Raw genomic sequence first — 57,671 nt, 5'->3', positions numbered from 1 at the left:
TGTGCACGACCTTGTTCTACGCCGTACCCGGTTTGGGAACGGATGAACTGAGCACGGAACTGCTCGCGTTCGCGGTTGCCTTCTTCTGAGTTGTCGGTCGCAGAGAAGAACCAGATACCGAGGAACGCGACGCTGATGGAGAACAGCGCCGGATATTCATACGGGAAAATGGCTTTTTCGTGACCGAGAATCTGGACCCAAATGGTTGGGCCGAGAATCATCAGCACCACCGCCGTCAGCAGACCTAACCAGCCGCCCAGCATTGCGCCACGGGTGGTCAGACGCGACCAGTACATGGAAAGCAGGATGATCGGGAAGTTGCAGCTGGCCGCGATGGCGAACGCCAGACCCACCATGAAGGCGATGTTCTGATTCTCAAACAGCACGCCCAGCAGAATGGCAATCACGCCCAGCACCAGTACGGTGATTTTTGACACTTTCAGTTCTTCACGTTCGGTTGCGCCTTTGCGGAACACGTTGGCGTACAGGTCGTGAGAAACTGCTGAAGCGCCCGCCAGCGTCAGCCCGGCAACCACCGCCAGGATGGTGGCAAACGCCACTGCAGAGATGAAGCCGAGGAACAGGTTACCGCCCACCGCATTCGCCAGGTGAACCGCCGCCATATTGTTACCACCGATCAGTGCGCCTGCAGCATCTTTGTACTCTGGGTTAGCACCTACCAGCATGATCGCGCCAAAGCCGATGATAAAGGTCAGGATGTAGAAATAACCCATAAAGCCGGTGGCATAGAATACGCTCTTACGCGCTTCGCGGGCATCGCTGACCGTGAAGAAACGCATCAGAATATGCGGCAAACCTGCTGTACCGAACATCAATCCAAGACCTAACGACAGGGCGGATATTGGATCTTTTACCAGACCGCCCGGGCTCATAATCGCGGAGCCTTTCGGGTGTACCGCCATCGCTTCGGTGAACAAGTTGTTGAAGCTGAAGCCGACGTGCTTCATTACCATGAAGGCCATAAAGCTGGCGCCGAACAGCAGCAGAACGGCTTTGATGATCTGTACCCATGTGGTTGCCAGCATGCCGCCGAACAGCACGTACATCATCATCAGTACGCCAACCAGCACGACGGCGATGTGATAGTTCAGACCAAACAGCAGCTCAATCAGCTTACCTGCGCCGACCATCTGGGCGATCAGATACAGCGCGACCACCACCAGGGAACCGCAGGCCGACAGAATACGGATTGGCCCTTGCTTCAGACGATAAGACGCAACGTCTGCAAAGGTGTAACGACCGAGGTTACGCAAACGCTCAGCAATCAGGAACAGGATAATTGGCCAGCCGACCAGGAAGCCGAGCGAGTAAATCAGCCCGTCATAACCGGAGGTAAATACCAGCGCGGAAATTCCAAGGAACGATGCCGCCGACATATAGTCGCCCGCAATCGCCAGCCCGTTCTGGAAACCGGTGATGTTACCGCCGGCGGTGTAGTAGTCATTACGCGAACGTACGCGCTTAGACGCCCAGTAAGTAATACCGAGCGTAAAGATGACGAAAATCAAGAACATAATAATCGCCTGCCAGTTGGTTGGCTGGCGTTGAACTGCACCGCTAATAGCATCCGCCGCATTTGCGGCGAAGGGCAGCGTGGCGGCAAGCGCCGTCAGGACTCTCTTCATGATGCTTTAACCTCGTGCAGAACTGCATTGTTCAGGCGATCGAATTCACCGTTTGCCCGCCAGATATAGATCCCGGTCAGGATGAAGGAGATGAGGATCACGCCGACCCCAATCGGAATACCCCGGGTGACGCTGGTTCCCGCGTGTAGCGGCGTGCCCAGCCAGCCAGGCGCAAAGGCAATCAGTAAAATAAAGCTGATATAAACTGCCAGCATGATGATGGACAGAATGGTGGCAAACCGTTGCCGTTTTTCAACTAATTCCCTGAAACGCGCACTGTCTTCTATCCGCTGATAAATATTGTCATTCATCACAGAGTCTCCAGAGGTTCCCCCTTCGTCTTTCACGCAGCAGGCATGACCTGACTGCTGCCGCAGCCCTGCAACGCGAAATCCTTTGGGGGAGGGTTTTTATATTTCCCTCCCGGTCAGGGGAGGGGTAGGGATAGGATTTGTAGGCCCGATAAGCTGCGCGCCATCGGGCATTTCACAGTTATGGTTATGATGGCATTGCGATGGCCTGCTTCTCTTCGAGCAGTTTCTCTACCACGCCAGGATCGGCGAGGGTCGAGGTATCGCCCAGATTGCTGGTATCGCCCGCCGCGATTTTACGCAGAATACGGCGCATGATTTTGCCGGAGCGGGTTTTCGGCAGTGAGTCGGTCCAGTGCAGCACGTCTGGCGTTGCCAGCGGGCCAATTTCTTTACGCACCCAGTTGCGAACCTCGGCGTACAACTCAGGTGACGGCTCTTCACCGTGATTCAGCGTGACGTAGGCGTAGATCGCCTGGCCTTTAATATTATGTGGGATACCGACCACTGCGGCTTCGGCAATCTTCGGATGCGACACCAGCGCCGATTCGATTTCAGCCGTTCCCAGACGGTGACCGGAGACGTTCAGCACATCGTCCACACGACCGGTGATCCAGTAATAGCCATCTTCGTCACGGCGCGCGCCGTCGCCGCTGAAGTACATATTCTTGAAGGTAGAGAAGTAGGTTTGCTCAAAGCGTTCGTGATCGCCAAACAGCGTTCTCGCCTGGCCCGGCCATGAGTCGGTAATCACTAGGTTGCCTTCGGTCGCGCCTTCCAGCGGATTACCCTCGTTATCGACAATCGCAGGCTGTACGCCAAAGAACGGACGGGTGGCGGAACCGGCTTTCAGCTCGGTGGCGCCCGGCAGCGGGGTGATCATGAATCCACCGGTTTCAGTCTGCCACCAGGTATCAACGACCGGACATTTTTCGTTGCCAATTTTCTTCCAGTACCACTCCCATGCTTCCGGGTTAATCGGCTCGCCAACGGAACCCAAAATGCGTAGCGATGAACGGTTAGTGCCTTCAATCGCCTTATCACCTTCTGCCATCAGGGCGCGGATAGCCGTTGGCGCAGTATAGAGGATTGTGACCTGGTGCTTGTCCACGACCTGTGACATACGCGCCGGGGTCGGCCAGTTAGGTACGCCTTCAAACATCAGCGTGGTGGCACCGCAGGCCAGCGGACCGTACAGCAAATAGCTGTGGCCGGTAACCCAACCCACATCAGCAGTACACCAGTAGATATCGTCCTGATGGTAATCAAACACATACTTAAAGGTCGTTGCCGCGTAAACCAGATATCCCCCCGTGGTGTGCAGCACGCCTTTTGGCTTACCGGTTGAACCAGAGGTATACAGGATAAACAGCGGATCTTCCGCGTTCATTTCTTCCGGCTGATGTTCAGGGCTGGCTTTTTCTATAAGATCGGACCACCACAGGTCACGGCCTTCCTGCCATTCCGTTTTTCCACCGGTTCGTTTGAGGACGACCACATGCTCCACGGTCTTCACGTTCGGGTTTTTCAGCGCATCATCGACGTTCTTTTTCAGCGGGATGCTGCGTCCGGCGCGCACGCCTTCATCAGCGGTGATCACCAGGCGTGAATTGGAGTCGATAATACGTCCGGCGACGGCCTCCGGTGAGAACCCACCGAAGATGACCGAATGCACCGCGCCAATGCGGGCGCAGGCCAGCATGGCCACCGCAGCTTCCGGCACCATCGGCATATAGATCGCTACCACATCGCCTTTTTTAATGCCTAAATCCAGCAATGTATTGGCGAAACGACAAACATCGCGATGCAGTTCGCGATAGGTAATGTTTTTACTTTGGCTGGCGTCATCGCCTTCCCAGATGATGGCGGTACGATCGCCGTTTTCCTGCAGATGGCGGTCAAGGCAGTTTGCCGCCAGGTTCAGCGTGCCGTCTTCGTACCATTTAATCGACACGTTGCCGGGTGCAAAAGAGGTGTTCTTTACCTGGCTGTATGGCGTGATCCAATCAAGAATTTTTCCCTGCTCGCCCCAAAATGTGTCGGGATCGGTAATGGACTGTTGGTATTTCGCTTCGTACTGCTCCGGGTTTATCAGGCAACGGTCCGCAATGTTTGCGGGAATAGCGTGTTTGTGTATTTGGCTCATGGCTTTTGTTCTCCTTGTAGGATGTTAATAATATGTCGCACAAACGTTAAATGTAGGGGCTTTGCGAGTTTTGTTTAGTATTTGGGCGACAGATCACGCAATAACCGAATTGTGCAAATTAGCGGCAAACTGAATTTTGAAGAGAACTAGCAAAAATTGATTAAATCTCGCGATAACATGCGGTTATATAGAGAGTTTTGAAAAGGTGATCTGTGTCGGGTATAGACAAAAGAGTGAGGGATTAGAAGGGGTAAATAACTCTAAAGTGTTATTTTACATACACTTACAATTGATTAAAAACAACATTTCTTGTGGGGTTTCTTGTTACAAATAGGGTGGAGCAATGTCATGACAGTATTCGTGTGGTTGCTGTTATGGAAAACAATAAAAGAACCGCCATTGCAGATAATGGCGTCATCTGGATGAGACCCCTATGGCAAGGATAAAATCACGCGTACGCCGTTTCTTCAGCCTGTTAGTACCTTTATTATTTATCTCTGCAGTTCACGCTGAACAAACCCCCGTACCCGCAAAAACCGTCACCGTTGAAGCGAAGAATGAAGTCTTCGCCCCTCAGCATCCCGATCAATATCTCTCCTGGAAAGCCACGTCTGAGCAATCAGCCCGTGAAGATGCGCTGGCAGAAGATCCGCGTCTGGTGATCCTGTGGGCGGGATATCCCTTCTCGCGCGATTACAACAAACCGCGCGGGCACGCGTATGCCGTGACCGATGTCCGTGAAACCTTACGTACCGGTGCACCCAAAACGGCAGAAGATGGTCCGTTGCCGATGGCCTGCTGGAGCTGTAAAAGCCCGGATGTGGCGCGTCTGATCCAGAAAGACGGTGAAGATGGCTACTTCCACGGTAAATGGGCGCGCGGCGGTCCTGAAATTGTTAACAATCTTGGCTGCGGAGATTGCCATAACACCGCGTCACCAGACTTTGCCAAAGGCAAGCCAGAACTGACGCTGTCGCGCCCTTATGCTGAACGCGCGATGGAAACCATCGGCAAACCGTTTGAGAAAGCCGGTCGCTTCGATCAGCAATCCATGGTCTGCGGCCAGTGCCACGTGGAGTACTACTTCGACGGTAAAAACAAAGCCGTTAAGTTCCCGTGGGACGACGGCATGAAAGTCGAGAACATGGAGAAATACTACGACACCATCGCCTTCTCTGACTGGACCAACTCCCTGTCTAAAACCCCAATGCTGAAAGCGCAGCACCCGGAGTATGAAACCTGGAGCGCAGGCATTCACGGCAAGAACAACGTGACCTGTATCGACTGCCACATGCCGAAAGTGCAGAACGCGGAAGGCAAGATCTACACCGACCATAAGATTGGGAATCCGTTCGATAACTTCGCTCAGACCTGTGCGAACTGCCACACCCAGGACAAAGCGTCCCTGCAAAAAGTGGTCGCCGAGCGTAAACAGGCCATTCATGACCTGAAAATCAAGGTTGAAGATCAACTGGTACATGCCCATTTCGAAGCGAAAGCAGCATGGGATGCGGGCGCAACGGAAGCGGAAATGAAGCCGATTCTGGAAGACATTCGCCACGCGCAATGGCGTTGGGACCTGTCTATCGCCTCACACGGTATTCACATGCACGCGCCGGAAGAAGGCCTGCGGATGCTGGGTAGCGCCATGGATAAAGCTGCCGATGCGCGTACCAAACTGGTCCGTCTGCTGGCGACCAAAGGCATCACGCATGAAATCCCGTTACCGGATATCTCTACCAAAGAGAAAGCCCAGGCGGCGATTGGTCTGAACATGCAGCAAATCAATGCTGAGAAGCAGGACTTCATCAAAACGGTGATTCCGCAGTGGGAAGATCAGGCGCGTAAAAACGGTCTGTTAAGCCAATAACCCCATTTCGCCCCGCAAGGGGCGGATAACTCAACGGAGTGAATATGAGCGTATTACGTTCGTTATTAACTGCTGGGGTGCTGGCGTCAGGCTTGTTATGGAGCCTGAGTGGAATCACTGCCACGCCAACGCCGCAGGAGTCGGATCAACGCTGGACGGTTACCCAACAGCGTAATCCGGATGCCGCCTGTCTGGACTGTCATAAGCCCCATACCGAAGGCATGCATGGTAAGCATGCGGAAGCCATCAACCCGAATAACAAACTGCCTGTCACCTGCACCAATTGTCACGGCCAGCCGTCACGGAACCACCGCGAAGGGGTGAAAGATGTGATGCGCTTTAATGAGCCGATGTACAACGTGGAGCAGCAGAACAGCGTCTGTATGTCCTGTCACCTGCCTGAGCAGTTGCAAAAAGCGTTCTGGCCGCACGATGTCCATGTAACCAAAGTGGCGTGTGCCAGCTGTCACTCACTGCATCCGAAGCAAGACACGATGCAGACGCTGAGCGATAAAGGACGGATCAAGATTTGCGTCGATTGCCACAGCGATCAACGTAACAATCCGAACTTTAACCCGGCGTCGGTTCCGTTGCTTAAGGAGCATCCATGAGTTGCTCTCGTCGCCAGTTTATCACCGGCGTCGGCGCGCTGGTGGCAGTGAGCGGGACGGCGGGACGCGTTGTGGCGAAGACGCTGAACATCAACGGCGTGCGTTACGGTATGGTTCATGATGAGTCTTTATGCATCGGCTGTACGGCCTGCATGGATGCTTGTCGGGAAGTTAACAACGTGCCGGAAGGCGTATCGCGTCTGACGATTATTCGCAGCGAGCCGCAAGGGACATTTCCTGATGTGAAGTATCGCTTCTTCCGTCACTCGTGCCAGCATTGTGACCATGCTCCCTGCGTTGACGTCTGCCCGACGGGAGCATCGTATCGCGATGCCGCCAACGGCATTGTGGATGTGAACCCCGACCTTTGCGTTGGCTGCCAGTACTGTATCGCCGCGTGTCCTTATCGTGTGCGCTTTATCCATCCGGTGAGCAAAACGGCGGATAAATGCGATTTCTGCCGGAAAACCAACCTGAAAGCGGGCAAACAGCCTGCCTGCGTTGAGTCATGTCCGACGAAGGCGCTGACGTTTGGTAATCTGGACGATCCCAACAGCGATATCTCCCGCTTGTTGCAGCAGAAAACCACCTACCGTTACAAGCTGGCGCTGGGCACGAAACCGAAGGTCTACCGCGTTCCCTTTAAATTTGGGGAGGTGAGCCAATGACATCCGCTTCTGCATTTCATTTTGAATCACTGGTGTGGGACTGGCCCATTGCCATCTATCTGTTCCTGATCGGCATTTCCGCCGGACTGGTTACGCTGGCAATTTTGCTACGTCGTTTCCATCCGCAGGCGGGTGGTTCTGACAGCACGCTGCTGCGCACCACGCTGGTGTTAGGGCCGGGGGCGATTATCTTCGGTTTGCTGATTCTGGTGTTCCACCTGACGCGTCCATGGACCTTCTGGAAACTGATGTTCCACTACAGCTTCACTTCGGTGATGTCGATGGGGGTTATGCTGTTCCAGTTGTACATGGTGGTGTTAGTGCTGTGGCTGGCAAAAATCTTTGAAAAAGAGGTGATTGCCCTGCAACAGCGGTTCGTGCCGCGACTGACGATGGTGTCAAAACTCCTGACGCTAATCACGCCGTTCCATCGCGCGCTTGAGACGCTAATGCTGGTGCTGGCGGTTCTGCTCGGGGCGTATACCGGATTCCTGCTGTCGGCGCTGAAATCCTACCCGTTCCTGAATAACCCGATCCTGCCGGTGCTGTTCCTGTTCTCCGGGATCTCCTCCGGTGCGGCAGTGGCACTGATCGCCATGGCGTTACGCCATCGTAGCAACCCACATAGTACGGAAGCGCACTTTGTGCATCGCATGGAAGTCCCGGTCGTATGGCTGGAGGTCTTCCTGCTGGCGGCGTTCTTCGTCGGCCTGGCGCTGGGCGATGACGGCAAAATGCGTGCGCTGGCGGCGGCACTGGGCGGCGGATTCTGGACCTGGTGGTTCTGGCTGGGCGTGGCCGGGCTTGGGCTGATACTGCCGATGCTGCTAAAACCCTGGGCCAATCGCAGTTCGACGTTTCATGGCGTGCTGGCAGTGTGCGGCGCCAGCCTGACCGGCGTACTGCTGCTGCGCTTTTTTATTCTCTATGCGGGTCAGCTAACCGTTGCGTAAGGTGATATCTGGACGTTCTCCTTCCTGAAGCCGGTTTTCTGGCGCTGTTATTAAGCCTCGGGGTCAACGTGTTGACCCCGCTTGCCGTGTTGGTGGGTGTCCGCCAGCGCTGGCAAGGGGTGATGCGCCTGGCATGCGTGGGCGTGTGGACGCAATTTGCCCTGCTGCTACTGGCCTTTGCCATTCTGGTATTCTGCTTTCTGACCAGTGACTTTTCGGTGGTCTACGTTGCCCAGCACAGCTACAGCCTGCTGCCGTGGGGATTAAAACTGGCGGCGGTGTGGGGCGGTCATGAAGGATCGTTGCTGCTGTGGGTGCTGTTTCTTTCCGCCTGGAGCGCGCTGTTTGCTCTTCGCTATCGGCGTGATACCAACGCGCTGTTTCCGCTGACGCTCAGCGTCCTTTCAATGATAACGGCCCTGCTGTTGCTGTTTGTGGTGGTATGGTCCGATCCGTTCGTGCGTATCTTTCCGCCAGCCATTGAAGGGCGCGACCTTAATCCGATGCTGCAACACCTTGGATTAATTCTCCACCCGCCGCTGCTGTACCTGGGTTACGGGGGGTTAATGGTGGCGGCAGGCGTGGCGCTGGCCTCGCTGCTACGTAGTGACTTTAATGCGCAGAGCGCCTGGGTGTGCTGGCGCTGGGCGCTGCCCGGCTGGTGCGCGCTGACGCTGGGGATTATCCTCGGCTCCTGGTGGGCGTACTGCGAGCTGGGTTGGGGCGGCTGGTGGTTCTGGGACCCGGTAGAAAACGCTTCCTTATTACCCTGGCTTTCCGCCAGCGCGTTGCTGCATAGCCTGTATATCACGCGCCAGCGCGGGATCTTCCGCCACTGGTCGCTGCTGCTGGCTATCGTCACGCTGATTTTATCGCTGCTGGGGACGCTGATTGTGCGTTCCGGCATTCTCGTTTCGGTGCATGCTTTCGCGCTGGATAACGTCCGTGCCACGCCGTTGTTTGCGCTGTTTACCGTGTTGAGTCTGGCGTCGCTCGGGCTGTACGCCTGGCGGGGCCAGCAAGTCCGGCAGAATGCGCGTTTTGGCGGTTGGTCACGCGAGATGCTGATTCTGGTTGCGTTGCTGCTCTTTAGTGCGGTGCTGCTGATTGTGCTGATTGGCACGCTCTACCCGATGATTTACGGGCTGTTCGGCTGGGGGCGGCTTTCTGTGGGCGCACCGTACTTTAATCGCGCTACGCTGCCCTTTGGGCTGCTGATGCTGCTGGTTATTGTGCTGGCAACGGTCAGAAGCCGCAACGTGTCTGTACGTTGTCAGCTTCCGGCGCTGCTGGCGCATGCCGGGGTGCTGGTGTTTGCGGCAGGGATCGTCTTTTCCAGCGGGAGCCGTCAGGAGATAAGCCTGAACCTGAGCCCCGGGCAGCAGGTGGAACTGGCGGGCTACGTTTTCCGTTTTGAGCGTCTCGACCTGGAAGCCAAAGGTAACTACACCAGTGAAAAAGCGCAGATCACGCTGTGGCACAATGAGAAACGCATTGGCAGCCTGCAACCTGAAAGGCGCTTCTATGCCGCGCGTCGTCAACAGATGATGGAGCCGGGGATCCGCTGGAATCTGTTACATGACTGGTACGCGGTGATGGGTGAAAAAACCGGACCAGACCGTTATGCCATGCGCTTGTACGTGCAGACCGGCGTGCGTTGGATTTGGGGCGGCGGACTGTTAATGGTCTTTGGCGCGCTGCTGAGCGGATGGCGAGGAAGGAAGCGTGATGCGTAATATCTGCGGTTTTATCGTCCTGTTTTTTATCACTTTCGCCACGCATGCCCAGGTTGTGGACACATGGACGTTTGCCAACCCGCAACAGCAGGAGAAAGCGCTGTCTATTGCCAGCCAGCTGCGCTGCCCGCAGTGCCAAAACCAAAACTTGCTGGAATCCAATGCGCCGGTAGCTGTCAGTATGCGCCACCAGGTTTACAGCATGGTGGCGGAAGGGAAAAGTGAAGCCGAGATAACCACGTGGATGACCGATCGTTACGGTGATTTCGTACGCTATAACCCGCCGTTGAATGAGCAGACGCTGCTGCTGTGGGCGTTGCCGTGCCTGTTGTTGTTACTGGTCGGCGTGGTGGTCTGGCGGGTGAGAAAGCGTCAGCGCGCAGAGGAGGAGGTGCAATGAGTCAGTCCGAACATCCCACAGCGCCGTTACGACCAATGCCCGTGAAGTGGCTGACTGCTGCGGTGGTGCTGATGGTTGTGGCCTGCATCGGCGGTTATCTGTTGACGCCAAAATGGCAGGCGGTGCGGCAGGAACAGGCGCGGTTGGCGGACCCATTACATGCGTTCTCCGATGATAACATTCAGGAAAAACAGCTACTTTCTTTGCAGTCGCAGATTCGTGCTGCTCCACAGGACGGTGTGTTATGGGCGCAACTGGGGGAATATTATCTTTGGCAAAATGCGTATCACAATGCACTGCTGGCCTATGAGCAGGCGCTGCGTTTTCGGGGTGAAAACGCCGAAATCTATTCGGCGCTGGCGACGGTGTTGTACTATCAGGCCGGGCAACATATGACACCGCAAACGCGCGAAATGATAGATAAATCCCTGGCGCTGGACGGTAACGAAGTTACCGCGCTGATGTTGTTAGCCTCAGATGCGTTTATGCAGGCAGACTACGCCCAGGCTATTTCAGTGTGGCAAAAAGTAATGGATTTAAACTCGCCGAGGGTGAATCGTGCGCAGTTGATCGACTCGATTAATATGGCGAAATTATTGCAGAATCGGCAAAAATAAATTTGTTTTTTTGTGATTTGCATCATTTTGCCTGTTTAAAAAACAGGCAATTGAACAAGTGGGCAAAAAAAACTCATGGAAGAACTTCTTCATTTTTTATCAAATAAAAATTCTTTTATAACAAAAAGTTATTCATGATTACCGATATAAACTCGCGTTTTTATGCATAATTTCAGCTAAACCCCCTGTTCTGAAAGGCTTGCGCGAGATAGCGTGCAAATGATAATGATAATAAGCGTTAAAAAACTCTATAAACGAATGCAACACAAATCATACCCTTTCAGTATGTACTGTTCTCGCATTTTTATATGCGGAATAGCGCTCCATCGAGGAAGTCCGTTGTTATGAAAAATTTGAAAGTCAGCCTGGCATGGCAGATCCTCATCGCCATGGTGCTGGGCATTTTGCTGGGGAGTTACCTGCATTACCATAGTGACAGCCGCGAATGGCTGGTGTTAAACCTGTTGCAACCGGCGGGTGATATCTTTATCCACCTGATTAAAATGATTGTCGTGCCGATTGTTATCTCCACGCTGGTTGTGGGTATTGCCGGGGTAGGCGATGCCAAACAGCTGGGCCGTATTGGCGCCAAAACCATTCTCTATTTCGAAGTGATCACCACCATCGCCATTATTCTCGGCATTACGCTGGCGAACGTGTTTCAACCGGGTTCCGGGATTGATATGTCGCAGCTGGCGACTGTGGATATTTCGAAATATCAAAATACAACCGCAGAAGTGCAAAGCCACGCGCATGGCCTGATGGGCACGATTTTGTCACTGGTGCCGACCAACATCGTCGCATCGATGGCGAAAGGCGACATGCTGCCGATTATCTTCTTTTCGGTGTTATTCGGTTTAGGCTTGTCTTCGCTGCCAGCTACTCACCGCGAGCCGCTGGTGACCGTGTTCCGCTCTATTTCCGAAACCATGTTTAAAGTGACGCACATGGTGATGCGCTACGCGCCGGTTGGCGTTTTCGCGCTGATTGCTGTGACCGTCGCGAACTTCGGTTTTGCCTCACTGTGGCCGCTGGCGAAGCTGGTACTGTTGGTGCATTTTGCCATCCTGTTCTTTGCGCTGGTGGTGCTGGGTATCGTGGCGCGTGTCTGTGGTCTGAGTATCTGGATCTTAATCCGTATCCTGAAAGATGAGCTGATTCTGGCGTATTCAACCGCCAGTTCTGAGAGCGTACTGCCGCGTATTATTGAGAAAATGGAAGCCTATGGCGCGCCAGCCTCAATTACCAGCTTTGTGGTGCCGACCGGTTACTCATTTAACCTTGATGGCTCAACGTTGTACCAGAGTATTGCCGCTATTTTCATTGCGCAGCTGTACGGTATCGACCTGTCACTATGGCAGGAAATCGTATTGGTGCTGACGTTGATGGTCACCTCGAAAGGGATTGCAGGCGTGCCGGGCGTCTCCTTCGTCGTACTGCTGGCTACGCTTGGCAGCGTCGGGATCCCGCTGGAAGGCCTGGCGTTTATCGCCGGCGTTGACCGTATCCTCGACATGGCGCGTACCGCGCTGAACGTGGTGGGGAATGCACTGGCGGTGCTGGTAATCGCCAAGTGGGAACACAAGTTTGACCGCAAGAAAGCGCTGGCTTACGAGCGCGAGATGCTGGGTAAATTTGATAAGACCGCGCAGTAATTAGTGATGGGTGCCTGATGGCGACGCTCACGCGTCTTATCAGGCCTACAAAGGATGTGTAGGCCGGATAAGCGTAGCGCCATCCGGCAACCAGCATCAACCATTGGTCAGCTTTTCAAACTCTTCACAGCCGGTATCAAATCCTTCCATACAGCTCAGATTCAGCCAGTGCAGCGCCTTCTGTTTATTCTTCACGATAAACCCCTGCTCGCCGTTTAAGAACATCATTCCGGCCCAGTACTCGGAATAACCGGTGCGGGAGATGGCCGAGCTGCGCTTGAAATACCATGTGGCCTTTTCATCGTCAGCAGGAATACCCACGCCATTGGCGTAGATCAGTCCGAGCAGCATTTGTGCATCGACAGTGGAGTCATTTTCCAGATCTTCAGAGGCGTTTTGCAGCAATGTAATGGCTTTGGGGTAATCTGTGCGTCCAGCCTGCGTGTTCACCAGAATTCTCGCCAGCGTAATTTCCCCCGCCTTACTGCCTGCCTCGGTCGCTTTTTCGGCCAGCGTTTTGGCTTGTGGATAATCCAGACTGACCGGGTTGGTTATCTTAATTTGCGCCAGTAAGGCCCAGGCATCCGCATCGCCATTGTCGGCTGCTTTTTGCGCCCAGTATTCGGCTTTGCTCAAATCGCCTGAACTAAACCAGGTATCGGCGAGAAAGTATTGTGCGCGTCGATCTCCTGCCTCAGCGGCCTGTAAGTACTGGCTTCCTGGCTCAGTATCACTGGCATGGGCAAAGAATGTCATAAAGAACATCAATGCAATGAGTTGTTTCATTTTGAGTTTTATTTAGGGTACGGAATGAACAGTATAAAGAGATCGTATGGATAAAAAAACAGCCTCCGGGCGGAGGCTGTTGCAGAACAGGTACGAAAACGGACTAACCCATCGCGCTTTCGCGCAGGCTGGCTTTCAGCTTGGTGTACTCATCAATCACATACTGTTCGGCGGCGCGCTGATCGGCAATGCGTTCAACGTTAACGGCACAGTACTTGTATTCCGGCGTTTTGGTAATCGGGCTCAAGTTCTCGGTTACCAGCTCATTACAGGCCCCAATCCACCATTGGTAGGTCATGTAAATCGCGCCTTTGTTTGGACGATCGCTGACTGCCGCACGGGTAATGACCCGACCTTTACGCGAGTTCACCCACACCAGCTCTTCATCCTGGATGCCCAGGCGTTCTGCGTCGGCGGTGTTGATCTGGGCATAGCCCGGTTCATCCGCCAGCGCGGCCAACGCCGCACAGTTACCGGTCATCGAACGGCAAGAGTAGTGGCCGACTTCACGCACCGTTGATAGTACCATTGGGTACTCTGGGGTGAGTTTGTCGATTGGCGCTACCCAGTCACAAGTGAAGAACTGCGCCAGGCCGTTCGGGGTGTCGAACTTCTCTTTGAAGAGGTAAGACGTCCCCTGGTCGGCATCGGAGGTGTCGCGGCAAGGCCACTGGATATAACCCAGTTCGCCCATCTTCTCGTAAGTGGCACCGTAGAAATCCGGGCACAGATGACGCAACTCGTCCCAGATTTCCTGGGTGTTGTTGTAGTGCATCGGATAGCCCATACGGGTGGCGATTTCACTGATAATCTGCCAGTCCGTTTTCAGATCCCACTTCGGCTCAACGGCTTTAAAGAAGCGCTGGAAGCCACGGTCAGCCGCGGAGAATACGCCTTCATGCTCACCCCATGACGTAGACGGTAAAATAACGTCTGCGGCAGCGGCGGTTTTGGTCATGAAGATATCCTGTACGATGACCAGTTCCAGATCCTCAAAGCCTTTACGTACCGCGGAAAGCTCAGCGTCGGTCTGTAATGGATCTTCACCCATAATGTAGGCCGCACGAACTTCGCCATGGGCCGCACGGTGCGGCAGCTCGCTGATGCGATAGCCGGTATGTGCAGGCAGGCTTTCCACGCCCCAGGCTTTGGCGAATTTCTCGCGGTTCGCCGGATCTTTCACGTACTGATAGCCCGGATAGGTATCCGGCAGCGCGCCCATATCGCATGCGCCCTGAACGTTGTTCTGGCCACGAACCGGGTTAACACCGACGCTTGGCTTACCGAGGTTACCAGTCAGCATTGCGAGGCTGGTCAGTGAACGCACGGTTTCCACGCCCTGATAGAACTGGGTAACACCCATGCCCCACAGGATGGCCGCACTTTTCGCCGTGGCATACATACGTGCAGCCTGACGGATATCGTGCGCGCTCACGCCCGTGATATCTTCGACGGACTCCGGCGTGTAGCCTTCGACAATCTTGCTGTACTCTTCGAATCCTTCCGTACGCGAGGCGACGAACGCCTGGTCGTACAGTTTTTCTTCGATGATGACATGACCCATAGCGTTAAGCAGCGCGATATTCGAGCCGTTTCTCAACGCGATGTGCATGTCAGCAATACGCGCAGTTTCAATTTTGCGCGGATCGCAGACGATAATTTTCGCCCCGTTACGTTTAGCGTTAATCACGTGATTCGCCACGATAGGGTGGGAATCCGCCGGGTTGTACCCGAAGATGAACACTAAATCTGTGTTATCAATTTCATTGATAGCATTACTCATTGCGCCGTTACCGACCGATTGGTGCAGACCTGCAACCGATGGGCCGTGTCAGACGCGAGCGCAGCAGTCAACGTTATTGGTACCAATAACGGCGCGCGCGAATTTTTGCATTACATAGTTGGTTTCGTTACCCGTACCGCGAGATGAACCGGTCGTCTGAATAGCGTCCGGGCCATACTTCGCTTTGATGGCGCTCAGACGAGTGGCGACGTAATCAAGCGCTTCATCCCAGGAAACAGATTCCAGTTTGCCGCCACGCTGGCGACGGATCATTGGGGTTTTCAGACGAGGGGTCAGGATCTGGGTATCGTTGATAAAATCCCAGCCATAGTAGCCCTTCAGACACAGGGTACCCTGGTTGGTTTTCCCCTGCGCCGCTTCAGCCCGGACGATTTTGCCGTTATCGACCACCAGGTTGATTTTGCAACCTGATGCGCAATATGGGCAAACCGTGACGACTTTTTTCATCGGTCTCGCTCCAGTTAATCAAATCGCGCATACGCGCTTGTCGCTGTGGTTATGCATCTTTTATGCCATGTTTTTATCAGGGGCATTCATCGATATTACGGGCGAATTTTGCGCAAAACCCTGACGAAAAACAGGCTGTCGTCATATTTGACGTGACGAATCTCCAATACGTGACGCCCCGGCAGTGTGACCGAGGTTATGTTTCCCACACATCCTTGTGCCTTATCGCTGTCACTCTGGGCAGAATCAATCACACTCATTTAAGTTGGCCAGAAATGGGGAAAAACAATGAAGCCAGCCATACTGGTTGTGGATGATGACGTGGCGGTCTGCTCGCTTTTACAGGATGTGCTGAGCGAACACGTCTTTGCAGTGACCGCTTGTCACACCGGGCAGGAGGCGCTGCGTTGCATTGATACTCAGCCGGAGATCGCGCTGGTGTTATTGGACATGATGTTGCCCGATATCAACGGTCTGATGGTGTTGCAGCAGGTGCAAAAGATGAGGCCCGGACTGCCGGTGGTGATGCTGACCGGGCTTGGCAGCGAGTCGGATGTGGTGGTCGGGCTGGAAATGGGCGCTGACGATTACATCGGTAAACCGTTCAATGCGCGGGTGCTGGTGGCGCGGGTGAAGGCGGTGCTCAGACGCGTCGGTGTGTTAACACCCGAAAGCAGCGGCCCACAAACTACGGGGTTATCCTTTAATGGCTGGCATCTGGACACTGCAGGTTGTCAGTTACGTAATCCTCAGCAATTGAAGGTGGACCTGACACAGGGTGAATACAGTTTGCTGCTAGCGTTGGCACAGAACGCCCGCCGGGTGCTCAGTCGGGAACAATTGCTGGAACTGACGCGCAGCGATAGCGTTGAGGTGTTTGACCGCACTATTGACGTGTTAATCATGCGATTGCGGCGAAAAATAGAGATTAACCCGCATCAACCGATGTTGATCAAAACCCTGCGCGGGCTGGGCTATGTATTCGCCGCCGACGTGCAGCATCACGACAAGGCGGCGTAAACGCCTTATCCGGCATCAGTCATTGTGGCTTTTAACTCTTCCAGCGTTTTCGCGCCGTCTATCGCATTGGCGCACAACAAACTGGCTCGCGCGCAGGCGTGTGCCAGTCGGATGCTCTCTTCCAGCGACCAGCGTTCATGACAGCCATACAAAAAACCGGCGCAAAACGCATCTCCCGCCCCGACGCTGCCGACGATCTCCTCCTGCGCCAGGTATTGTGACGGAACCCAAATGCCCGCCCGATCCGGCGCTTCCCCCCAGGCACCTTCCGGACAGTGGATCACCACCCGCTGGCGCACACCCGCATTCAGCAGTTCGCGCGCGGCGGTGGCGATATGCGGGATATGCAGCTCGCCGTTGGGCTGGCGGATCTCCAGCCCGCTGAACTCTCCGGCTTCCAGTTCGTTAATCACCAGATAATCGAGATGGCGCAGGGCGGGCATCACCAGCGGCTGGTAGCGCGGGTCGCCCTTGCGTGAGACCAGATCCAGCGATGTTTCAAAGCCGTTGTCGCGCATTTGCGCCAGCAGCCGAGCGCTACGCGTGCCGTACTCTTCATCCGGCATGTCCAGGCTGTCGAGCAGCAGCAGATAGCCAAGATGGAAGATTTTCATCGAGGTATCCAGTTGCTCAAAAGCGGGCAGATCCAGCAGGCGATTTGCGCCGGGCGAATGAAAAAATGTGCGCTGACCGCTCGGGTCGGTCATCACCTGCGACATTGACGTAGGGGCTGATGTTGTGCGCTGAACATGCTGGCGATTAACGTGATACTGTTCCAGCATCGCCATGATGTAATCGCCATCGCTGTCCTTGCCAATTAAGCCCACCGCCTGCAGCGGCAATCCGGTGTGCATTTTTGCCAGTGTAAGCAGCACGTTCAGCGGCGCACCGCCCGTGGCGCGTTCGCTACGGGTGATTTCTGCCAACCAGCCGCGCTCCGGCCACTGCACAATCTGATGTACATGATCGACCAGCATGTTGCCTGCGGCGATAATGCCTTTACGTTCCATCAGATTTGCCCCGCGCTGCCAAAAATACGCATCTGTTCTGAAACGGTATCAGTAATGGCCTCTTCAATGCCGAGCAGCAGTTCGGCGAATTCGTCGTACAAGGGCTGACGATTCGCCATCCGCGTCTCCACTGCCGACAGCGCCGCCTGCGACATGCCCGTATAAAAGTTTATTTTGTGAATGCCAAGCTCGATTGCCCGACGGAAATCGTCGTCGTTGATGCCGGAACCGCCGTGCAGTACCAGCGGGATCGCCGCTTGCTGGCGAATGGCGTCCAGACGCGGGAAGTCGAGCACCGGTTCGCCTTTATATTTGCCGTGGGCATTGCCAATGGCGACCGCCAGCGCGTCAATACCGGTTCTGTCGACGAAATCACGCGCCATCATCGGGTCGGTGAATAGCGACTCGTCGGCATGACCGTACAGCGCGCCGCCCTCATCACCGCCCACTGCGCCCAGTTCAGCTTCCACAGACACGCCGACAGCGTGGCACATCTTCACCACTTCGCGGGTTTGACGGATATTTTCTTCATATTCCAGCGTGGATCCATCGAACATCACTGAGCTGAAACCTAAGCGTAACGCTCGCACCACCGACTCAAAGTGCAGGCCGTGGTCAAGATTCAGCACTACCGGAATGTCATGTCTGGCGGCTTCGAACTTGACCGCTTCGACCAGAGAATCCAGCGAGATATATTTAAAATGCACTTCGGCGATATTGATGATAAACGGCGAACGTTCCTGCTTTGCCGCGGCAAACAGCGCACGCAGGAAGTGTGAGTCCAGAACGTTAAATGCCCCTAAGGCATAGCGGTGCTCGCGGGCATGGGCAAGCCCATCGGCGAGAGATATCAACGGCATAATGCGCTCCTTGGTTAGCGGAACAGGCGATATTCGTTACACAGCACCAGCAGCGCCGGTTCGTCTTCTTCAATGTCGTTGTAGCGGGAAATCGGTTGCAGAAAATGGTTGTCGTGGTCGTCGTCATTAACAGAAGAGACCTCGCCAACCAGCACGTCGCCAAAACCTTTTTCCGCCCAGAAGCTGTGATACAGGCCCGGCGGCAGGCAGATGCTCTCACCCGGCGTCAGGCGTAGTTGGCTGCCCGCGGCATGGGTTTGTCGGCAGCCATCAATGACCACATTGACGTCGCTGTCCTCCGTTTGTTCTCTGATACCGGCGTTCCACAGTTCGACAATCAGATTGCCGCCGCCGCGATTGATAATGTCTTCGCGTTTGCGCCAGTGAAAATGCATCGGCGTGACCTGCGCATCGCGAACATGCATGATTTTCTCGGCGTAGCATTTCTCGTAAGGCATGCCTTTCGGCGAACCATTACGCAGGGTGAACAGCGTTAATCCTTGCGCGGAAAAATTGTTGCCGCCGAACGCGGTGACATCCCAACCGAGCTTGAGGTCGAACACTTCGCTCCAGGCAGCGGCATCAAGCTTGCGCCATTGGGTCGGCGGGAAACTGGCAAAAGGGGGGAGATGCACGTCGTGCAGAGAGAAAAACTGGCGCGTGTGGCCAAGGATCTCGTTTATTGCGGAGCGTTTCATCGGCTGAATCCTCCTTAATATAATGCCGGATGGCGCCGCGCTTATCCGGCCTACAAATTCATAGCGATCTTGTAGACCGGATAAGGCATCTTTGCCGCCAACCGGCGTTGTTGTGGCGGGCTATTTAACCGTCCAACCCTTATAACTGCCGACGTTGTTTTTATCGATCATCGTCACTGGGATCAGCACGGGTTCTTTCGGGGCGGGTTTCCCCTGCAATATGTCATAACCGATTTCGACCGCTTTGGCAGCCATCACCTGCGGATCTTGTGCCGGAGTCGCCACAAATAGTGAGTTTTCGCGCTTCAGTGCTTCTTCACCATCTGGGCTGCCATCTACGCCGACAATAAAGAATTCGCTACGCTGCGCCTGTTTTGCCGCCAGATCGGCGCCGATCGCCGTGGGATCGTTAATCGCAAACACGCCATCGATCTTCGGATTCGCCGCCAGCAACGCGGTCATGATCTCCAGCCCGCCTTCGCGACTGCCTTTGGCGTTTTGGTTATGCGACAGTACCTTGATGTCCGGGTGGCGTTTAAATTCAGTCTGGCAGCCTTCCACGCGGTTCTGGACGGCGGAAACCGGCGGCCCGTTGATGATGACGACGTTGCCTTTGCCTTTCAGACGGTCGGTAATGTATTTACAGGCCATTTCACCTGCCTGAGTGTTATCGGAAGTAATGGTCGCGTCTGCGCCTTCCGCCGCTACGTCAACGGCAACCACCACGATCCCGGCGTCTTTCGCGCGTTTTACCGCCGGGCCGATGCCTTTGGAGTCGGCGGCGTTAAGGATGATCATGTCGACTTTGGCGGCAATAAAGTTGTCGATTTGCGACACCTGTTGCCCCAGATCGTAGCCGCTGGAAACCAGCGTCACTTTAACGCTATCACCTGCCAGTTTGCGTGCTTCCAGCTCCGCGCCTTTGGTAATTTGCACGAAGAACGGGTTGGCCAGATCGCCCACCGTAACGCCGATCGATTTCAGTTCTTTTGCCTGCACAAACGGAGCTGCAGCAAGCAGGGCGCCAGCACAGAGCGCGGTCACTAAGGGCTTCAATCTCATGCTGTATTCCTCGAAGTAAGATGTTGTTGTTATGCACTTTGATGGTGTCGGGTACGGTATTTGTCGATCAGCACCGCTATGATGATCACCGCCCCTTTGATCACCAATTGCCAGAAATAGGAGACGCCCATCAGCGTCATGCCATTATTGAGCGTGGCGATAATCAGCGCCCCCACCAGCGTGCCAGTAATGGTGCCGATCCCGCCAACAAAGCTGGTGCCGCCGAGGATCACCGCTGCGATGGCGTCCAGTTCGTAACCCATGCCTAAGTTGCCGTTGGCGCTGTATAACCGCGAGGCGCTCATCACCCCGCCAAGACCCGAGAGCAAACCACTCATGCCGTAGACGAACAGCAGCACCAGCCACACTTTGATCCCGGTTAGGCGCGCGGCCTGCATATTGCCGCCAACCGCATAGATATGAACGCCGAGTGTGGTGCGCCTAAGAATGAACCAGCACACCACCACCACCGCCAGCGCAATCACTACCAGCCACGGAACCGGACCGAGATAGTTGTTGCCGATCCACTCAAAGCTGATGTTGGAATTAATCACCGTCGTGCCATCGGCCAACAGATAGGCCGCGCCGCGCAGCGCGGTATAGGTTCCAAGCGTGACGATAAACGGCGGCAGCCCGGCAAAAGCGACCAGCGCCCCGTTAAACAACCCCAGTACCATGCCGAGCATTAGCGCCGCCGGAATAGATAGCATGGCAAACTCAGGAATAAGAGAAACGACCATGGCCGCAACGGCAGTGGTGCCGAGAATGGAGCCAACCGAAAGATCGATACCGCCGGTTAAAATAATGAAGGTCATGCCAGCGGCCAGCACGATGTTGATCGACGCCTGGCGGGTAATATTCAGCAGGTTGCTCTCAGTAAAAAAGTTTGGCGCGATAAAGCCAAACACCGCCACTATCAGGATGAGAATCGGTAAGATACCGACCGTTTGCATCAGATCGCTCATCAGCATTTTTTTTGCGGAGGCGGATTTCGCCACCTGCTGGGGAGTGGTTGGATTATTCATGGGGCACCGCCTGATGATGGGAGTCGTTCACGCCGGTTGCCAGCGTCATAATATTTTCCTGGGTAATACTTTGTCCGTCCAGCTCGCCGGCAATGCTGCCTTCGCGCATGACGTACACGCGATCGCTCATCCCGACCACTTCCGGCAGTTCGCTGGAGATCATCAGGATCGCCACGCCTTTGCGCGCCATCTCGTTCATGATCCGGTAGATCTCGCTTTTGGCGCCGACGTCCACGCCGCGCGTCGGTTCATCGAGGATCAAGATGCGTGGGCCGATCGCCACCCAGCGTGAAATCAACAGCTTTTGTTGATTGCCGCCGGACAAGCCGCCTGCGCGGACCTGTGCATGCGGCACGCGGATGTTGAGCAATTTGATGGCGTCATCGGAAATCGCCTGCGCCTTTTTGCGATCGAGCATGCCCCAGTTGGCGTCACGTTCCAGCGTCGCCATGGTGATGTTCTCTGCCGCTGCCAGCTCCAGAAAGAGTCCCTGTTCTTTGCGGTTCTCGGTCAGAAAGCCAATACCGTGGTCAATAGCCTCGCGCGGGGAGTGGATCACCACCGGTTCACCGTCCACTTCAATCATGCCGCCGATGGCTTTACGCACGCCAAAAATCAGCTGCGCCAGTTCAGAACGCCCGGCACCGACTAAGCCCGCAAGGCCGACAATCTCACCGGAGCGCACCAGTAAGCTGCACGGCTGGACTTTATTGCCGTCGGTCAGGTGGTGGACGTTAAGGCGCGCTTTACCCAAAGGAATATCGCGCTCTTTGTTGAACAGATCGCTTAACGGACGGCCCACCATCATGCGCACCAGCTCCGGGGCGTTGAGTTTGTCGCGAGTCAGGCTGCCGACGTATTGCCCGTCGCGCAGGACGCTGACGCGATCGGAGAGTTCGTACACTTCCGCCATGCGGTGGCTGATGTAGATAATCGCCATCCCCTCATCGCGCAGGCGCATGATCAGTTCAAACAGGCGGTGGGTTTCACGTGAGGAGAGGGCGGCGGTGGGTTCATCCATCACCAGAATGCGGCTGTTACGGTGCAGGGCGCGGGCGATTTCTACCTGCTGCTGTTCGGCGATGGTCAGCGTCATTACCCGGTCGCTGGCCTTAAACTGGGCGCCGAGTCGGTCGATAACCTTCTGTGACTGCATGATCATCTCTTTACGCTGGACCAGACCGCCGCGCGACAGCTCGCTGCCAAGAAAGATATTTTCCGCCACCGTCAGGTTTGGCGCGAGCTGCATCTCCTGGTAAATCAGCGTGATGCCTGCGCTCAGCGCATCCTTTGGCCCACGAATGTGAAACGGCTGACCGTCAATCAGGATCTCCCCGCTGGTGGCGGTATAGGCGCCCGCGAGGATCTTCATCAGGGTGCTTTTCCCCGCACCGTTCTCGCCCATCAGGGCATGAATCTCGCCCGGCCAGACCGTTAAATCGACCCCTTTCAGCGCGTAAAATTTGCCAAACGCTTTGGCAATGTTGCGCATCTCCAGAACCGGTGTCCTGCTCATGGCGGATCTCCTGTGGGGTGGCCGATATCAGCAGTCCATCACAGGAATGTAAATGCAAAATGTCAGAAGCCGTTCATATTTGTCATATTGCGATTTTTCTTCACGGAGCGTGATATGCCGCAACCGGGACGTCACTTTTTCGCCAGTGCGCGTGGACGATTACTGTTCTTTAATCTGCTGGTGGTGGCGGTCACGCTGATGGTGAGCGGTGTGGCGGTGCTGGGATTTCAGCATGCCAGCCAGATCCAGGAGCAGGTGCAGCAGCAAACCGTTGACGACATGACCGGCAGCATGAATCTGGCGCGTGATACGGCGAACGTAGCGACGGCGGCGGTGCGGTTGTCGCAGGTAGTCGGGGCGCTGGAATACAAAGGGGAAGCGGAGCGGCTGCAGGAGACGCAGCGGGCGCTGAAGCAGTCGCTGGAACAACTGGCTACCGCACCGCTGGCGCAGCAGGAGCCGGTGCTGGTCGAGCGAATTATCCAGCGCAGCCAGGAGCTACAAAGCAGCGTAGAAGGGATGTTGCAGCGCGGTCAGCGGCGGCACCTGGAACGTAACGCGTTGCTCAGTTCGCTGTATCAGAATCAAAGCTATTTACGTCATCTGCAAAAGCTGACCGGCGCGCAGGACGATGTGCTGCTGGGACAAATAGACCGCTTAATTGTAGCTGCCATTGAAACCCCCACGCCGCGTTCGGTGATCAAACAACTGGACGAGGTGGTGCCCGCGCTGCCTCTGCAAACCAGCAACCTCCTGATTAGCAACATCCTCAACGATTTCAACCAGGAGTTGCATAAGCTGGAGCCGCTTTCGTCGGCACTGGAACAAAGCGATCTGGCGATCAGCTGGTATATGTTCCACATCAAAGCGTTGGTGGCGATCCTCAACAGTGATATCAACCAGTATGTCTCGCAGGTGGCGATTATCTCCGAACAGCGGGTGGCGCAAAGTCATCGGGAACTGCAATCCGGCGCGTTGTTTATTTTGGCGTTTGCGCTGCTGGCGGTGGTGATCACCGGTTTTGCCGGGTGGTATATCTACCGCAATCTTGGTTCCAACCTGACAGCCATTTCGCGGGCGATGACCCGGCTGGCGCATGGGGAATCAGACGTCAGCGTTCCGGCCCTGCAACGGCGCGATGAGCTGGGCGAGCTGGCGCGTGCCTTTAGCGTCTTTGCCCGCAATACGGCGTCGCTCGAACACACCACCCGGCTGCTGAAAGAAAAAACCACGCAGATGGAAATCGACCGCACCGAGCGTCAGGGGCTGGAGGAAGCGCTGCTGCACAGTCAGAAACTGAAGGCGGTAGGACAGCTGACGGGCGGATTAGCGCATGATTTTAATAACCTGCTGGCGGTGATTATCGGCAGTCTGGATCTGGTGGATCCGGATTCTCCCGACGCGCCACGGGTCAATCGGGCGCTTAAAGCGGCTGGACGTGGTGCGCTGTTGACCCAGCGGCTGCTGGCTTTTTCGCGCAAACAGTCTTTGCATCCGCACGCGGTAGAGCTGAAAACTCTGCTGGAGAATCTGGGAGAGTTGATGCGTCATTCGCTACCCGCCACGCTGACGCTGGAAATTGAAGCCCAGTCTCCGGCCTGGCCCGCGTGGATTGACGTCAGCCAACTGGAAAACGCCATTATCAATCTGGTGATGAACGCCCGTGACGCCATGGACGGGCAGACGGGCACGATTAAAATCCGTACCTGGAATCAGCGGGTTACGCGCAGCGATGGGCGTAAGCAGGACATGGTGATGCTGGAGGTAGCCGACCAGGGAAGTGGGATGTCGCAGGAAGTGAAAGCGCAGGTCTTCGAGCCATTTTTCACCACCAAACAGACCGGCAGCGGCAGCGGTCTGGGATTATCGATGGTGTACGGCTTTGTGCGTCAATCCGGTGGTCGGGTGGAGATTGAAAGCGCCCCCGGGCAGGGAACCACGGTCCGGTTACAGCTTCCCCGTGCCGTTGTGCCGGTACAGATTCAGGCAGAACCGATAGCGGAACATGCGGCGAACAGCGGTGAAAAGCTGGTACTGGTGCTCGAAGATGAGGCCGACGTGCGCCAGACGTTGTGTGAGCAGTTGCATCTGCTGGGCTATCTGACGCTGGAGGCCGCCAACGGCGAACAGGCGCTGCATATGCTGGCGGCTTCCTCCGAGATTGATATTTTTATCAGCGACTTAATGCTGCCTGGAGGGTTAAGTGGGGTGGATGTCGTCAACCATGCGCTGAAGCACTACCCCCAGCTCACCATTCTGCTGATTAGCGGTCAGGATTTACGTCCGGCGCATAACCCGGCGCTGCCGGATGTGGCGCTATTGCGTAAACCGTTTACCCGAGGAGAACTGGCGCAGGCGCTGCGACTCGCACGTAATTGAGATTCCTCCGCTACCCGCGCAAATACGCTTTGATTACCGTGGGGTGTGTTTCTTGATGAGGCGGGTTTGATGCAACGCTCCCTGACATTCTTTCTTTTCAGTCTGCTAATGGTGACCACCGTTTCGGCGCAGGCGGATATTATCGATGAAGCCATCGGCAATATTCAGCAGGCGATTAACGACGCATACAAACCCGATAACGGGCGGGATTACGACGACGCCCGCGACAATGGCTGGGAACGCCAGATGAGTGACGATCGGCGCAGGCAGTATGATGACAGGCGACGCCAGTTTGAAGATCGACGTCGCCAACTGGATGACCGTCAGCGCCAACTTGATCAAGAACGGCGTCAGCTAGAAGACGAAGAACGCAGAATGGAAGAAGATTACGATCGTTAACTGTAACTATCTAAATGTAAGAATATTTTATCCCCTGTAAGGGATTTAGCTGTCAGCTCAACATCTCGCCATTTTATGTCAATGCATGCACTTGAGCACAGTGCGTGTATGCATTATAATCTCTCTATGCTTATGGAAAAGGAGCCGGCAATGGAATGTCTAAATCATTAAATATCAGGAGCTTTCGGGATACATGGCTTGAAGATTTTTTTGAGCGGGCGACATCGCACAGAAAAATACCAGCGGATATTCATACTGCATTAGCCAGAAAGCTGGATATCATTAATGCGGCTGTTTCGCATCGGGATTTGCGCTCGCCACCCGGTAACAGATATGAAGAGTTAACCGGAAAATTACAGGAATATTCTTCAATCAGAGTAAACAAGCAGTACCGATTAATATTTAAATGGGTTAACGGTAAGGCCGAAGATGTGTACTTAGATCCACACATCTACTAGAACTAGAGAAAATCTAAGGTAACGATATGAAACAGGCAACCAGAAAACCAACGACTGTGGGTGATATCCTGCAATATGAATACCTGGAGCCGCTCGAACTGAAAATTAACGATCTGGCTGAAATACTGCATGTTCATCGCAATACGGTGAGCGCACTGGTCAACAATAATCGCAAATTAACAACGGATATGGCGTTTCGTTTGGCCAAAGCGTTCGATACCTCCGTTGATTTCTGGCGTAACTTACAGGCGGCGGTTGACCTGTGGGAAGTTGAAAATGACATGCGGGCGCAAGAAGAACTGAACCGCATTGTTTCGGTTAAAGATTTTATCGCTCAGCGAAATAGCGAGTCTAAAAAAGTCGCCTGACTATCGTCTTGTCGGCCGGATAAGATGTTTTCATCGCATCCGGCAAATTTCCTTACTCCAGCATAATCTCCATTCCGTCATATCCTGCCTCAAACCCTGCGGGCAGCGGGTTATCCATCATCCACAGGTCGAACTGATGGCTGATATGCGTCAGGATCACCCGTGGACAGCGGATAACGTCGTTCAACGCGATAACGGTATTTAAATCACTGTGATTGCGCGGTGGCTCGCTACGCGGGGCATGGCTGCAGTCGATGATAATCACCTGCGGTTGGTTATTGTGCAGAAACTTCAGCGTCTTGTCGGGCAGTCCGGCGGTATCAGAGAGCCACGCCACGCGGCTGTGCGCGGTCTCCAGCAGATAGCCAAACGTCAGCTTAGAGTGGTTGAGCGGTAAAGGGGTCACCTGCAATCCCTGTAAATCGAACACCACAAACGGCGCGACGGTCTGGCTAAAATCAAGAATGCCGGGATGCTTAAACAGATCGTCGCAGCCCTGTTCATCCGGTGGGCCGTACACCGGGATCGTTTTTCCCACCCCCCAGCGCAGCGGAAACAGTCCCTGTACATGATCCATATGGTAATGAGTGAGCAGGAACTGCTGGAAACTGCCTGCCGGCCAGTCGTCCATCAGATGGGGGATCCCCGCGTCCAGCAGCGTCACCGCGTCGTTGAATTTGACCACCCCGCTACAAGGGCGTCGACGATATTGCGCCTGTAAGCGCGCCCGTTGGCAGGCCGCGCAGTCACAGCCAAATGCCGGCACCAGCTGTGCGCCGCCCGTTCCCGTCAGCGTAATGGTCAGACTCATGGCTCCCCCTACAACGGTTTGGTGAAGCGAAAATGGCTCATGGTATAGCCTTCGCGCTGGTAAAAACGGTGCGCGTCAAGACGCTGCGTGCTGGTGGAAAGCTCGGTCATTTCCGCCCCCGCTTCGCGCGCAGTGGCTTCGGCCCAGGCCAGCAGCTGGCTGCCAACGCTTAGCCCTCGTGCCTGTGGCATCACTACCAGTTCCTGAATCTCACCAATCCAGTTAGCGTGGTGCAGATGAAACTGCAAATGCAGGCCGATCAATCCGATGACCTGTCCCTCGAGCAGCGCCAGCTGGTAGTGCATATTCGGATCCTGCAGATTTGCGGCGTAGCCAGCGCTAAAAGCCTGCAGGTCGAATTGACCCTGCTTCAACTCGCAGATGAGCGCGTAAACCGCATCGGTATCGTAGAGCGTGGCGCGGCGTAATTCACAGACAGACATGTTTCTTCTCCTTGCGTCCCATCAGTGCGAGCAGTGTATCGACAGACTGTAGCAAACTACCATCGTTATTCAGGACGTGGCAGTCATACGGGGCGTAGCGGGCTGCGCGTTCAAGACGGGCGGCGATTTCCGTTTCGCTCTCCCGCCCACGCGCCTGCAGGCGCTGGCGGAGAATTGCCGGAGAAACCTGTAAGCAAATGGGAAGCAAAGAAGCGCCATAACGGGCCTGTGCCTGGGGCAGATGCGCACGCGAGCCGTTGACCACCACATCAAAACCAGCGTGCAGCCAGAGGTCTATCTCCACGCCGACGCCGTAGTAGAAGCCGTTGGCATGCCAGCTCAGCGCCAGCAGGTTCTGCCCGGCGCGGGTAAAAAACTCTGGTTCACTTAGCGCAATATGATTTTCATTCCCGGCGTTGGCGGCGCGGGTGATGTAACGATGTGCCACCAGTAGTTGCGCCGGTTCCTGCTGGCGAAGTTCTGCCAGCAGACTGTCCTTACCGGAGCCGGATGGTCCCATCAGCCAGATCAGTTTACCCATAGTCAGAATACCCTTTTGCCCTGACGCCAGACGTGGTCGATATGGATGTTGCCGCCTTTGCGGTGTGCCAGCACCAGATCCGCGCGTTTCCCTTCGGCAATAACGCCGCGATCGTCAAGATTTAATGCCCGCGCTGGATTGCGGGTCACCAGACGAATAGCCTGCGGCAGCGTAAAGCGGTTAGCGTCGTCCTCCGCTACGCGAAATGCCGCATCGAGCAGGCTGGCGGGGTAGTAGTCGGAGGAGAGAATATCCAGCAGCCCCAGCTCAGCCAGCCTATGTGCCGCCACGTTGCCGGAGTGAGAACCGCCTCGCACGATATTCGGCGCGCCCATCAGCACGTTCATGCCATGCTGGCGTGAGGCTTCGGCGGCTTCGAAAGTTGTGGGAAATTCGGCGATCACGCTGCCAAGTTGATGTGATTCAAGGACATGATCGTGGGTGGCGTCATCGTGGCTCGCCAGTGCAATCTGCCGTTCACGGCACATCTGGGCAATGGCCGAGCGGTTGGGCTGTGACCAGCGTGCAGCCAGCGCTAACTGTTCTTCTTCATAACGGGCCATCTGCTCGTCGGTGAGCGAATACTTGCCCTGATAATACTCGCGGTACTTCTCTCGATTGGCAAACTGACGCTGGCCGGGGGAATGGTCCATCAGCGACACCAGCGTCACCGGCTCACGACCGACCAGTTTTTCAAACAGCGGCAGGGTGGTGTGATGCGGCAGCTCGCAGCGCAGATGCAGACGGTGCTCGGCGCGATTGACCCCACGCTTTTGCGTCTCTTCTACCGCATTTATCATTTTCTCCAGGTTTTCCAGGCGGTCGCCGCCGTCGCGCACATCGCCAATCGCCACCGCGTCCAGCACGGTGGTAATGCCGCTGGCGACCATCAGCGCGTCGTGGCTACTCATCGCCGAGTGGGCAGGCCAGTCTACCTTCGGGCGCGGGGTGAAAAACTTGTCGAGATTGTCGGTATGCAGCTCGATAAGCCCTGGCAGCAGCCAGCCGCCTTCGCCGTCCAGCGCCTCTGGTAAACGGCTCTGACTCTCAGTAAAGGCGCGGATAATCCCGCCCTCGATTTCCAGCGATCCTTGCACCACGTCATCTTCCAGTACCAGCTTTACATTATTGATAATCATGCTGTTGTTCCCATCAGATGCAGACGATCCGCTACGCGTTCGCGCACGGTTTGATCGTGAAAAATGCCGACAATTGCCGCGCCGCGCGCTTTCGCTTCTTCAATCAATGCGACGACGGCGGCGCTGTTTTTGGCGTCCAGCGAGGCGGTGGGTTCATCGAGCAGCAAAATTGGGTAATCGACGATAAACCCGCGGGCGATGTTGACGCGCTGTTGTTCGCCACCGGAAAAGGTCGACGGTGCCAGGTGCCACAGTCGTTCTGGTACGTTCAGGCGGGTAAGAAGATTGGCCGCTTTGGCGGCGCACGCCTCACGGGGGACGCCCAGATCCAGCAGCGGTTGCATCACCACATCCAGCGCGGAAACCCTTGGGATCACGCGCAGAAACTGGCTTACCCAGCCGATGGTTGAACGGCGAACTTCCAGCACTTTGCGCGCCGGAGCCTGCACCAGATCCACCCATTCATCGCTGTGACGAATGTGGATGTGTCCTTCATCCGGCAGATAGTTGGCGTACAGCGATCGCAGCAGCGTGGACTTGCCGCTACCCGAGTGACCGTGCAGCACCACGCATTCGCCATTTTTCACTTCCAGCGTGGCGTTTTGCAGCACCGGCAGACGCACGCCGTTTTGCTGATGCAGCACAAAAGTTTTACTGACGTTTTCAACGCGGATCATTTGAGCCTCTTAGTTCTGCAAAACGGACGACACCAGCAACTGGGTGTACGGATGGTGCGGGTCGTCGAGCACGCGGTCGGTTAACCCACTTTCCACCACCTGACCCTGTTTCATCACCAGCAAACGGTCTGCCAGCAGACGCGCCACACCCAGATCGTGGGTGACAATCACCACCGCCAGATCCAGTTCCACCACCAGGCCGCGCAGCAGGTCCAGCAGTTTGGCCTGTACCGAAACGTCCAGCCCGCCGGTGGGTTCGTCCATAAACACCAGTTTGGGATGGGTGACGAGGTTGCGGGCGATCTGCAGGCGCTGCTGCATACCGCCGGAAAAGGTGGTTGGCAGGTCGTCGATACGCGAGGCAGGGATCTCCACCTCCTCCAGCCAGCGCTGCGCGGTGGCGCGGATGTCGCCGTAGTGACGCGCGCCGGTGGCCATCAGGCGTTCGCCGATATTGCCGCCGGCGGAGACCTGACGGCGCAGGCCATCCAGCGGATGCTGATGCACTACGCCCCATTCGGTGCGCAGCAGACGGCGACGGTCGGCCTCGTTCATGCCGTACAGCGAACGGTTCTGATATAAGATCTCACCGCTCTGCGGCGTCAGCCGTGAAGAGATCGATTTCAGCAGCGTGGTTTTGCCAGAACCGGACTCGCCGACGATACCCAGCACTTCGCCAGGCCACAGGTCAAAAGAGACATCGCTGAAGCCTTTGCCCGGCGCGTAGAGATGGGTCAGGTTATTGACTGAAAGCAGCGGTTGCGTCATTGGCTGAGGGCCTCGCTCTGTTGGCGGCAGTAGTCGGTGTCGGAGCAGACAAACATGCGTTTGCCGGTGTCATCGAGCACCACTTCATCAAGATAGCTGTGGGTTGAGCCGCAGATGGCACAAGGCTCATCCCAGCTCTGCACGGTAAACGGGTGATCGTCGAAATCGAGGCTTTCCACGCGGGTGTAAGGTGGCACGGCATAGATGCGCTTTTCGCGGCCTGCGCCAAACAGTTGCAGGGCCGGCATCATGTCCATCTTCGGGTTGTCGAATTTCGGGATTGGCGACGGGTCCATGACGTAGCGGTCGTTGACCTTTACCGGGTAGGCGTAAGTGGTGGCGATATGACCGAAGCGGGCGATATCTTCATACAGTTTCACCTGCATGATGCCGTACTCTTCCAGCGCGTGCATGGTGCGGGTTTCCGTTTCGCGCGGTTCGATAAAGCGCAGCGGCTCGGGGATCGGTACCTGGAAGATGATTATCTGATCTTCTGTTAGCGGCGTTTCCGGGATGCGGTGGCGGGTCTGGATCAGCGTGGCGTCTTCCGTACGTTCGGTGGTGTTAACGCCGGTTACGCGCTTGAAGAAATTACGAATCGATACGGCGTTAGTGGTGTCGTCCGCGCCCTGGTCAATCACCTTCAGCACGTCCGGCTCGCCAATCACGCTGGCGGTAAGTTGAATGCCGCCGGTTCCCCATCCGTAGGGCATCGGCATTTCTCGTCCGCCAAACGGTACCTGGTAACCGGGGATCGCTACCGCTTTCAGAATTGCGCGGCGGATCATGCGTTTGGTCTGCTCATCAAGGTACGCAAAGTTGTAGCCGGAGAGGTTAGTGGTCACGAGTGGCCTCCTGTTGCAGGCGTTTGAGCAGTTCCAGTTCGGCCTGGAAATCGACGTAATGGGGAAGTTTGAGGTGCGAAACAAAACCCGCCGCCTCGACGTTATCCGCATGCGCCAGCACGAACTCTTCGTCCTGCGCCGGTCCTGTGACCGTTTCATCGTATTCGGCTGCCTGTAGGGCGCGGTCCACCAGCGCCATCGCCATCGCTTTACGTTCGCTCATACCGAACACCAGCCCGTAGCCGCGGGTAAAATGAGGGGATTCGTTTTCCGGCGCGACAAAACCGTTGACCATTTCACATTCAGTCATCAGCAGTTCGCCGACGTTCACCGCAAATCCCAGCTCTTCCGGGACGGTTTCCAGTGGCACATAGCCGCTGCGGATTTCGGCGGCAAACGGGTGGTTGCGCCCGTAGCCGCGCTGGGTGGAGTAGGCCAGCGCCAGCAAATATCCCTCGTCACCACGCATCAGCTGTTGCAGACGTGAAGCGCGTGAGCAGGGGTAAACCGGCGGCGTGCGGGTGATGTCATCGGGCTGAGCGCCGTTATCCTCTTCACGCTTTGCCAGGCCCTGATTCGCCAGCAGGGAGAAGACGTGCGGGGAGGCATCTTGTTCGCTCTCAGCGGTGCGCAGGGGCGGCGCTTCACCGTTCGCCAGCAGGGTAAAATCCAGCAGACGATGGGTGTAGTCGTAGGTTGGACCCAACAACTGCCCGCCGGGAATATCCTTGTAGACCGCGGAGATTCTGCGCTCAAGGCGCATTTCTGCGCTGTTAACCGGTTCGCTGACAGCGACCTTTGCCAGCGTAGTGCGGTAAGCGCGGAGCAAAAAGATGGCCTCGACGTTATCGCCGCTGGCCTGTTTGAGCGCCAGCGCAGCCAGTTCGCGATCGGCGATGCCGCCTTCGGTCATCACCCGGTCGACGGCCAGGTTCATCTGCTGTTCGATTTGCGCCACGCTCAGTTCAGCAATGGTCTCATCGCCCCGGCGTCGGTTTTCCTGCAGGGCGTGGGCGTTGGCTATCGCCTTTTCGCCCCCTTTGACGGCGACGTACATCAGCACACCTCCACATGGGTGGTTCGCGGAATAGCCAGCAGCCGTTCGCCGCAGGTGAGGATCAGATCGACTCCCAGCGGGAACGGGTGCGGGCGTTCGGTGAGCTCGTGGATCAGGCATTCCGGCAGCTGTGGCGCGATCATGCGTTCTTCGGCGATGCCCGCGCCGGTCAGACGCAGCATGCGTCCACCGCTTAAGCCAGAAACTTGCACAATCAGCGTGGCGCTGGTTTCAGGTGCGACAGCGGAACCGGCTGAGAGGGCATTTAGCTGTTCGCTGCTAATGCGTTCGTCGGTGACGGCAAAGGCCGCCAGTTGCGGCTGATCCACCAGCGGCGCGTTGGTGTGAAAACGCAGGTTCTGCCGGGCGATATCGTTATCCATCGACGGCGCCAGCCAGACCGGCGTGTCGCCATCGACCAGGGTCAGCAGCACGCTGGTGGTCGCCAGACCCAGCGGCTGCCAGCCGTGTTTCAGTTGATGCAGGGCGACGATTACGCCCGGTTCGCTCATGGCTTTCAGCAGGCGACGAAAGCTCTGCTGAGCATCCTGAACCGGTAAATTAAATGCGGTCTGTAAGGTCATGCGTTATCTCCGCGTACCAGCGTGAAGAAGTCGACCCGGCTGGCGTTGACTTCGGCACGGCGGGCGCTAATCAGCGCCTCGCGTTCCGCTTCCAGCGGGACAATTAAGGTTTCCATGAGGTTCTGGAAATGCGTTTGTTCCTGCAGCAATGCGTCAATGACCGCACACTGCTCGGCGTGTTGTTTATTGCGACCCAGCAGGTAGCTGTAGCCCAGCGTCCCGCTTTTCAGGCGAATAACCGCGCGGGTGAGCGTGGTGTCGCCAGCAAAGAAGCGATTACCGGTGCCGCCCATACGGGCCTGGATCTGCATCAGTCCGCTTTCCGGGGCGCGGATAAGCTCATAGTCCGGCGTTAGTTTGAGCGCCTTGATACGCGCATTCAGGGCATCGGCATTGCTGTAAGCCAGCGCGCGCATCCAACGCTGGCGAGTGGCGGTATCGAAATGCATTCAGTGCTCCATGGTGAATTCGATCATGTCGGCGCGGGTCAGGCTGACGGAATATTCCGCCGCCTGTTCTTCGCCTTCACGGTGGTTCAGAGTGCGCACGCACAGCAGCGGCGCCATATTGGGGATTTCCAGCACCTTGCTCTCTTTGGCCTGCGCACGGCGGGCGCTGATGCGCGTTTGCGTGCGCAGCAGCGTCAGACCGGATTGTTCGCGCAGGTAATCGTGCAGTGAGCCGCTGTTAAAGCCTTGCAGCAGCGGCCACAGCGTGAGGTCGGAAAAATAGTGGTCGATCTGACACAGTGCGATGCCGTTTACCCGGCGCAGGGTGCGCAGGTGAATCACGTTATCGCCCTCGTTAATGCTGAGCGCATCGGCAATGTGGCCGGAGGCCGGACGCAGCACCGCCAGCAGTTTTTCACTGGTGGGGTGGCTGCCCTGGTCCAGCAGGTTCTGACTAAAGCGCGCCTGGGCATTCAGCGGGTAGTCGAACGGGCGCATCAGCACCAGAACCCCCACGCCCTGACGACGCTGAACCCAACCGCGTTCAACCAACTGGTCAATGGCGCGGCGCAGGGTGTGGCGGTTTACCTCGAAGCGCGCGGCAAGCTGATGCTCGGCGGGCAGATAGTCACCGCAGCGATAATGTTGACGAAGCTCCTGCTCAAGTCTCGCGGCAATTTCCTGATAACGCGTTGGATAACTGGTCGGATGTGTAGACAAGTGCATAGCAATCAATGCCTCGCTAATCAGATAAAGTGCTTACGCAAACGCTGGGAAAGGAAATCCAGCAGGCTGACGGTGACGATGATTAACACCATCAGGGCGCAGGTTTGCTGGAACTGAAAGCCGCGAATCGCCTCCCATAAGGTCACGCCAATACCACCGGCTCCCACCATCCCGACTACCGTGGCCGAACGAACGTTGGACTCAAAGCGATACAGCGAATAGGAGATAAGCAGCGGCATGACCTGTGGCAGAACGCCGTACAGAATCTCTTCAATTTTGTTGGCTCCGGTGGCGCGAATGCCTTCTACCGGACCGGGCTCAATGGCTTCTACCGCTTCGGAAAGCAGCTTGGAGAGCACCCCGGTGGTATGGATAAACAGCGCCATTACCCCGGCGAACGGACCCAAACCAACGGCGACCACGAACAGCATGGCGAAGACCATTTCGTTGATGGCGCGACAGGCATCCATCAGGCGGCGCATCGGCTGGTAAATCCACCACGGCACGAGGTTATCGGCGCACATCAGACCGAAGGGAATCGACAACACCACGGCGAGGGCAGTACCCCAGACGGCGATTTGCAGCGTGACGGCCATTTCACCGAGATAGTCCTGCCACTGACTGAAGTCAGGTGGAAAGAAGTCGGCAGCGAAGGTTGCCATATTGCCGGAATCCTGGATCAGCGTGAGCGGGGCCATTTCGGCGCCTTTCCACGAGACCACCAGCACGGCGAGAAGAATGGCCCAGCTCAGCAGCGAGAACCAGCTACGCTTGGGCGGGGCAACGGTGATGGTTTGCATGTTTGGCTCCGTGCATCGGTTATTGCCGGATGGCGGCGCAGGCGCCTTATCCGGCCTACAAAACATCGTAGGCCCGGTAAGCGAAGCGCCACCGGGCATCAGGGTTATTGCACCGCTTTGGTGACGCTGGTCATGGCGCCCAGGGCGGCGGTCAGGCGGTCGAGATCATCAAGCTGTGCTTTCAGCGCCGAGGTTTTGCTGGTTTTCTCTTCCTCGTTCAGCCCTTTGTTGTCCTTCACGCCCTGCATCTCTTTAAACAGCGCCAGTTGGCGAATCGGCACCAGTTGCAGATCGCTGGAGGCACGGAACGGCGCCCAACCCAGGCGTTCCAGGACGGTTTTCTGCTCCGGCGTTTTGCCGTAGTTCATGAAGAAGTCGTACACCTTGTCCTTGGTGGCTTCAGAGAGGTTCTTACGCCAGACGATCGGATCGCCTGGGATCAGCGGTGACTTCCAGATAACCTTCAACTCTTTCAGCTTGTCCGGTGCGGACGTTTTCAGCTTGTCGAGGTTTTCGGTGTTGTTGGTAGCCACATCCACCTGTTTGTTGGCGACGGCCAGGGCGTTAGTTTCGTGCCCGGCGTTAACGGTGCGTTTGAAGTCGCTGGCGGAGATGTTGTTTTTGGCGAAGACGTAATAACCGGGGACGAGGAAACCTGACGTAGAGTTGGGATCGCCGTTGCCGAAGGTCAGATCCTTACGTTTGGCGATCAGATCGTTCAGGTTGTTGATCGGGCTGTCTTTGTTAACGATCAACACGCTCCAGTAACCCGGAGATCCGTCGGCGGCTACGGTCTGGGCAAACACTTGTCCGTTAGCGCGATCCACCGCTTCCATTGCTGAGAGGTTGCCGTACCAGGCGATATCCACTTTGTTAAAGCGCATGCCCTGGATGATCCCGGCGTAGTCCGGAGCGAAGAAGGCGTTTACTTTCACGCCCAGCGATTTTTCCATGTCCTTCAGGAACGGTTCCCACTGTGGCTTCAGGTTTTGCTGTGATTCGGTCGAAATAATGCCAAAGTTCAGCGCTTTTTCTTGCTCCTCGGCATGGGCCGGGCTTAACAAGGTACTGACGCTAAACATGCTGGTGAAAGCCAGCGCGGCAACTGTCTTATAGCTCATGTCGTTTCCTTAATTAGTCATTGTTCCAGGCTATTTCACTTGCCAGCCTGAATCCGGGCAGTGCTCAAAATCCTCACGTACTGCGTGTACGCTCCGGTTTTTCCGCGCTGGCCGTCTCCAGCCTGGCTGCGCCAATAACGCCTGGTTTTTTAGAACTATGCAGCCTGCGCGTTCTGTTCGACGCGGTTCATGCTGCGGTAGAGATGGTCAAAACGGTCGTTGTCAAAATGCTGGCTGCTGCCATCAAAGAAGACGTTGCCCTGGCGCAGCGCGACAATGCGTTCGCAGTAGCGCAGGGCGTAATCCACCTGATGCAGCGTGACGACCACGGTGATGCCGTCGGTCTGGTTGATGTCGCGCAGGGTGTCCATCACGATGCGCGCGGATTCCGGATCCAGCGAGGCAATCGGCTCGTCGGCAAGGATGACTTTGGCCTGCTGCATCAGCGCGCGGGCAATCGCGACGCGCTGCTGTTGTCCGCCCGAAAGCGTGGAAACACGTTGATATGCAAAGTGCGCCATGCCGACGCGGGTCAGCGCCTGTAACGCGCGTTGTTTCTGCTCAGCGGTAAACCAGCTAAAACAGGTGCGCCAGAACGGCGTGCTGCCGAGCGCGCCAATCAGGACGTTCTCCAGCACCGTCAGGCGGTTCACCAGATTGAACTGCTGGAAGATGTAGCCGGTGTGGGCGCGGCTTTTGCGGATATCGCGCGCCAGGCGGCCTTCATGTTGAACGGTGCGACCCAGCAGTTCGATGTGGCTACCAGGTGATTTATCACCGACGATCAAACCGCTTAAATGACGTAAAAGGGTGGATTTGCCGGAGCCGGACGGCCCAAGCAGAGCCACCATCTCACCGGCACAGATATTCAGATCAACCGCATTAAGCGCCTGATGTTGATTGAAGGATTTGGAGAGTTTCTCGACGCGAATAACCGTTTGCATGATGCGGCCTCCCTAAAAAAGTGGCCCCATCGTGGCGGATCAATGTGACGTTTTCGTTAAAGGAAGGTTACTTGGCGATGAAGAGTTGAGCGATATTTGATGACAGTACGGGAGGGCTGGCCTCCCGTTGGATTACTCTGTAGGGGGGTGCTGTTGTTTGACGACGTTGATCATCCACGGCACGCCATACTGGTCGCTGACTTTACCGAAACCGTGGGCCCAGAAGGTTTCCTGCCAGTCCATTTCGATTTTTCCGTTTGCTGCCAGGTTATCAAACCAGCGTTTGCCTTCATCGACGTTTTGTGTGTCGAGCACCAGCGTAAAGCCAGAGTAGTGCGCGTTTCCGTCGGGGGCGCTATCGCTCATCATGATATCGCTGCCCGCAACGCGCAGGTTGGCGTGGGCAATAGCGGTATCGGGGAATTTCATGCCAGAAGGGCAACCTTCTTCACTGTCCTGCGCCGATTTGGGCATTTCACCGAAGTTGATTTTGTAGAGCAGCTCAGCGCCTAACGTTTTTTGGTAGAAGGCGATAGCGTCAGCGCAGTTGCCTGCAAAGGAGATATAGGGACTTAACGGCATAATCTTTACCTCAGAGTAAGAGAAGCCAGTTAAGTGTAGTTATCGTCTGTATAAATAAACCAGGCGGGAAGTATGGGCTTCCCGCCTGGCAGATGAGCTGGTGTAGACCTGATGAGCGTAGCGCCGTCAGGCAATTTGCATCAGTTCTTTTTCACAAACTCAGATTTCAGCTTCATTGGGCCAAAGCCATCGATTTTGCAATCGATGTTGTGGTCGCCTTCAACCAGGCGGATATTCTTCACTTTGGTACCGATCTTCAGCATGGAAGAGCTACCTTTTACCTTCAGATCTTTTACTACGGTAACGCTGTCGCCATCGGCGAGCAGGTTGCCATTAGCATCTTTAACGATCAGTTCGTCGCTGTCCTGAGCGGGTTCAGCGTCGTTCCATTCGTGAGCGCATTCCGGGCAGATGAACATGCCGTTATCTTCGTAAGTGTATTCGGAGTTGCATTGTGGGCAGTGTGGTAATGACATGTGGATTTCCTCAAAAGTCAGCAGGGGCAAAAGCGCCCAAAATTGGCAGATTGCCGAAAAAGGCCGCAATTATACATAAAATCCCTGCTTTTGTCGGGGCTACAGGCCAATTATGCCCAACTATCTGTTGTGGCGTCAGGTTGCTTTCACGTCTATGAAAACCAGAAGGAATATTTTTTAAGGGAAATTGCTACGTTTAGCTATTTAAGATAAGGTGAGGCGAAACACCCGATATTCATAGGTAGCATGGCTTACAGACTAGCTAAGTCATTGTGAGTGAATACTTTGTGACCCCCTTAAATTTGGTAGGGGAATTAAGCTGGCATTTTTTAAAACTGAACTACTCTGTTTATCTTTCTTACTTAATATAGTAAGTGAGAGGCATCAGGCCAGCAGTCATACGATAAATTTTATTTTAATAATATCAGCTGGTTGTTTTAATTTTAATTATTTCCACACGTAATTATAAAAGCCGAAAATCTATAAATAAAACGATTTGGCTAAATAAAAGTAATGCTATTTGCGTTAAGGAAAGATTTTCCATGTACACACAGACAATTTATGAATTAAGTCAGGAAGCTGAACGCTTACTGATGCTCTCTCTTGAACATCTCAGGCAATTGCAGAAATTGCCAATGACCTCGGCGAATGATGTCATGCTGAAAAAAGGAGAGCATAGTGGACAGGTTGTTCAGCCCCTGCATTTCAGCGCGCGTGGCATGGATGTCCAGCAGGCAACGCTCAACAATGAACTGCGAAAGATTACCCGTCTGGAAATGGTTCTGGCGATCGTCGGTACGATGAAGGCGGGAAAGTCGACGACGATTAACGCGATTGTCGGAACTGAGGTTTTACCTAATCGTAATCGCCCGATGACGGCGTTACCGACCCTTATCCGCCATACACCGGGACAGAAAGAGCCGGTGCTGCATTTTTCGCATGTCGCGCCAATTGACGCCTTAATGAAAGTATTACAGCAGCGCGTGCGGGAATGCGATCGTCAGCGTCTGGCTCAGACGCTGGAAATAGATAAGGATATGAATGCCCTGCTCCAGCATATTGAAAACGGCGTGGCATTTGAACGCTATTACCTTGGCGCACAGCCTATTTTCCATTTTCTCAAGAGCCTGAACGATCTGGTGCGTTTGTCTAAAGCGCTGGAGGTGGAGTTTCCGTTTGCCGCCTATGCTGCAATTGAGCATATTCCGGTTATTGAGGTTGAGTTCGTGCATCTGGCCGGGCTGGCAAGTTATCCGGGACAATTGACGCTGCTGGATACGCCCGGGCCGAATGAAGCCGGGCAGCCACACTTACAACAAATGCTCAATGAACAGCTGGCGCGGGCTTCAGCGGTACTGGCGGTGATGGATTATACCCAACTGAAGTCGATTTCGGATGAGGAAGTCCGTCAGGCCATTATGGCGGTTGGAAAGTCAGTACCGCTGTATGCGCTGGTTAACAAATTCGATCAGAAAGACCGCAACAGTGATGATGAAGAGCAGGTGCGGGCGTTAATTTCCGGCACGTTGATGAAAGGTGGTATTACGCCTGAACGTATTTATCCGGTCTCCTCAATGTGGGGATATCTGGCCAACAGGGCACGTCATGAACTCATGAATAATGGGCGCTTGCCGGATCATCAGGAGCAGCGCTGGGTCCAGGACTTTGCCGAAGCGGCACTCGGCAGGCGCTGGCGTACCACCGATCTTGAGGATAAAGAACATATTCGCCATGCCGCCGATCTGCTGTGGGAGGATTCGTTGTTTGAGCAGCCGATCCAGAAAGTCATTCACGCCGCTCACGCCAATGCTTCGCTGTATGCGCTTCGCTCGGCATCACACAAGTTATTGAACTATTCGCAAAGCGCACACGAATATCTGGAGTTTCGCGCCCACGGCTTAACCGTAGCCTATGAGCAGTTGCAGATGAATATCGCGCATATTGAAGATGATATGCAACAGTTGCAGAGAAGCCAGGCGCGGGTGGGCGACGAGGTCAGTCACGAGGTTGAGCTGGCGCTTGAGGCTGCTGCGGCCTATCTCAGTGAGCAACAGACCGAGATTCTGTGCGGCATCAATACGTTCTTTGTTAAAGAAAACGTGCTGATGATGTCACAACATGGCATGGGAGCTGCCATTGCAACGGCGGAAATGGCCGGTGATATGCTGGTGTTGCATGACGAGGGGCAAGCGAAAATTGTGTTAGATAAAATTCGCTCCTCCTGTGAGGTTGTCCTGCTGGCGGCGCAGGAGAGTATCAGCCGGGACCTGGCGCTGCGTTTTGAGGCGCTTGAATCGACGTTATCCCGGGCGCTGAATGACGCTATGCGGCCTATTGAGCAGCGGGTGAAAGAGGAACTAAACCACGCCGGTTTTCGTGCGCGGATCCGTTTTCCAGCCTTTCATGCGGCGATGTTTAATTTCAATACCCGCCAGTTGTTTAACGAGGCTATTGAACAGGATATCCCTGCTGATAATACCCCGTCCACCGGTGGTGTTGTGCGTGACACGTTCTCACGTTGGTTGAATCAGCCCAATTGGGGATGGAATGATTATGTCGAAACAAAAACGCGTTACCTCATTGATATGGGCGCGTTGCACAAGAATCTTGTCCATTATGTCACTCAGTTTTGCCAACAAATTCGTAAAGCTTTAGTTGCTCAGGTCGATATTTCCGTTACGGCAGGCATGGCCACGTTTTTTGCTGATTTTTCACTGTGTCTGACGCAATTGCAGGCGAGCCTGCGCGAGAGTCTGACCCTGCGCCAGCAAAATGAATCGGCGGTGAATGCAATGAATGAACAATTGCAGCATCGTATTACGACGGCGGCATGGATTTATGAAGATTCCCGCTTGCTGCGTGACGATATCCACACCCTTTTTGCAACCGAGCATACATGACTAACGTGTTACTGGAAGGCCCTGGGCGGACGCTGGAGTGCGTCTACCCGAAGTTTATGGTCGATCTGGTTCAGGGAGATGAAACCAAACGTTCCGGCGGTTTTCTGCAGCAGCAGCAGCGGTTGCGTGCGCGCCTGACGCAGGAAGTGTTATCCCAGACGCAACTGCGGGCGTGGGTGATGGCGGGGGTTTCCAGCGAACACCTGGTGATGCGCCTTAAGCTGGTGGAAAAACTGGCGGGTACTATCGATCCTGGTCACCTGGCGCTGGTACGTATTGCCGAGCGACTGGTGTTCTTACAACAAACTGAACAGCCACGCGGACAATCAACTCCCGGCGTGATGCAGCAATTAATTTCACTGGCTGACGGGTTTGCCCAACGTAGCGCATATAAAGAGAAAGCGTTGACGCAACGTGGGCTGACCGTGCAGGCAGGCGAACACAGTGAACAGATTTTTACTCGCTGGCGGGCTGGCGCGTATGACGGCTGGTCATTACCCGGACGCTGCTTTGTTGCGCTGGAGGAACTGCGCTGGGGCGCCTTTGGTGATGCCTGTCGGCTGGCGAATGCCGATGTAGTGTCGATGCTAAAAGACAATTTACGCACGATGGCTGCCCAGACGCTGGCGCATAGCGTGAATGCGGCACCTACTACGCGCCATTATTATCATCAATGGCTGAACTCACCTGCAGTTGGGGGGGCGAGCGAACATAACGATCTGCTGAGTTGGCTGGGTGACTGGTGCGATGCACAGCGCCATCCGGTGAGCTGGTCGGTGACGCAGCGTTGGCAGAATGTGGCGTTAGGGATGCCGAGACTGTGTTCGGCAAAGCGACTGGTTGATGCGATGGTTGAGGAGATTTTCGCACCCCCCCAGCTTATCAGTTGAGCTGGGGGGCGTGAGGCAAAGGCAGGCTTAGTGGTGCAGTGAGTCTGCCGGGGTCGCCACCGTCTCGTTGGCGACCTGATTTTTATTAAAACGTTTGGCATACAACGCGGTGATAATCGGCACCAGAATGGCGGTGACAATCACGCTGGCAGCGACCAGAGCAGTTGCCGAAGCGGCAACCGGTTCAAATGCCGGGTTAATCTGGGCGATGATGACTGGGTTAGCCACCGCGGCACCAGCTGCAGAAGAGGCTGCTACGCCCGCCGTACCGTTCCCGCCACCAATGACGCGGTCAGCAATAATCAGCGGGATACCGGTGATAACGATGACGGCCACACCCAGCAGGATACCCAGCAGACCGGTATCAACGATGACGCTCAGGTTAATGGTGTTACCCAGTGCGAAGCCGAAGAACGGAATCAGTACCGGTGTCGCTTTGCTAAAGAAGGCACGCAGGTCGTGATCCAGGTTGCCCAGTGTAAAGCCGATCAGGAACGGCAGGACCGCGCCGATGAAATGGTGCGGCTCGAAAGAGGCCAGACCGGCAGAGCCCAGAATGACCATGGTCATTAACGGACCGGATTCCAGAGACATTAACACAAATGCGCCAGACTCTTCTTTCGTACCGTACTGGTTCATCAGGCTGGCGTACAAACCCCCGTTGGTCATGTCCATTGCTGAGACAATTGCCAGTACGGAAAGACCTGCAAAGAACCCGGTTTGAATGCCTGTATCAGGAATAAATGAAGCGGCAATCATTGCCACTGCCCAGGCTACGGCTATTTTGGTTAATACCAATGTACCTGACTTGCGTAATACCGTACCGGTTGCTCGTAAATCAATTGATGCACCGATACAAAAAAACCATACTGCCAGAATCGGAACTGTCCCGCTGATCATACCTTTGGTAAATGAACCGAAATACGCGCCCGTATCGGGAGCTAACGTATTTAACACTGCGCCTAATAACAGAGGAATCAACATCATTCCGCCGGGGATGCGTTCAATCGTGGCTTTAATTTTCATAAACGTCCTCATGTCTTGTCGCAGGTTATAAACGCGCAAGAAAGTAAAAATCATTTAAATTCAAAATGTTACTTGTGGTTTTTAACAGAGAAAACGGCTATCTCTTTGTTTTATAAAATCTAACGCGGCATACGTTGAGCATGTTTCTGCTCCCAGGGATATTGCGTCTGGAATTAGTTTGCATTCACAGGAACATTGATTCAATCAAAATAAAACGATGTTTTAGTTATCTTCATCACATATTCCGAGCAAAGATCACTACAGGTTCCGATTATTAAAAAACCTGTGATCTTTTTGTGAAGGGATTAGGTGGTTTTTTTGCTAGCAGAATAATAGTGACTGCTGTGATTGTTGATGGAGCCAGGTGATTTATTCTTGTATTTAATTTTCAGTAAATCGCAAGCGTGCCATGTAAAAAAGCTGACTCAGAATGACCTTATTTACGCAGGTTGACGAAATGAAAAACTATGTGTGAAGTTGATCACACATTTAAACACTGTTAGGGTAAAGAGGTCATTAACCGCCCAATCAGGCGTCAACAGGTTCGGTTGTACTGTGCGTTTCTCGTCAGTGTAAGTAAACCTGCTACGCTTGTTACAGGGATTGCGCCTGTGCAATCCCCGCTCGGCGATGACCTTAGCGCATACGGCGTTGGGAGACTCGAACTGTAGCGCGACAGGGCTAAGTCTATGAGGACTGGTATGCTAAAAAGGAAAAAAATAAAGCCAATTACGCTTCGCGACGTCACCATTATTGATGACGGAAAACTGCGAAAAGCCATTACCGCCGCGTCACTCGGTAATGCAATGGAGTGGTTTGATTTTGGTGTTTATGGGTTTGTTGCTTACGCATTAGGTAAAGTGTTCTTCCCGGGGGCTGACCCCAGCGTGCAGATGGTTGCTGCACTCGCTACCTTCTCCGTTCCCTTTCTGATTCGACCGCTTGGCGGATTGTTCTTCGGTATGCTTGGCGATAAATACGGTCGCCAAAAGATCCTGGCTATCACGATTGTGATTATGTCGATCAGTACCTTCTGTATTGGGTTGATCCCTTCGTATGCGTCTATTGGTATCTGGGCACCGATCCTGCTGTTGCTGTGTAAGATGGCACAGGGCTTTTCGGTCGGCGGCGAGTATACCGGCGCGTCGATTTTTGTCGCAGAGTATTCCCCGGACCGTAAGCGTGGATTTATGGGCAGTTGGCTGGACTTCGGCTCGATTGCCGGGTTTGTGCTGGGTGCGGGCGTGGTAGTCCTGATCTCAACTGTCGTCGGCGAAGACAACTTCCTTGAGTGGGGCTGGCGTATTCCGTTCTTCCTGGCGCTACCGTTAGGGCTGATTGGCCTGTATCTGCGTCATGCTCTGGAAGAAACACCTGCATTTCAGCAGCATGTCGACAAGCTGGAGCAGGGCGATCGTCAGGGTCTGCAGGAAGGACCGAAGATTTCGTTTAAAGAAATTGCGACTAAACACTGGCGTAGCCTGCTGGCGTGCATCGGTCTGGTGATTGCGACCAACGTCACTTACTACATGCTGCTCACCTATATGCCGAGCTACCTGTCGCATAACCTGCACTACTCTGAAGATCACGGTGTGCTGATTATTATCGCCATTATGATTGGTATGCTGTTTGTGCAGCCGATTATGGGGCTGCTGAGTGACCGCTTCGGACGCCGTCCGTTTGTGATTATGGGCAGTATTGCGCTGTTTGTGCTGGCCATTCCGGCATTTATCCTGATTAACAGTAACGTTATCGGCCTGATTTTCGCCGGGTTGCTGATGCTGGCGGTGATCCTTAACTGCTTCACCGGGGTGATGGCATCAACGTTACCGGCGATGTTCCCGACACATATTCGCTACAGTGCGCTGGCCGCCGCGTTTAATATCTCGGTCCTGGTAGCTGGTCTGACCCCGACGCTGGCCGCCTGGCTGGTGGAAAGCTCGCAGAACCTGATGATGCCAGCTTATTATCTGATGGTGATTGCGGTGATAGGTTTAATTACCGGCGTGACCATGAAAGAAACCGCCAATCAGCCGCTGAAAGGGGCGACACCTGCCGCTTCGGATATTCAGGAAGCGAAAGAGATCCTCGGCGAGCACTACGACAATATTGAGCAGAAAATCGAAGACATCGATCAGGAAATTGCAGAGCTGCAGCTTAAGCGTTCGCGCCTGGTGCAGCAGCATCCGCGTATTGATGAGTAATTGTGTCATTGCCTGATGGCGCGAGCTTTTAGGCCTACGGGTCGCATTGTACTTTGTAGGCCGGATAAGGCGTCAGCCGCCATCCGGCGCGTGGCCTTAAGGTTGGCTTAATATCCTTCAGGCAAACTCTCCTCCATAGTATCGGAGGAGAGTGTCATGAAAACCCGTATTTATGAAAGTTTGACCACCGTTTGCAGCGTACTGATTGTGAGCAGTTTTTTGTACGTGTGGGTGAGCTCTTACTGATCTTTCTCCAGCACCACCCAGGCGCGAGTGCCACTGGCTCCTGGGCGGTTTTGCAAAAAGAACTGCCCGTGGTGTAACTGGGTAATTCGACTGACAATGCTCAGCCCCAGCCCAATCCCGCCAAAACGGCTATCCATACGCACAAACGCTTTGCTCAGTTCCCCACATTTACTTTCATCAATGCCTGGCCCTTCATCTTCGACGGCCATGACGGCATCATGCTCTGTATTCAGGCTAATCGTAATATGGGTGCCTTCCGGGCTGTAGCGATGGGCGTTCTCCACCAGATTTCTCAGCAGCATCCGCAATAGCGTGGCGTCGCCGCGTACGATGACATCCTCTGCGCTCGCCGGTAGGAGCAACGTTTGCTGGCGCTGGTCCAGCATCGTGCTGAGTTCATCGTAAGAGGGCAGAATCACGTCCTCCAGTAGTTTGACGTGCTGGTAGCTTCCGGCCGAAAACGACTGACCCACACGGGCGAGTTGCAACAGCTGCGACACGCTGTCCATCATTTGGTCGAGACGGGTGATGAGCGGCGTAACGTCAACATTGTGGGTTTTTGACAGCAATTCCAGATGCAGACGAACGCCGGATAGTGGCGTTCGTAGCTCATGGGCAACGTCGGCAGTAAACAGACGCTCGTTGTCGATAGTGGTTGTTAGCCGCGTAACCAACTGATTGAGCGCCGTCACCACCGCCTGTATCTCAATGGTGGAGCTACGGATATTAATGGGAGCCAGATTATCCGCTGTGCGAGTTTCTAACTCCTGTTGGAGATCGGCAAGAGGACGGGTAATGCGCCGTACCGCCTGATAGCAAATAATGAGCGTCAGGCTGACCATAAAAATGCCGGGGACGATCAGGCTGGCGATAGCCTCGCGGATCTCATGCATGATATGGCGATCGTTGTTACGGTTTTCGCGTAACGCCTGTTCGAACAGCTGTATTTGCTCGGTGCTTTCGTGCCACAACCAGAAGGTGCTAATCAGCTGGAAGACCAGCAGAATCAGGCCGATCGTCAGCATTAAACGCTGGCGAAGCGGGAGCGGTTGTTTTAGAAAACGCATCAAATTCACTTAGCTTTCCTCAGTAGCGGCCAGCATGTAGCCAAAACCTCGAACCGTGCGAATGCGTGATTTTCCCACTTTATCGCGCAGGTTGTGGATGTGGACTTCCAGCGTATTGGTTGATGGCTCGTTGTCCCAGCTGTAGATGTCGTTATACAGAATCTCCCGGTGTACCGGGCTTCCAGCTTTGAGCATCAGCCGCGACAATAGCGCGTACTCTTTTGGCGTTAAGACAATTTCTTGTCCATCCATCCACACCTGGCGGCGGCCGATATTCAATGTCAGGTTGCCAATGATAATCTCACTTTCACCCTGATTGTTATGCCGACGTAACAGCGCCCGAATGCGGGCATGCAGTTCTTCCAGCGCGAACGGTTTGACCAGATAGTCATCAGCGCCGACATCCAGTCCGGTGATGCGGTCTTTCACGGTATCGCGGGCGGTCAGGATGAGTACCGGCACGGTGTATTTTTTCTGCCTGATGCGGGTCAGAAAATGCAGGCCATCCTCATCCGGTAAACCTAAATCCAGAACGACAAGGCTGTAATGCCCCGTTTCCAGACAATGCTCGGCGGCACGGGCCGTGGATACGCCATCGCAGGCGTAGCCTTCCGTTTGTGCGGCAAGTATCAGCCCCTGTAGTAACAGCGTATCGTCTTCAACAATCAGAATTTTCATTCGGTTAGCCTCCCCGGCAGGGTTGCAGAATATCATCTGCCGCTTGGTATTTCTGTGTTTGCACGCCCGTTAATCCCAGCAGGGTTGAGAACAGATTATCCTGTGAGAAATCTTCTGAGCTGGCCCGTTTTTGTAAACATGTCTGAGAGACCTGATAGCGTTGCTGATAATCTTCTGAGAGCCACAACAGCATCGGTACATGTTTTTGTGTGTCAGGTGCAATCGAATACGGCAGACCGTGCAAGTAGACGCCGTTTTCTCCTAAGGATTCACCGTGATCGGAAAGATAAACCAGGCTGGTGGTGAAATTGTCCTGATGCGCTTTCAGTATATTGATCGCTTTATCAACAATATAGTCAATGTACAGGATGGTATTGTCGTAGGTATTCACCAGTTGCTGCTGCGAACAGGTTTGAATTTCGTTGGTATCGCAGGTTGGGGTAAATTTCTTAAACTGTGGCGGATAACGGTTGTAATAGGTTGGACCATGGCTGCCGATGGTGTGCAGCACGATCACGCCGTCGCCCTTCAGGTTATTAATGTACTCTTCCAGCCCGTGGAACAGGACTTCATCGTAGCATTCACCGTTAATACACTGTCCTGGTAAGTTCAGCGCAGTCATATCCTGATGCGGTACGCGGTCACAGGCACCTTTACAGCCGCCGTCGTTATCATTCCACAGAACGTTAATTCCCGCCCGTTGGATGATATCGAGTACGCCTTCCTGGTGGTGAGCCAGCTCTTCATCGTAATGCGCTCGTGGCATGTCGGAGAACATGCAGGGAACGGAAACGGCTGTCGCCGTACCGCAGGACGTTGTATGCGGGAAATAAACGACATCATCTTTTTCCAGCAACGGATTGGTCTGACGTGAATAACCTGACAGAGAGAAGTTGTCGCCGCGTGACGTTTCACCGAGCACCACAATAGTGAGGTTCTTACGTTTTCCTTTCACCATTTCTGGATTACGGTGTGCATCTTCGCCAATACGCACCAGCGGCAGGTTGGCCAGTCTCTGGTGTGAATACCAGGATGACGTTGCCACGATGCTGTTGGACGGGCTGAGGGACTTAACCAGCTCTTTGTTATTACGAAACAGCGATGCGTAATCTTTATAGAAGAAGGCGGCGACCAGCACGATAAGCAGTGCCGATATCAGGATATTCGCAGCGCGATACAACACGCTGCGCAGCACTGGCGTAATGGGTTTGATTCTTATCCAGCAGGCAACGATGGCGGCCAGAATGCCGCTCAGCCCCAGCGTCAGGAGCATTTGCGGCGTCATGAGGGCGAAGGTTTCAGCCGGTGTGGTATCCATCATGTTGGCGATCATCGAGCGGTCGATGATGATGCCGTAGGTCATGATGAAATACTGGGCGGATGCTCCGACCAAAATGAAAATGCACGCGACCAGGCGGTTAAGCCACAGGAAAGAGGCCAGCGTGAGCACGATATTCATGACGCTGAACGCGACAACCGGCATCGATAAGAACACCAGGATATTGCGCAGGGAATCCAGCGGAAGGTCTTGCAGTACCTGTTTGTAGAACGCGATGTTCAGGAAGGTCGCAAGATAAAATGAGATCAGCAATAGCCAGCTGATTTGCCCGAGAGTCGGTCTTTTAAACAGGAGCTTTAACATTAAGGGGGTTCCATCGACTAAGTGGAGCGGATCCTCTCAAAGTAAAATTAAGCCAACATTAAGTTCTTAATGTTAGCAGGTAGTGGTGGGGTGTGTGATGCGTAGGCCCGATGCGCTTATGTCATCGGGCAACGACGCTTACAGGCATTAATTATTGTTGGTCGGGGCATCCAGAGGATACGGGTTTTTATGGATCCGGTTGTAATTGAGCGCATACAGTGCGGTGATTACCATCAACATCACGAACGACCACATCACTTCTTTGGCGCCAGAACCCACCACCGCCCAGATGCAGTAGACAAATGCCACAAAGGTCACCAGTAAGTACATCGGACGCGCTTTACCAAAGTGACCGTGGCCCAGCAGCAGCAATGCCGCGCAGGTGTACAGATATGGCACCAGGGTGAAGATAACGGAGACCGAAGAGACCAGACCAAATTCTTTTGCGGCGTTTGGCGACATGCTGCTGAACTGGAAGAGGGTCATCAGGATCCCGACGATGATTAGCCCGGCAACCGGTGTTCCCGCCTTGTTGACGCGAGCGAAAATCGGTGGGAACAGGCCGTCATCGGCTGCCGCTTTTGCGGTCTGGCCGGCCAACAGTGTCCAACCACCCAGTGAGCCAAGGCACCCAGCCGCTGCACAGAAGGAGACAATGGCCCCAGCGGTATCACCCAGTGCCATGCGTGCAGCATCACCAAACGGTGAGGCTGACACCCGCAGTGCAGCGTTAGGGATCATACCCATAATCGCCGTAGTTGAGAGAACGTAGCAGACGGCGGCAATCAGTACCCCGCCAATGGTGGCGATAGGGACGTTACGTTTCGGGTTTTTAACCACACCGGCGGCAACGGAGGCGCTTTCAACCCCAATGAACGACCATAAGGTTACGTTTAAGGTGCTTTGGATGGCGCCGAAGGTATTCATGCCGCTGACGTTCCAGGCCGCCATATAGGTTTCACCGCGGAACCAGAACCAGCCGAAGACGGCAATACCGACAATGGGCACCAGCGCCAGTACTGTCGCAACGGCCTGCACGCGAGTGATCATTTTTGGACCGACAATATTCAGTAAGACGAAAACCCACAGTACAACGACACAGGTGAGCGTCAGAACCAACGGATCTTTTAAGATAGGGAAGAAGTAGCTCAGGTAACCGACGCCAATAACGACCATGGCGATGTTACCAATCCAGCAGGCCAGCCAGTACAGCACGTTGGTCTGGTAGCCTAAAAAAGGACCGAAACAGCGGCGCGCATAAGCGTAAGAACCACCGGGACTGGAGTCTAAGGACGACATTTTGGCGTACACCATCGACAGTGCCAGCGCACCGATAATAGTGACCAACCATCCGTAGATTGCAATCCCGCCAGTTGACGCCAGGTTTGCGGGTAGCAGGAATACACCGGAACCCATAATATTCCCCGACACCATAAGGGTGACGGGGATTAAGCCCACTTTGTGAGCATCAGCATCCGTCGACATATTTTTTAACTCCTGATAAGGATAAATGACGTCACATCATACCTCTTCAGAAGACTATTTTATGATGGCGGAACAGGGGTATCGCCAATGCTGATATTATTATGGCTCATCGCTAAATGATCAAAAATCAGGCAGCGGAGGGTTCCCGATGTTGACTGACATAATGCAGTGGCGTCATTCCATAGAACTCTTTGAAGACGGAGATAAAGTATGAAGTACTGTTATATCCGCACAGCTGAGATACCTGTGAAATGTTTTTCCCGTCCATCATTAATTGATTGACGGCATAACGCATACGGCACGTGGTTATTATTTGACTGTAACTTGTATTTTCATTTTTTAGCTTTTTCTTTAACAAACTGGGACTCAGGCATAAGCAACTGGCGACCATGCTTAAATTCCAGTCTTTATGAATATCGCTCTCAATGATGTGGTAAACGCTGTCGCTGATGCGATTGCGTAACATATGCATAAGTAGGGAGATAAACTTTTTGCTGTCGAGAAAACGCGATAATACGGTGAACAGTAGCGAACGGGTACGCTCATTTTCGCCTTCGTTTTGCGTTTCCATCACGCTGTGTTGAGCGGCAACCCGAAAGACATCCGGCGTCAGGCATACGGCGGTCATCACCGGATTGGCGCTACGTTGCCAGAGAGGGAACTGTGAAAGATCTTTATTTAAAAATCGTAGATAGTCTTTAATGACATCGCGACTGATATGTACGACCAGTGCGTTATTAAGTGAAGAAAAATCGATAATATTATTATCACACGCCACCAGAGCCATGTGGTTAGCTTTTAAACTGATGGCTTCTTTACCGTTAATCCTTAACCAAACATCTTTCTCCGTTAATACAACAACACAAGCTTCTTTGCTGCAAAGCCTCATACCCAAACTCCCGGAATATGAACATCAAATACCGTAACTCAGCACCTGCTGAGTAATCGCGGCTAAAAAAAAAATTGTATGATGAATCAAGACAAGCGATAAAATAGCGTGATTTTTAGTAATTACAATATCTGTAGGGATTCTTGGCATGTACATAATTTTTTACGCAAGTGGCAACGTACTATTTGCGTATAAAAAAAGCGCGGGGTGGTCCCGCGCAAAAGGTATGACAATGTTATTGTTTTGCAGCAATACTCAGGAATTACTCAACCATCACACGTCAACCTTATAAAAAATAGACTATCTAAAAAACGACATTAGGCTTTCACGCACATGACGTGATACACACCGTCAATAATTTCCGTTCCTTCGGTTTCATGTTCAAAGCCAGGGAAATGATGATCCCAGGATTGCAACGAACGTAGATAACTAATCTGCGGGCTGTTGGCATCGCCAAAGTTTTCCCCGGACAGCAGCATTGGAATTCCCGGTGGGTAAGGAATGACGGAGTTGGCTGCGATACGACCCGGCAGATTTTCAATCGCCACCATCTCAACGTTATCGCTGACTATCGCGTTATAGGCTTCACGCGGGGTCATTTCAGCAACAGGCAGGCCAGAGTAGGCCGCATTGAGTCGGCTACCTGGGTTATTTTCTTTCAGCCAGGCGAACATGGTGTCGCCCAGATCGTGAATACCCATGTTTGCGTAAGTGTCAGGATATTCCTCTACCAGTTCCGGCATCACCTGTGAGAGCGGAGTATTGGCATCATAGTGGTGTTTGAAAGAGCACAGTGTGTTTATCAGCGTGCCCCATTTACCACGGGTGATCCCCATTGAGAACAAGAACATAATCTGGAAATCGGTGGTACGGGTCGGTACGATGCCGTGGCGGCTAAGCCAGGCGGTAACCAGCGCCGCCGGAACACCGGTTTGTTCCAGCTCACCATCATCACCCATACCTGGCGCCAGAATACTGACTTTAATGGGGTCCAGCATGCTCCAGTTATCTGGCAGGTCTTTAAACCCATGCCAGGATTCACCGGGGCGCATTACCCAGCAGTTCTGGTCGGTCGTCAGGAGTTGGGTTGGCGCATCGGCAAAGTCATAGGTTTTTCCGGTCTGCGGATCGGTAACCACCTCTTTGTTCCACGGTTTGAAGAACCAGTCGCCCTCAGCCGTGAATTCTTTGTACAACCGTGCCATCGCCTGACGGAAATCGACGGCTTCATCGATCACTTCCTGGGTGAGCGACAGGCCACTGTTACCGTCCATCATGGAAACTGCCACGTCGTTTGATGCACAGATGGCATACAGCGGAGACGTGGTGGCGTGCATCATGTACGCCTGGTTAAAGCGGGAGAAATTAACCGCGCCACGGCCTTCACGGACGTGAATGTAAGATGCCTGAGAGAGCGCATTCAGCAACTTATGGGTCGAGTGGGTGGCAAAAACGGTGGGGCCGTTATGGTCGCCAGGTGCACCACGCATAGCGTAGTGATCGGCATAAATCGGGTTGAAACGCGCATAGCCGTACCAGGCTTCATCGAAATGAATGCGATCGCTGGTCTGGGCTAGCAGGTCTTGTGCCTCTTTTGCGTTGTAGCAGACGCCGTCATAGGTGCAGTTGGTTACAACGCTATATGACGGTTTCTGTCCGGTTTTGTCTTTTGTCAGTGGGCTTTCGCTGATTTTTCTCTGCAATGTTTCGGGCTGCATTTCCTGCGGGTAGATAGGCCCGATAATGCCGTAGCGGTTGCGGCTTGGTACCATGTACACCGGTTTTGCCCCGGTAAGAATGAGCCCTTGTTCAATGGATTTATGGCAGTTACGGTCCAGCACTACCACATCGTTATCAGTCATGCATGCCTGCATGATGGTGCGGTTAGAGCCAGAAGTACCGACCACCACGGACCATGAGTGGTCAGCGCCGAAGACACGTGCGGCATATTTTTCGCTTTCACCAAACGCGCCAGTATGGTCAAGCAGTGAACCCAGTGATGCGCGTTCAATACCCATGTCGCTACGGAATAGGTTTTCACCGTAGTAGTCATGATAGAAACGACCGGCCGGCGTTTTAGTAAATCCCACGCCGCCCTGGTGACCAGGGGCTGCCCAGGAATATTCGTGAATGTCACTGTATTTCATCAGCGCGCTGAACAGCGGTGGTAACAGCTGTTGGCGGTAACGGGTCATCGCAGCAACGGCGCGCCCGGCGATAAAGTCAGCGGTATCTTCAAGAATCCAGGCGAATTCATCGACAAGCTCCAGCAGATCGCGATCCAGCGATGCGGTGGCTTTTTCCCGATCGCCCAGCAGGAAAACGGGGACGTTTTGCTGGCGTTCGTGGAGCTTGCCGATCAATTGCCTGACATTCAGGTGTTCATCTTGTTGTTCCATTTGATAGCTGAACATCAGGCAATCAATGGCTTCATTTGCCGCGAGGATGGCATAACCATCGTCGAATGAGGTGGATTTAATGACGGTAACATTTTGGCGACTTAAGGCATCTGCCAGACGCTCAACAGCGCTACCAACCCAGGTGTCCTGATGCAGAAACTCACTTTCAACAATTAATACTTTCATCATCTTTTACCCGGTAGTGGAGAGGTTGCAATTTATGGATTGCAGACACACCGTATGAATGTGACGCAGGCAAGTATTATCCTGACAAATTGGGCTGTAAAGTGGCTGATAAATGAGCGTATTTTGTTTTTATTCCTTTATAAACAAATAATTAATATTCATCGAAGGCAGTTTTTCAGCATTGTTTATCGACAGGGGAATTATTTTTTTGGCTGATACTGATATTGCCGAATGGGGTGTGCTGTCAGTGGACATGTGTTTGCGCCATCCGACGCTTATCCGGCTATCGATTGTCGATGTTGCTGGCTCAGTTTGCGGTACTGCTGTGGTGACATGCCGACAAATTTGCTGAAAGTATCGTAAAAACGACTGCTGGAGCGAAATCCGGCGGTAAGGGCGACGTCCAGAATGGTTTTATCAGTGTCGCTCAGCAATGCGCGAACGTGGTTGATACGCATCGCGGTAATGTACTGCTTCATGGTGAGTTGCATCACACGCTGGAAAATCCCCATTGCATAGTTGGGGTTGAGCTTCACGTGCTCCGCAACATCGTTGATGGTGAGCGCCTGATCGTAGTTGTCGGCAATAAAACTGAGCATTTGACTCACGTAAAACTGCGCGTGATGTGAAACGCTGTTTTTGTGCGTGCCCGCGGTTTTATTGACCAGGACGGGCTGCCAGCCGGAGAGGCTAAACCGCTTGAGCATCAGGCTAATTTCATCGATGGCAAGCTGGCGAATCTGTTCGTTCGGGCTGCTTAGCTCCTGTTGCCAGCGCTGAACTTCAAAGGTGCTCAACTGCTGAGAGGCCTGTGATTTGATGACCATGCCATGAGTGACGTGGTTGATCAGCTCACGGTCCAGCGGCCAGGAGAGAAACAGGTGCATGGGTAAATTAAAGATAGCCATGTTCTGGCAGGCGCCATGTCGTATTAACTGGTGCGGCGTACAGGCCCAAAACAGGGTGATATGGCCCTGTTTTATCTGCACCACTTCGTTATTGATCAGGTATTCCACATCGCCGTCGAACGGTACGTTAATCTCCACCTGTCCATGCCAGTGGCTGGTGGTCATGGCGTGCGGTGCGCGTAGTTCGATATCGAGACGTTGATATTCCGAGTACAGCGACAGTGGGCTACGGGTTTGTTTCTCATCGCTGTTACACATGTGCGGATCGGGGGGAAGCGCTGAGATTGGCGGCGTGGTCATGGTAACTCCAGTTCCTGATTGTTCAGAATCATGCCATTTTTCAGCGGATAAGACTGCGAATCGGCGCGCAAATCAGGTCACCATTACCGGGTAGTGTGCTTTTTTGAACCCGTATACTCTGCTTTTCGGCAAAAATTATCCCAGAAACTCAGTTTTCGCCCGAACGAAAAGGCGAACTGAGTTTCTGGGAGTACTCGGTACAGAAGCCGGACGTTTTTCTTGCGTCCTCATGCCACCATGGCGTCATCACCCCACGTTCTGGAGAGTCATGATGTCTGCACCCAAAATTACTTTTATCGGCGCGGGATCGACGATTTTCGTGAAGAATATTCTCGGAGATGTCTTTCACCGCGATGCGCTGAAATCCGCACATATTGCTTTAATGGATATCGATGCAGCCCGCCTGGAAGAGTCGCATATTGTGGTGCGTAAGCTGATGGACTCGGCTGGCGCTTGCGGCCAGATCACTTGCTATACCGATCAAAAAACGGCATTGCAGGATGCTGATTTTGTAATAGTCGCTTTCCAGATTGGCGGTTACGAGCCGTGTACCGTGACCGATTTTTCCGTGTGCAAACGCCACGGTCTGGAACAAACGATAGCCGACACATTGGGGCCTGGTGGCATTATGCGCGCGCTGCGTACGATTCCGCATTTATGGCAGATTTGCGAGGATATGACCGACGTCTGCCCGCATGCCACCCTGCTTAATTATGTTAATCCCATGGCGATGAACTCCTGGGCAATATATGCACGCTATCCGCATATTAAACAGGTTGGGTTATGTCATTCGGTGCAGGGAACGGCGGAAGAGTTGGCGCGGGATCTGGATATTGATCCTGCTTCTTTGCGTTATCGCAGCGCCGGGATCAACCATATGGCGTTTTATCTGCAACTGGAGCGTAAAACGGCTGATGGGACCTATGTCGATCTCTATCCGGAACTGCTGGCAGCTTATGCAACAGGCCAGGTCCCGAAACCGAATATCCACGGCAATACTCGCTGCCAGAACATTGTGCGTTATGAAATGTTCAAAAAATTGGGGTATTTCGTCACCGAGTCGTCGGAACACTTTGCTGAATACACGCCGTGGTTTATCAAACCGGGTCGTGAAGATCTGATTGAGCGCTATAAGATTCCGCTGGATGAATATCCGAAGCGCTGTGTAGAGCAACTGGCGAACTGGCATAAAGAGCTGGAAGAGTACAAAACGACGGCGCGCATTGATATCAAACCGTCAAGGGAATATGCCAGCACAATCATGAACGCTATCTGGACCGGAGAACCCAGCGTGGTGTATGGCAATGTTCGTAACGACAACCTGATCGATAACCTGCCGCAGGGTTGTTGTGTCGAGGTGGCTTGTTTGGTTGATGCCAATGGTATTCAGCCGACAAAAGTGGGGGCTCTCCCGTCTCATTTGGCGGCGATGATGCAAACGAATATCAATGTTCAAACCCTGCTGACGGAAGCTATTCTGACGGAGAATCGCGATCGTATTTATCACGCGGCGATGATGGATCCGCATACCGCTGCGGTATTAGGGATTGAAGAGATTTATGCGTTGGTGGATGATCTGATTGACGCGCACGGTGAGTGGTTGCCGGCCTGGTTGCATCAATAAGGTCCATCTTGCGTCTGCCGGATGAACGTTATCGACATCCGGCAGTATGTATATTTAGTTGGCGATTACCAGTCCGTAGCGACGCAGCTGTGCACAGTGAACTCGCGCCAGTACAAGCACTGTCGTTAGCGCGCCGAGCAGGGCGCAGAACATATCCGACTGGGTATCCCATGGATCGCCCTGCGTACCCAGGAAGTCATCCGCGCCTTGCCCCATCGCCAGTGCCGCCCACCATTCAATGAGCTCATAGGTGGCGCTGATTGCCAGTGCTACGCAGCAGACTAAAAACGCTAACATCTTGCGGCCGCGGACAATATTGCCGCGGACTAAAATCTCTCTTGCCGTCAGCGCTGGCACCAGTCCCTGGAAAAAATGACCCAGTTTGTCATAGGGGTTGCGACTGAGATCCAACCACGCCTGCACTTCAAAACCAATGGGGACTTTGGCATAGGTATACATGCCGCCAACCATCAAAATGATGGCATGAAAGAAGATAAGCGTGTAGAGCATGGGAGTCAGCGGGTAGCGCTTCATGGTGGCGAGCAGCAATGGCACAACAATAATGACCGGCGTCACTTCCATCAGCCAGGTCAATTTTTCGGTGGCACAGAAGCCAGTGTAGATAAGGATCAGCGCCAGCACTATAGCGCCAGTGTTCAGTATTACAGGATTCAGTGTGCGGAGCATGGCGAATTCACAAGTAATGGAAAATATTACTATTCACTGTGAACGGCAAAAATTGGTAATGACTCCAACTTATTGATAGTGTTTTATGTTCAGATAATGCCCGATGACTTTGTCATGCAGCTCCACCGATTT

The 57,671-nt window shown here is 54.1% G+C and carries 54 protein-coding genes and 1 pseudogene (1 of these 55 running past the window's edge); 18 read left to right on the top strand and 37 right to left on the bottom strand.

The features are described 5' to 3' along the window. The 3 genes from actP to acs form a co-directional block, all read right to left on the bottom strand. Positions 1-1,646, bottom strand: partial view of a cation/acetate symporter ActP gene (gene actP, locus OGY19_RS18075; RefSeq protein WP_115601141.1) — the 5' portion only. It extends 4 nt beyond the left edge of the window; only the first 1,646 of its 1,650 coding nucleotides appear in the window; its start codon is at positions 1,644-1,646; the stop codon falls past the left edge of the window. Then, positions 1,643-1,957 carry a DUF485 domain-containing protein gene (locus OGY19_RS18070; protein WP_006688274.1) on the bottom strand — a complete coding sequence of 105 codons (315 nt, stop codon included), beginning with the start codon at positions 1,955-1,957 and terminating at the stop codon, positions 1,643-1,645. The genes actP and OGY19_RS18070 overlap by 4 nt, the downstream gene beginning before the upstream one ends. 187 nt (positions 1,958-2,144) lie before the next feature. Further along, entirely contained in the window at positions 2,145-4,103 is a 1,959-nt protein-coding gene (gene acs / locus OGY19_RS18065; RefSeq protein WP_115601140.1) for an acetate--CoA ligase, read from the bottom strand. Between the two features lie 433 nt (positions 4,104-4,536). Between acs and nrfA the strand changes: the two genes are divergently transcribed. The 8 genes and pseudogenes from nrfA to gltP all read left to right on the top strand — a co-directional run bounded on the left by nrfA (position 4,537) and on the right by gltP (position 12,613). Continuing rightward, positions 4,537-5,973, top strand: coding sequence for an ammonia-forming nitrite reductase cytochrome c552 subunit (nrfA, locus tag OGY19_RS18060; protein ID WP_048213914.1), 1,437 nt, complete (start codon positions 4,537-4,539; stop codon positions 5,971-5,973). Positions 5,974-6,017: 44 nt separating this feature from the next. Further along, the gene (nrfB, locus tag OGY19_RS18055) at positions 6,018-6,584 is read left to right on the top strand and encodes a cytochrome c nitrite reductase pentaheme subunit (RefSeq protein ID WP_115601139.1); all 567 of its coding nucleotides are present in this window, start codon (positions 6,018-6,020) and stop codon (positions 6,582-6,584) included. Beyond that, positions 6,581-7,252 carry a cytochrome c nitrite reductase Fe-S protein gene (nrfC, locus tag OGY19_RS18050; RefSeq protein ID WP_005132585.1) on the top strand — a complete coding sequence of 224 codons (672 nt, stop codon included), beginning with the start codon at positions 6,581-6,583 and terminating at the stop codon, positions 7,250-7,252. The genes nrfB and nrfC overlap by 4 nt, the downstream gene beginning before the upstream one ends. After that, the gene (gene nrfD / locus OGY19_RS18045; protein WP_048213912.1) at positions 7,249-8,205 is read left to right on the top strand and encodes a cytochrome c nitrite reductase subunit NrfD; all 957 of its coding nucleotides are present in this window, start codon (positions 7,249-7,251) and stop codon (positions 8,203-8,205) included. The genes nrfC and nrfD overlap by 4 nt, the downstream gene beginning before the upstream one ends. Positions 8,206-8,213: 8 nt before the next feature. Next, complete coding sequence (locus OGY19_RS18040) at positions 8,214-9,941, top strand: heme lyase CcmF/NrfE family subunit (protein WP_186336747.1); 1,728 nt, start codon at positions 8,214-8,216, stop codon at positions 9,939-9,941. Between the two features lie 16 nt (positions 9,942-9,957). Beyond that, positions 9,958-10,341: pseudogene (nrfF, locus tag OGY19_RS24625) on the top strand (heme lyase NrfEFG subunit NrfF); the annotation flags it as partial. Beyond that, complete coding sequence (gene nrfG, locus OGY19_RS18035; protein WP_115601138.1) at positions 10,338-10,958, top strand: heme lyase NrfEFG subunit NrfG; 621 nt, start codon at positions 10,338-10,340, stop codon at positions 10,956-10,958. The pseudogene nrfF and the gene nrfG, both read left to right, overlap by 4 nt. 344 nt (positions 10,959-11,302) lie before the next feature. Continuing rightward, positions 11,303-12,613, top strand: coding sequence for a glutamate/aspartate:proton symporter GltP (gltP, locus tag OGY19_RS18030; protein ID WP_048213908.1), 1,311 nt, complete (start codon positions 11,303-11,305; stop codon positions 12,611-12,613). A gap of 96 nt (positions 12,614-12,709) precedes the next feature. Here gltP and yjcO read toward each other — a convergent pair whose 3' ends face one another. After that, positions 12,710-13,399, bottom strand: coding sequence for a Sel1 family TPR-like repeat protein YjcO (gene yjcO / locus OGY19_RS18025; RefSeq protein WP_124021066.1), 690 nt, complete (start codon positions 13,397-13,399; stop codon positions 12,710-12,712). A 103-nt stretch (positions 13,400-13,502) separates the two neighbouring features. After that, positions 13,503-15,650 (bottom strand): formate dehydrogenase subunit alpha, encoded by a 2,148-nt coding sequence (gene fdhF, locus OGY19_RS18020; RefSeq protein ID WP_082759560.1) that lies wholly within the window; start codon positions 15,648-15,650, stop codon positions 13,503-13,505. A 288-nt stretch (positions 15,651-15,938) separates the two neighbouring features. Between fdhF and OGY19_RS18015 the strand changes: the two genes are divergently transcribed. Continuing rightward, complete coding sequence (locus OGY19_RS18015) at positions 15,939-16,670, top strand: response regulator (RefSeq protein WP_061067034.1); 732 nt, start codon at positions 15,939-15,941, stop codon at positions 16,668-16,670. 5 nt (positions 16,671-16,675) lie between these two features. On the opposite strand, the gene OGY19_RS18010 is transcribed toward OGY19_RS18015, so the two are convergent. From OGY19_RS18010 to OGY19_RS17985, 6 genes are all read right to left on the bottom strand, one after another. Then, positions 16,676-17,683 carry a carbohydrate kinase family protein gene (locus OGY19_RS18010; protein WP_115601135.1) on the bottom strand — a complete coding sequence of 336 codons (1,008 nt, stop codon included), beginning with the start codon at positions 17,681-17,683 and terminating at the stop codon, positions 16,676-16,678. Continuing rightward, complete coding sequence (locus OGY19_RS18005) at positions 17,680-18,540, bottom strand: ketose 1,6-bisphosphate aldolase (protein ID WP_115601134.1); 861 nt, start codon at positions 18,538-18,540, stop codon at positions 17,680-17,682. The genes OGY19_RS18010 and OGY19_RS18005 overlap by 4 nt, the downstream gene beginning before the upstream one ends. Before the next feature lie 14 nt (positions 18,541-18,554). Continuing rightward, the gene (locus OGY19_RS18000) at positions 18,555-19,238 is read right to left on the bottom strand and encodes a D-lyxose/D-mannose isomerase (protein WP_101742848.1); all 684 of its coding nucleotides are present in this window, start codon (positions 19,236-19,238) and stop codon (positions 18,555-18,557) included. Positions 19,239-19,358: 120 nt separating this feature from the next. Next, positions 19,359-20,300, bottom strand: a complete 942-nt coding sequence (locus OGY19_RS17995; protein ID WP_003826688.1) for an ABC transporter substrate-binding protein — start codon at positions 20,298-20,300, stop codon at positions 19,359-19,361. A gap of 29 nt (positions 20,301-20,329) precedes the next feature. Next, positions 20,330-21,325, bottom strand: coding sequence for an ABC transporter permease subunit (locus OGY19_RS17990; protein ID WP_005132548.1), 996 nt, complete (start codon positions 21,323-21,325; stop codon positions 20,330-20,332). Further along, positions 21,318-22,841, bottom strand: a complete 1,524-nt coding sequence (locus OGY19_RS17985) for a sugar ABC transporter ATP-binding protein (RefSeq protein WP_115601133.1) — start codon at positions 22,839-22,841, stop codon at positions 21,318-21,320. Before OGY19_RS17985 ends, OGY19_RS17990 begins: the two co-directional genes overlap by 8 nt. Before the next feature lie 114 nt (positions 22,842-22,955). On the opposite strand from OGY19_RS17985, the gene OGY19_RS17980 reads away from it, so the two are divergent. The 4 genes from OGY19_RS17980 to OGY19_RS17965 all read left to right on the top strand — a co-directional run bounded on the left by OGY19_RS17980 (position 22,956) and on the right by OGY19_RS17965 (position 26,445). Further along, positions 22,956-25,220, top strand: coding sequence for a hybrid sensor histidine kinase/response regulator (locus OGY19_RS17980; protein ID WP_286596921.1), 2,265 nt, complete (start codon positions 22,956-22,958; stop codon positions 25,218-25,220). A 69-nt stretch (positions 25,221-25,289) separates the two neighbouring features. Continuing rightward, entirely contained in the window at positions 25,290-25,619 is a 330-nt protein-coding gene (yjdP, locus tag OGY19_RS17975) for a DDRRRQL repeat protein YjdP (RefSeq protein WP_048213892.1), read from the top strand. Between the two features lie 155 nt (positions 25,620-25,774). Beyond that, positions 25,775-26,077 carry a type II toxin-antitoxin system RelE/ParE family toxin gene (locus OGY19_RS17970; RefSeq protein ID WP_046671374.1) on the top strand — a complete coding sequence of 101 codons (303 nt, stop codon included), beginning with the start codon at positions 25,775-25,777 and terminating at the stop codon, positions 26,075-26,077. Positions 26,078-26,103: 26 nt separating this feature from the next. Then, positions 26,104-26,445, top strand: coding sequence for a HigA family addiction module antitoxin (locus OGY19_RS17965; RefSeq protein ID WP_048213890.1), 342 nt, complete (start codon positions 26,104-26,106; stop codon positions 26,443-26,445). A gap of 52 nt (positions 26,446-26,497) precedes the next feature. On the opposite strand, the gene phnP is transcribed toward OGY19_RS17965, so the two are convergent. The 16 genes from phnP to OGY19_RS17885 form a co-directional block, all read right to left on the bottom strand. After that, the gene (gene phnP, locus OGY19_RS17960; RefSeq protein WP_115601131.1) at positions 26,498-27,256 is read right to left on the bottom strand and encodes a phosphonate metabolism protein PhnP; all 759 of its coding nucleotides are present in this window, start codon (positions 27,254-27,256) and stop codon (positions 26,498-26,500) included. An 8-nt stretch (positions 27,257-27,264) separates the two neighbouring features. Further along, complete coding sequence (phnO, locus tag OGY19_RS17955) at positions 27,265-27,699, bottom strand: aminoalkylphosphonate N-acetyltransferase (RefSeq protein ID WP_048213888.1); 435 nt, start codon at positions 27,697-27,699, stop codon at positions 27,265-27,267. Further along, positions 27,686-28,240 carry a ribose 1,5-bisphosphokinase gene (gene phnN / locus OGY19_RS17950; protein ID WP_003841102.1) on the bottom strand — a complete coding sequence of 185 codons (555 nt, stop codon included), beginning with the start codon at positions 28,238-28,240 and terminating at the stop codon, positions 27,686-27,688. Before phnN ends, phnO begins: the two co-directional genes overlap by 14 nt. 2 nt (positions 28,241-28,242) lie before the next feature. After that, positions 28,243-29,379 carry an alpha-D-ribose 1-methylphosphonate 5-triphosphate diphosphatase gene (gene phnM / locus OGY19_RS17945; RefSeq protein WP_115601130.1) on the bottom strand — a complete coding sequence of 379 codons (1,137 nt, stop codon included), beginning with the start codon at positions 29,377-29,379 and terminating at the stop codon, positions 28,243-28,245. Then, positions 29,376-30,056 (bottom strand): phosphonate C-P lyase system protein PhnL, encoded by a 681-nt coding sequence (phnL, locus tag OGY19_RS17940; protein ID WP_115601129.1) that lies wholly within the window; start codon positions 30,054-30,056, stop codon positions 29,376-29,378. Before phnL ends, phnM begins: the two co-directional genes overlap by 4 nt. Positions 30,057-30,065: 9 nt before the next feature. Next, entirely contained in the window at positions 30,066-30,824 is a 759-nt protein-coding gene (gene phnK / locus OGY19_RS17935; protein WP_003844769.1) for a phosphonate C-P lyase system protein PhnK, read from the bottom strand. After that, positions 30,821-31,612 (bottom strand): alpha-D-ribose 1-methylphosphonate 5-phosphate C-P-lyase PhnJ, encoded by a 792-nt coding sequence (phnJ, locus tag OGY19_RS17930; RefSeq protein WP_232034721.1) that lies wholly within the window; start codon positions 31,610-31,612, stop codon positions 30,821-30,823. Before phnJ ends, phnK begins: the two co-directional genes overlap by 4 nt. A 46-nt stretch (positions 31,613-31,658) precedes the next feature. Further along, positions 31,659-32,726, bottom strand: a complete 1,068-nt coding sequence (locus OGY19_RS17925) for a carbon-phosphorus lyase complex subunit (protein ID WP_115601128.1) — start codon at positions 32,724-32,726, stop codon at positions 31,659-31,661. Then, entirely contained in the window at positions 32,726-33,310 is a 585-nt protein-coding gene (phnH, locus tag OGY19_RS17920) for a phosphonate C-P lyase system protein PhnH (protein WP_048213881.1), read from the bottom strand. Before phnH ends, OGY19_RS17925 begins: the two co-directional genes overlap by 1 nt. After that, positions 33,307-33,759, bottom strand: a complete 453-nt coding sequence (gene phnG / locus OGY19_RS17915) for a phosphonate C-P lyase system protein PhnG (RefSeq protein WP_115601127.1) — start codon at positions 33,757-33,759, stop codon at positions 33,307-33,309. Before phnG ends, phnH begins: the two co-directional genes overlap by 4 nt. Then, entirely contained in the window at positions 33,760-34,485 is a 726-nt protein-coding gene (gene phnF / locus OGY19_RS17910; RefSeq protein ID WP_061067052.1) for a phosphonate metabolism transcriptional regulator PhnF, read from the bottom strand. It lies immediately after the preceding gene. Between the two features lie 20 nt (positions 34,486-34,505). Continuing rightward, positions 34,506-35,285, bottom strand: a complete 780-nt coding sequence (phnE, locus tag OGY19_RS17905; protein WP_016155398.1) for a phosphonate ABC transporter, permease protein PhnE — start codon at positions 35,283-35,285, stop codon at positions 34,506-34,508. Between the two features lie 104 nt (positions 35,286-35,389). Next, positions 35,390-36,406 (bottom strand): phosphonate ABC transporter substrate-binding protein, encoded by a 1,017-nt coding sequence (gene phnD / locus OGY19_RS17900; protein ID WP_048213878.1) that lies wholly within the window; start codon positions 36,404-36,406, stop codon positions 35,390-35,392. A 155-nt stretch (positions 36,407-36,561) separates the two neighbouring features. Then, positions 36,562-37,350: a phosphonate ABC transporter ATP-binding protein gene (phnC, locus tag OGY19_RS17895; RefSeq protein ID WP_048213877.1), complete on the bottom strand. Its 789-nt coding sequence runs from the start codon at positions 37,348-37,350 to the stop codon at positions 36,562-36,564. A gap of 132 nt (positions 37,351-37,482) precedes the next feature. Next, positions 37,483-37,932 (bottom strand): VOC family metalloprotein YjdN, encoded by a 450-nt coding sequence (gene yjdN, locus OGY19_RS17890; protein WP_115601125.1) that lies wholly within the window; start codon positions 37,930-37,932, stop codon positions 37,483-37,485. Between the two features lie 140 nt (positions 37,933-38,072). Beyond that, on the bottom strand, positions 38,073-38,408 hold the full coding sequence (locus OGY19_RS17885) for a zinc ribbon domain-containing protein YjdM (RefSeq protein ID WP_003031835.1): 336 nt from the start codon (positions 38,406-38,408) through the stop codon (positions 38,073-38,075). 542 nt (positions 38,409-38,950) lie between these two features. On the opposite strand from OGY19_RS17885, the gene crfC reads away from it, so the two are divergent. Beyond that, a complete protein-coding gene (crfC, locus tag OGY19_RS17880; RefSeq protein WP_115601124.1) occupies positions 38,951-41,308 on the top strand; it encodes a clamp-binding protein CrfC in 2,358 nt (785 codons plus the stop codon). Continuing rightward, complete coding sequence (locus OGY19_RS17875) at positions 41,305-42,198, top strand: diguanylate cyclase regulator RdcB family protein (RefSeq protein ID WP_115601123.1); 894 nt, start codon at positions 41,305-41,307, stop codon at positions 42,196-42,198. Before crfC ends, OGY19_RS17875 begins: the two co-directional genes overlap by 4 nt. Positions 42,199-42,225: 27 nt before the next feature. Here OGY19_RS17875 and kdgT read toward each other — a convergent pair whose 3' ends face one another. Beyond that, a complete protein-coding gene (gene kdgT / locus OGY19_RS17870) occupies positions 42,226-43,224 on the bottom strand; it encodes a 2-keto-3-deoxygluconate transporter (RefSeq protein ID WP_048213873.1) in 999 nt (332 codons plus the stop codon). 701 nt (positions 43,225-43,925) lie between these two features. Between kdgT and proP the strand changes: the two genes are divergently transcribed. Both proP and pmrR read left to right on the top strand, forming a co-directional pair. After that, entirely contained in the window at positions 43,926-45,428 is a 1,503-nt protein-coding gene (proP, locus tag OGY19_RS17865; protein WP_048213872.1) for a glycine betaine/L-proline transporter ProP, read from the top strand. 156 nt (positions 45,429-45,584) lie between these two features. Further along, positions 45,585-45,674 carry an LpxT activity modulator PmrR gene (gene pmrR / locus OGY19_RS24490; protein WP_003826741.1) on the top strand — a complete coding sequence of 30 codons (90 nt, stop codon included), beginning with the start codon at positions 45,585-45,587 and terminating at the stop codon, positions 45,672-45,674. Here the strand turns inward: pmrR and pmrB are convergent. From pmrB to melR, 7 genes are all read right to left on the bottom strand, one after another. Continuing rightward, complete coding sequence (pmrB, locus tag OGY19_RS17860; RefSeq protein ID WP_086523823.1) at positions 45,668-46,741, bottom strand: two-component system sensor histidine kinase PmrB; 1,074 nt, start codon at positions 46,739-46,741, stop codon at positions 45,668-45,670. The genes pmrR and pmrB overlap by 7 nt on opposite strands. A gap of 9 nt (positions 46,742-46,750) precedes the next feature. Then, on the bottom strand, positions 46,751-47,419 hold the full coding sequence (gene pmrA, locus OGY19_RS17855) for a two-component system response regulator PmrA (RefSeq protein WP_048213870.1): 669 nt from the start codon (positions 47,417-47,419) through the stop codon (positions 46,751-46,753). Between the two features lie 4 nt (positions 47,420-47,423). After that, positions 47,424-49,061 carry a phosphoethanolamine transferase EptA gene (gene eptA, locus OGY19_RS17850; protein ID WP_115601122.1) on the bottom strand — a complete coding sequence of 546 codons (1,638 nt, stop codon included), beginning with the start codon at positions 49,059-49,061 and terminating at the stop codon, positions 47,424-47,426. 147 nt (positions 49,062-49,208) lie between these two features. Next, on the bottom strand, positions 49,209-50,546 hold the full coding sequence (gene adiC / locus OGY19_RS17845; RefSeq protein WP_048213868.1) for an arginine/agmatine antiporter: 1,338 nt from the start codon (positions 50,544-50,546) through the stop codon (positions 49,209-49,211). Between the two features lie 127 nt (positions 50,547-50,673). Beyond that, positions 50,674-51,435: an AraC family transcriptional regulator gene (locus OGY19_RS17840; RefSeq protein ID WP_048213867.1), complete on the bottom strand. Its 762-nt coding sequence runs from the start codon at positions 51,433-51,435 to the stop codon at positions 50,674-50,676. A 317-nt stretch (positions 51,436-51,752) separates the two neighbouring features. After that, positions 51,753-54,020, bottom strand: coding sequence for an arginine decarboxylase (gene adiA / locus OGY19_RS17835; protein WP_115602365.1), 2,268 nt, complete (start codon positions 54,018-54,020; stop codon positions 51,753-51,755). Between the two features lie 275 nt (positions 54,021-54,295). Then, entirely contained in the window at positions 54,296-55,228 is a 933-nt protein-coding gene (gene melR / locus OGY19_RS17830) for a transcriptional regulator MelR (RefSeq protein WP_115601121.1), read from the bottom strand. Between the two features lie 268 nt (positions 55,229-55,496). Between melR and OGY19_RS17825 the strand changes: the two genes are divergently transcribed. Continuing rightward, on the top strand, positions 55,497-56,852 hold the full coding sequence (locus tag OGY19_RS17825) for an alpha-glucosidase/alpha-galactosidase (RefSeq protein WP_115601120.1): 1,356 nt from the start codon (positions 55,497-55,499) through the stop codon (positions 56,850-56,852). 54 nt (positions 56,853-56,906) lie between these two features. Here the strand turns inward: OGY19_RS17825 and OGY19_RS17820 are convergent, their stop codons facing one another. Next, positions 56,907-57,539 (bottom strand): DUF2238 domain-containing protein, encoded by a 633-nt coding sequence (locus OGY19_RS17820; protein ID WP_048213863.1) that lies wholly within the window; start codon positions 57,537-57,539, stop codon positions 56,907-56,909. 69 nt (positions 57,540-57,608) lie between these two features. Further along, on the bottom strand, positions 57,609-57,671 hold a 63-nt coding region (locus tag OGY19_RS17815), incomplete at its 5' end, for an IS1 family transposase (RefSeq protein WP_071603212.1).

The sequence above is a fragment of the Citrobacter sp. Cy070 genome (genome assembly GCF_030332245.1).
GTDB classification, from domain to species: domain Bacteria; phylum Pseudomonadota; class Gammaproteobacteria; order Enterobacterales; family Enterobacteriaceae; genus Citrobacter; species Citrobacter youngae.
The sequence above is the reverse complement of the archived record's forward strand: the minus strand, read 5'-3'. Positions and strand labels throughout refer to the sequence as shown.

Coding starts and splice junctions, on each gene's coding strand:
- phnD (WP_048213878.1), bottom strand. CDS start 36,406: ATGAGCTATAAGACAGTTGCCGCGCTGGCTTTCACCAGCATGTTTAGC.
- proP (WP_048213872.1), top strand. CDS start 43,926: ATGCTAAAAAGGAAAAAAATAAAGCCAATTACGCTTCGCGACGTCACC.
- phnH (WP_048213881.1), bottom strand. CDS start 33,310: ATGACCTTACAGACCGCATTTAATTTACCGGTTCAGGATGCTCAGCAG.
- OGY19_RS18000 (WP_101742848.1), bottom strand. CDS start 19,238: ATGAAACGCTCCGCAATAAACGAGATCCTTGGCCACACGCGCCAGTTT.
- OGY19_RS17925 (WP_115601128.1), bottom strand. CDS start 32,726: ATGTACGTCGCCGTCAAAGGGGGCGAAAAGGCGATAGCCAACGCCCAC.
- OGY19_RS17980 (WP_286596921.1), top strand. CDS start 22,956: ATGCCGCAACCGGGACGTCACTTTTTCGCCAGTGCGCGTGGACGATTA.
- pmrA (WP_048213870.1), bottom strand. CDS start 47,419: ATGAAAATTCTGATTGTTGAAGACGATACGCTGTTACTACAGGGGCTG.
- phnP (WP_115601131.1), bottom strand. CDS start 27,256: ATGAGTCTGACCATTACGCTGACGGGAACGGGCGGCGCACAGCTGGTG.
- phnF (WP_061067052.1), bottom strand. CDS start 34,485: ATGCACTTGTCTACACATCCGACCAGTTATCCAACGCGTTATCAGGAA.
- nrfC (WP_005132585.1), top strand. CDS start 6,581: ATGAGTTGCTCTCGTCGCCAGTTTATCACCGGCGTCGGCGCGCTGGTG.
- nrfB (WP_115601139.1), top strand. CDS start 6,018: ATGAGCGTATTACGTTCGTTATTAACTGCTGGGGTGCTGGCGTCAGGC.
- yjdN (WP_115601125.1), bottom strand. CDS start 37,932: ATGCCGTTAAGTCCCTATATCTCCTTTGCAGGCAACTGCGCTGACGCT.
- yjdP (WP_048213892.1), top strand. CDS start 25,290: ATGCAACGCTCCCTGACATTCTTTCTTTTCAGTCTGCTAATGGTGACC.
- OGY19_RS17995 (WP_003826688.1), bottom strand. CDS start 20,300: ATGAGATTGAAGCCCTTAGTGACCGCGCTCTGTGCTGGCGCCCTGCTT.
- OGY19_RS18070 (WP_006688274.1), bottom strand. CDS start 1,957: ATGAATGACAATATTTATCAGCGGATAGAAGACAGTGCGCGTTTCAGG.
- eptA (WP_115601122.1), bottom strand. CDS start 49,061: ATGTTAAAGCTCCTGTTTAAAAGACCGACTCTCGGGCAAATCAGCTGG.
- OGY19_RS17985 (WP_115601133.1), bottom strand. CDS start 22,841: ATGAGCAGGACACCGGTTCTGGAGATGCGCAACATTGCCAAAGCGTTT.
- OGY19_RS17885 (WP_003031835.1), bottom strand. CDS start 38,408: ATGTCATTACCACACTGCCCACAATGCAACTCCGAATACACTTACGAA.
- yjcO (WP_124021066.1), bottom strand. CDS start 13,399: ATGAAACAACTCATTGCATTGATGTTCTTTATGACATTCTTTGCCCAT.
- phnN (WP_003841102.1), bottom strand. CDS start 28,240: ATGGGTAAACTGATCTGGCTGATGGGACCATCCGGCTCCGGTAAGGAC.
- phnO (WP_048213888.1), bottom strand. CDS start 27,699: ATGTCTGTCTGTGAATTACGCCGCGCCACGCTCTACGATACCGATGCG.
- OGY19_RS17970 (WP_046671374.1), top strand. CDS start 25,775: ATGTCTAAATCATTAAATATCAGGAGCTTTCGGGATACATGGCTTGAA.
- phnC (WP_048213877.1), bottom strand. CDS start 37,350: ATGCAAACGGTTATTCGCGTCGAGAAACTCTCCAAATCCTTCAATCAA.
- phnJ (WP_232034721.1), bottom strand. CDS start 31,612: ATGATCCGCCGCGCAATTCTGAAAGCGGTAGCGATCCCCGGTTACCAG.
- adiA (WP_115602365.1), bottom strand. CDS start 54,020: ATGAAAGTATTAATTGTTGAAAGTGAGTTTCTGCATCAGGACACCTGG.
- nrfA (WP_048213914.1), top strand. CDS start 4,537: ATGGCAAGGATAAAATCACGCGTACGCCGTTTCTTCAGCCTGTTAGTA.
- nrfG (WP_115601138.1), top strand. CDS start 10,338: ATGAGTCAGTCCGAACATCCCACAGCGCCGTTACGACCAATGCCCGTG.
- phnE (WP_016155398.1), bottom strand. CDS start 35,285: ATGCAAACCATCACCGTTGCCCCGCCCAAGCGTAGCTGGTTCTCGCTG.
- phnK (WP_003844769.1), bottom strand. CDS start 30,824: ATGACGCAACCGCTGCTTTCAGTCAATAACCTGACCCATCTCTACGCG.
- pmrR (WP_003826741.1), top strand. CDS start 45,585: ATGAAAACCCGTATTTATGAAAGTTTGACCACCGTTTGCAGCGTACTG.
- OGY19_RS17820 (WP_048213863.1), bottom strand. CDS start 57,539: ATGCTCCGCACACTGAATCCTGTAATACTGAACACTGGCGCTATAGTG.
- OGY19_RS17840 (WP_048213867.1), bottom strand. CDS start 51,435: ATGAGGCTTTGCAGCAAAGAAGCTTGTGTTGTTGTATTAACGGAGAAA.
- pmrB (WP_086523823.1), bottom strand. CDS start 46,741: ATGCGTTTTCTAAAACAACCGCTCCCGCTTCGCCAGCGTTTAATGCTG.
- OGY19_RS17990 (WP_005132548.1), bottom strand. CDS start 21,325: ATGAATAATCCAACCACTCCCCAGCAGGTGGCGAAATCCGCCTCCGCA.
- gltP (WP_048213908.1), top strand. CDS start 11,303: ATGAAAAATTTGAAAGTCAGCCTGGCATGGCAGATCCTCATCGCCATG.
- phnM (WP_115601130.1), bottom strand. CDS start 29,379: ATGATTATCAATAATGTAAAGCTGGTACTGGAAGATGACGTGGTGCAA.
- adiC (WP_048213868.1), bottom strand. CDS start 50,546: ATGTCGACGGATGCTGATGCTCACAAAGTGGGCTTAATCCCCGTCACC.
- OGY19_RS18015 (WP_061067034.1), top strand. CDS start 15,939: ATGAAGCCAGCCATACTGGTTGTGGATGATGACGTGGCGGTCTGCTCG.
- phnL (WP_115601129.1), bottom strand. CDS start 30,056: ATGATCCGCGTTGAAAACGTCAGTAAAACTTTTGTGCTGCATCAGCAA.
- OGY19_RS17875 (WP_115601123.1), top strand. CDS start 41,305: ATGACTAACGTGTTACTGGAAGGCCCTGGGCGGACGCTGGAGTGCGTC.
- OGY19_RS17965 (WP_048213890.1), top strand. CDS start 26,104: ATGAAACAGGCAACCAGAAAACCAACGACTGTGGGTGATATCCTGCAA.
- OGY19_RS17825 (WP_115601120.1), top strand. CDS start 55,497: ATGATGTCTGCACCCAAAATTACTTTTATCGGCGCGGGATCGACGATT.
- phnG (WP_115601127.1), bottom strand. CDS start 33,759: ATGCATTTCGATACCGCCACTCGCCAGCGTTGGATGCGCGCGCTGGCT.
- kdgT (WP_048213873.1), bottom strand. CDS start 43,224: ATGAAAATTAAAGCCACGATTGAACGCATCCCCGGCGGAATGATGTTG.
- OGY19_RS18005 (WP_115601134.1), bottom strand. CDS start 18,540: ATGCCGTTGATATCTCTCGCCGATGGGCTTGCCCATGCCCGCGAGCAC.
- crfC (WP_115601124.1), top strand. CDS start 38,951: ATGTACACACAGACAATTTATGAATTAAGTCAGGAAGCTGAACGCTTA.
- nrfD (WP_048213912.1), top strand. CDS start 7,249: ATGACATCCGCTTCTGCATTTCATTTTGAATCACTGGTGTGGGACTGG.
- acs (WP_115601140.1), bottom strand. CDS start 4,103: ATGAGCCAAATACACAAACACGCTATTCCCGCAAACATTGCGGACCGT.
- melR (WP_115601121.1), bottom strand. CDS start 55,228: ATGACCACGCCGCCAATCTCAGCGCTTCCCCCCGATCCGCACATGTGT.